The organism is Hyalangium sp. (assembly GCF_045802625.1).
Taxonomy (GTDB): Bacteria; Myxococcota; Myxococcia; order Myxococcales; family Myxococcaceae; genus Hyalangium.
The window spans coordinates 57,672-114,272 of record NZ_JBJMQP010000053.1 but is presented as its reverse complement, the minus strand read 5'-3'; the positions used below and the strand labels follow the sequence as shown (position 1 = coordinate 114,272).

Annotated in this window: 50 protein-coding genes and 1 pseudogene (2 of these 51 running past the window's edge); 11 read left to right on the top strand and 40 right to left on the bottom strand. The window is 68.9% G+C overall.

Annotation, left to right across the window (positions count from 1 at the left end; genetic code table 11):
* Positions 1 to 394: the start of a DUF4388 domain-containing protein gene (locus tag ACJ8AT_RS10620; protein WP_407737550.1), read on the bottom strand. Its footprint begins 1,490 nt before the window's first position; the window shows 394 of its 1,884 coding nt (coding positions 1-394); it begins with the start codon at positions 392 to 394; its stop codon lies off the left edge, out of view.
* A 57-nt stretch (positions 395 to 451) separates the two neighbouring features.
* Between ACJ8AT_RS10620 and lpxB the strand changes: the two genes are divergently transcribed.
* The 3 genes from lpxB to ACJ8AT_RS10605 are packed head-to-tail and all read left to right on the top strand — an operon-like array spanning position 452 to position 2,984.
* The gene (gene lpxB / locus ACJ8AT_RS10615) at positions 452 to 1,606 is read left to right on the top strand and encodes a lipid-A-disaccharide synthase (RefSeq protein WP_407737549.1); all 1,155 of its coding nucleotides are present in this window, start codon (positions 452 to 454) and stop codon (positions 1,604 to 1,606) included.
* 38 nt (positions 1,607 to 1,644) lie between these two features.
* Positions 1,645 to 2,349: a polyprenol monophosphomannose synthase gene (locus tag ACJ8AT_RS10610; protein WP_407737548.1), complete on the top strand. Its 705-nt coding sequence runs from the start codon at positions 1,645 to 1,647 to the stop codon at positions 2,347 to 2,349.
* A gap of 5 nt (positions 2,350 to 2,354) precedes the next feature.
* On the top strand, positions 2,355 to 2,984 hold the full coding sequence (locus ACJ8AT_RS10605) for a MarC family protein (RefSeq protein ID WP_407737547.1): 630 nt from the start codon (positions 2,355 to 2,357) through the stop codon (positions 2,982 to 2,984).
* Between the two features lie 15 nt (positions 2,985 to 2,999).
* On the opposite strand, the gene ACJ8AT_RS10600 is transcribed toward ACJ8AT_RS10605, so the two are convergent.
* The 21 genes from ACJ8AT_RS10600 to ACJ8AT_RS10500 form a co-directional block, all read right to left on the bottom strand.
* A complete protein-coding gene (locus ACJ8AT_RS10600) occupies positions 3,000 to 3,449 on the bottom strand; it encodes a hypothetical protein (RefSeq protein ID WP_407737546.1) in 450 nt (149 codons plus the stop codon).
* A gap of 23 nt (positions 3,450 to 3,472) precedes the next feature.
* Positions 3,473 to 4,495: an OmpA family protein gene (locus ACJ8AT_RS10595; protein WP_407737545.1), complete on the bottom strand. Its 1,023-nt coding sequence runs from the start codon at positions 4,493 to 4,495 to the stop codon at positions 3,473 to 3,475.
* A gap of 121 nt (positions 4,496 to 4,616) precedes the next feature.
* Complete coding sequence (locus tag ACJ8AT_RS10590) at positions 4,617 to 5,420, bottom strand: LpxI family protein (protein ID WP_407737544.1); 804 nt, start codon at positions 5,418 to 5,420, stop codon at positions 4,617 to 4,619.
* Positions 5,421 to 5,429: 9 nt separating this feature from the next.
* Positions 5,430 to 6,206, bottom strand: a complete 777-nt coding sequence (gene lpxA, locus ACJ8AT_RS10585; protein WP_407737543.1) for an acyl-ACP--UDP-N-acetylglucosamine O-acyltransferase — start codon at positions 6,204 to 6,206, stop codon at positions 5,430 to 5,432.
* 26 nt (positions 6,207 to 6,232) lie between these two features.
* Positions 6,233 to 6,697 (bottom strand): 3-hydroxyacyl-ACP dehydratase FabZ, encoded by a 465-nt coding sequence (gene fabZ, locus ACJ8AT_RS10580; RefSeq protein WP_407737542.1) that lies wholly within the window; start codon positions 6,695 to 6,697, stop codon positions 6,233 to 6,235.
* Positions 6,694 to 7,806 carry a UDP-3-O-(3-hydroxymyristoyl)glucosamine N-acyltransferase gene (gene lpxD, locus ACJ8AT_RS10575; RefSeq protein ID WP_407737541.1) on the bottom strand — a complete coding sequence of 371 codons (1,113 nt, stop codon included), beginning with the start codon at positions 7,804 to 7,806 and terminating at the stop codon, positions 6,694 to 6,696. Before lpxD ends, fabZ begins: the two co-directional genes overlap by 4 nt.
* A complete protein-coding gene (locus ACJ8AT_RS10570) occupies positions 7,772 to 8,362 on the bottom strand; it encodes an OmpH family outer membrane protein (protein ID WP_407737540.1) in 591 nt (196 codons plus the stop codon). Before ACJ8AT_RS10570 ends, lpxD begins: the two co-directional genes overlap by 35 nt.
* A 113-nt stretch (positions 8,363 to 8,475) precedes the next feature.
* Positions 8,476 to 10,875: an outer membrane protein assembly factor BamA gene (gene bamA / locus ACJ8AT_RS10565; RefSeq protein WP_407737564.1), complete on the bottom strand. Its 2,400-nt coding sequence runs from the start codon at positions 10,873 to 10,875 to the stop codon at positions 8,476 to 8,478.
* A 127-nt stretch (positions 10,876 to 11,002) separates the two neighbouring features.
* Positions 11,003 to 11,677 (bottom strand): ABC transporter ATP-binding protein, encoded by a 675-nt coding sequence (locus ACJ8AT_RS10560; RefSeq protein ID WP_407737539.1) that lies wholly within the window; start codon positions 11,675 to 11,677, stop codon positions 11,003 to 11,005.
* A gap of 3 nt (positions 11,678 to 11,680) precedes the next feature.
* Positions 11,681 to 14,131, bottom strand: coding sequence for an FtsX-like permease family protein (locus tag ACJ8AT_RS10555; RefSeq protein ID WP_407737538.1), 2,451 nt, complete (start codon positions 14,129 to 14,131; stop codon positions 11,681 to 11,683).
* A 12-nt stretch (positions 14,132 to 14,143) separates the two neighbouring features.
* Positions 14,144 to 15,694, bottom strand: coding sequence for a lysine--tRNA ligase (gene lysS / locus ACJ8AT_RS10550; protein ID WP_407737537.1), 1,551 nt, complete (start codon positions 15,692 to 15,694; stop codon positions 14,144 to 14,146).
* A gap of 387 nt (positions 15,695 to 16,081) precedes the next feature.
* Positions 16,082 to 16,468 carry an anti-sigma factor family protein gene (locus ACJ8AT_RS10545; protein WP_407737536.1) on the bottom strand — a complete coding sequence of 129 codons (387 nt, stop codon included), beginning with the start codon at positions 16,466 to 16,468 and terminating at the stop codon, positions 16,082 to 16,084.
* Complete coding sequence (locus ACJ8AT_RS10540; protein ID WP_407737535.1) at positions 16,465 to 17,088, bottom strand: RNA polymerase sigma factor; 624 nt, start codon at positions 17,086 to 17,088, stop codon at positions 16,465 to 16,467. The genes ACJ8AT_RS10545 and ACJ8AT_RS10540 overlap by 4 nt, the downstream gene beginning before the upstream one ends.
* A 110-nt stretch (positions 17,089 to 17,198) precedes the next feature.
* Entirely contained in the window at positions 17,199 to 18,599 is a 1,401-nt protein-coding gene (locus ACJ8AT_RS10535) for a hypothetical protein (RefSeq protein ID WP_407737534.1), read from the bottom strand.
* Positions 18,600 to 18,622: 23 nt separating this feature from the next.
* Positions 18,623 to 19,745, bottom strand: a protein-coding gene (prfB, locus tag ACJ8AT_RS10530; protein ID WP_407737533.1) for a peptide chain release factor 2 whose coding sequence is annotated in 2 segments (ribosomal slippage) — positions 18,623 to 19,675 and positions 19,677 to 19,745 — 1,122 coding nt in all. Because the reading frame shifts where the segments join, the coding sequence is not laid out codon by codon here.
* A gap of 32 nt (positions 19,746 to 19,777) precedes the next feature.
* Positions 19,778 to 21,088 (bottom strand): DUF4105 domain-containing protein, encoded by a 1,311-nt coding sequence (locus tag ACJ8AT_RS10525; RefSeq protein ID WP_407737532.1) that lies wholly within the window; start codon positions 21,086 to 21,088, stop codon positions 19,778 to 19,780.
* Positions 21,089 to 21,163: 75 nt separating this feature from the next.
* Complete coding sequence (gene ybeY / locus ACJ8AT_RS10520) at positions 21,164 to 22,009, bottom strand: rRNA maturation RNase YbeY (protein WP_407737531.1); 846 nt, start codon at positions 22,007 to 22,009, stop codon at positions 21,164 to 21,166.
* A 24-nt stretch (positions 22,010 to 22,033) separates the two neighbouring features.
* A complete protein-coding gene (locus ACJ8AT_RS10515; protein WP_407737530.1) occupies positions 22,034 to 24,553 on the bottom strand; it encodes an HD family phosphohydrolase in 2,520 nt (839 codons plus the stop codon).
* Positions 24,554 to 24,660: 107 nt separating this feature from the next.
* On the bottom strand, positions 24,661 to 25,743 hold the full coding sequence (locus ACJ8AT_RS10510; RefSeq protein ID WP_407737529.1) for a PhoH family protein: 1,083 nt from the start codon (positions 25,741 to 25,743) through the stop codon (positions 24,661 to 24,663).
* A gap of 83 nt (positions 25,744 to 25,826) precedes the next feature.
* Positions 25,827 to 26,999, bottom strand: a complete 1,173-nt coding sequence (locus ACJ8AT_RS10505; RefSeq protein ID WP_407737528.1) for a DUF4388 domain-containing protein — start codon at positions 26,997 to 26,999, stop codon at positions 25,827 to 25,829.
* An 11-nt stretch (positions 27,000 to 27,010) separates the two neighbouring features.
* A complete protein-coding gene (locus ACJ8AT_RS10500) occupies positions 27,011 to 29,179 on the bottom strand; it encodes a hypothetical protein (RefSeq protein WP_407737527.1) in 2,169 nt (722 codons plus the stop codon).
* Between the two features lie 213 nt (positions 29,180 to 29,392).
* Here ACJ8AT_RS10500 and mazG point away from each other — a divergent pair, with 213 nt between their 5' ends.
* Both mazG and rpsT read left to right on the top strand, forming a co-directional pair.
* On the top strand, positions 29,393 to 30,559 hold the full coding sequence (mazG, locus tag ACJ8AT_RS10495) for a nucleoside triphosphate pyrophosphohydrolase (RefSeq protein WP_407737526.1): 1,167 nt from the start codon (positions 29,393 to 29,395) through the stop codon (positions 30,557 to 30,559).
* A gap of 78 nt (positions 30,560 to 30,637) precedes the next feature.
* Positions 30,638 to 30,910: a 30S ribosomal protein S20 gene (gene rpsT / locus ACJ8AT_RS10490; RefSeq protein ID WP_407737525.1), complete on the top strand. Its 273-nt coding sequence runs from the start codon at positions 30,638 to 30,640 to the stop codon at positions 30,908 to 30,910.
* A 30-nt stretch (positions 30,911 to 30,940) separates the two neighbouring features.
* Here rpsT and lptE read toward each other — a convergent pair whose 3' ends face one another.
* The 3 genes from lptE to leuS are packed head-to-tail and all read right to left on the bottom strand — an operon-like array spanning position 30,941 to position 34,589.
* Complete coding sequence (gene lptE / locus ACJ8AT_RS10485; RefSeq protein ID WP_407737524.1) at positions 30,941 to 31,474, bottom strand: LPS assembly lipoprotein LptE; 534 nt, start codon at positions 31,472 to 31,474, stop codon at positions 30,941 to 30,943.
* Between the two features lie 31 nt (positions 31,475 to 31,505).
* Positions 31,506 to 32,078 (bottom strand): hypothetical protein, encoded by a 573-nt coding sequence (locus ACJ8AT_RS10480; RefSeq protein ID WP_407737523.1) that lies wholly within the window; start codon positions 32,076 to 32,078, stop codon positions 31,506 to 31,508.
* 12 nt (positions 32,079 to 32,090) lie between these two features.
* Positions 32,091 to 34,589 carry a leucine--tRNA ligase gene (gene leuS / locus ACJ8AT_RS10475; protein ID WP_407737522.1) on the bottom strand — a complete coding sequence of 833 codons (2,499 nt, stop codon included), beginning with the start codon at positions 34,587 to 34,589 and terminating at the stop codon, positions 32,091 to 32,093.
* 492 nt (positions 34,590 to 35,081) lie between these two features.
* On the opposite strand from leuS, the gene ACJ8AT_RS10470 reads away from it, so the two are divergent.
* Entirely contained in the window at positions 35,082 to 37,928 is a 2,847-nt protein-coding gene (locus ACJ8AT_RS10470; RefSeq protein WP_407737521.1) for a choice-of-anchor A family protein, read from the top strand.
* Between the two features lie 46 nt (positions 37,929 to 37,974).
* Here ACJ8AT_RS10470 and ACJ8AT_RS10465 read toward each other — a convergent pair whose 3' ends face one another.
* Entirely contained in the window at positions 37,975 to 38,823 is an 849-nt protein-coding gene (locus ACJ8AT_RS10465; RefSeq protein WP_407737520.1) for a formate/nitrite transporter family protein, read from the bottom strand.
* 171 nt (positions 38,824 to 38,994) lie between these two features.
* On the opposite strand from ACJ8AT_RS10465, the gene ACJ8AT_RS10460 reads away from it, so the two are divergent.
* The 4 genes and pseudogenes from ACJ8AT_RS10460 (at position 38,995) to ACJ8AT_RS10445 (ending at position 42,609) form a co-directional block, all read left to right on the top strand.
* Complete coding sequence (locus ACJ8AT_RS10460) at positions 38,995 to 40,845, top strand: response regulator (RefSeq protein WP_407737519.1); 1,851 nt, start codon at positions 38,995 to 38,997, stop codon at positions 40,843 to 40,845.
* Positions 40,846 to 40,900: 55 nt separating this feature from the next.
* Positions 40,901 to 41,509: a DUF5808 domain-containing protein gene (locus ACJ8AT_RS10455; protein WP_407737518.1), complete on the top strand. Its 609-nt coding sequence runs from the start codon at positions 40,901 to 40,903 to the stop codon at positions 41,507 to 41,509.
* Positions 41,510 to 41,531: 22 nt separating this feature from the next.
* Positions 41,532 to 41,723: pseudogene (locus ACJ8AT_RS10450) on the top strand (aldo/keto reductase); the annotation flags it as partial.
* 388 nt (positions 41,724 to 42,111) lie between these two features.
* On the top strand, positions 42,112 to 42,609 hold the full coding sequence (locus ACJ8AT_RS10445; protein ID WP_407737517.1) for a ParB/RepB/Spo0J family partition protein: 498 nt from the start codon (positions 42,112 to 42,114) through the stop codon (positions 42,607 to 42,609).
* A gap of 155 nt (positions 42,610 to 42,764) precedes the next feature.
* Here the strand turns inward: ACJ8AT_RS10445 and ACJ8AT_RS10440 are convergent, their stop codons facing one another.
* The 3 genes from ACJ8AT_RS10440 to ACJ8AT_RS10430 form a co-directional block, all read right to left on the bottom strand.
* Positions 42,765 to 44,489: an ABC transporter permease gene (locus tag ACJ8AT_RS10440; RefSeq protein WP_407737516.1), complete on the bottom strand. Its 1,725-nt coding sequence runs from the start codon at positions 44,487 to 44,489 to the stop codon at positions 42,765 to 42,767.
* On the bottom strand, positions 44,486 to 45,295 hold the full coding sequence (locus ACJ8AT_RS10435) for an ABC transporter ATP-binding protein (protein ID WP_407737515.1): 810 nt from the start codon (positions 45,293 to 45,295) through the stop codon (positions 44,486 to 44,488). Before ACJ8AT_RS10435 ends, ACJ8AT_RS10440 begins: the two co-directional genes overlap by 4 nt.
* Positions 45,296 to 45,384: 89 nt before the next feature.
* Complete coding sequence (locus ACJ8AT_RS10430) at positions 45,385 to 45,597, bottom strand: DUF2379 family protein (protein WP_407737514.1); 213 nt, start codon at positions 45,595 to 45,597, stop codon at positions 45,385 to 45,387.
* A gap of 302 nt (positions 45,598 to 45,899) precedes the next feature.
* Between ACJ8AT_RS10430 and ACJ8AT_RS10425 the strand changes: the two genes are divergently transcribed.
* A complete protein-coding gene (locus tag ACJ8AT_RS10425; protein ID WP_407737513.1) occupies positions 45,900 to 47,336 on the top strand; it encodes an ice-binding family protein in 1,437 nt (478 codons plus the stop codon).
* 145 nt (positions 47,337 to 47,481) lie between these two features.
* On the opposite strand, the gene ACJ8AT_RS10420 is transcribed toward ACJ8AT_RS10425, so the two are convergent.
* The 11 genes from ACJ8AT_RS10420 to ribE all read right to left on the bottom strand — a co-directional run.
* Positions 47,482 to 47,862, bottom strand: coding sequence for a response regulator (locus ACJ8AT_RS10420; protein WP_407737512.1), 381 nt, complete (start codon positions 47,860 to 47,862; stop codon positions 47,482 to 47,484).
* 61 nt (positions 47,863 to 47,923) lie between these two features.
* Positions 47,924 to 48,970, bottom strand: coding sequence for a chemotaxis-specific protein-glutamate methyltransferase CheB (gene cheB / locus ACJ8AT_RS10415; RefSeq protein ID WP_407737511.1), 1,047 nt, complete (start codon positions 48,968 to 48,970; stop codon positions 47,924 to 47,926).
* Positions 48,967 to 49,809 (bottom strand): CheR family methyltransferase, encoded by an 843-nt coding sequence (locus ACJ8AT_RS10410; protein ID WP_407737563.1) that lies wholly within the window; start codon positions 49,807 to 49,809, stop codon positions 48,967 to 48,969. The genes cheB and ACJ8AT_RS10410 overlap by 4 nt, the downstream gene beginning before the upstream one ends.
* A 50-nt stretch (positions 49,810 to 49,859) precedes the next feature.
* On the bottom strand, positions 49,860 to 51,833 hold the full coding sequence (locus tag ACJ8AT_RS10405) for a HEAT repeat domain-containing protein (RefSeq protein ID WP_407737510.1): 1,974 nt from the start codon (positions 51,831 to 51,833) through the stop codon (positions 49,860 to 49,862).
* Positions 51,830 to 52,351, bottom strand: a complete 522-nt coding sequence (locus tag ACJ8AT_RS10400; protein WP_407737509.1) for a chemotaxis protein CheW — start codon at positions 52,349 to 52,351, stop codon at positions 51,830 to 51,832. The genes ACJ8AT_RS10405 and ACJ8AT_RS10400 overlap by 4 nt, the downstream gene beginning before the upstream one ends.
* On the bottom strand, positions 52,348 to 52,908 hold the full coding sequence (locus ACJ8AT_RS10395) for a chemotaxis protein CheW (protein WP_407737508.1): 561 nt from the start codon (positions 52,906 to 52,908) through the stop codon (positions 52,348 to 52,350). The genes ACJ8AT_RS10400 and ACJ8AT_RS10395 overlap by 4 nt, the downstream gene beginning before the upstream one ends.
* Positions 52,909 to 52,943: 35 nt before the next feature.
* A complete protein-coding gene (locus ACJ8AT_RS10390) occupies positions 52,944 to 55,214 on the bottom strand; it encodes a chemotaxis protein CheA (RefSeq protein WP_407737507.1) in 2,271 nt (756 codons plus the stop codon).
* A 19-nt stretch (positions 55,215 to 55,233) separates the two neighbouring features.
* On the bottom strand, positions 55,234 to 55,608 hold the full coding sequence (locus ACJ8AT_RS10385) for a response regulator (RefSeq protein ID WP_407737506.1): 375 nt from the start codon (positions 55,606 to 55,608) through the stop codon (positions 55,234 to 55,236).
* A 60-nt stretch (positions 55,609 to 55,668) separates the two neighbouring features.
* Positions 55,669 to 56,154: a M17 family peptidase N-terminal domain-containing protein gene (locus tag ACJ8AT_RS10380; protein ID WP_407737505.1), complete on the bottom strand. Its 486-nt coding sequence runs from the start codon at positions 56,152 to 56,154 to the stop codon at positions 55,669 to 55,671.
* Positions 56,151 to 56,576 (bottom strand): transcription antitermination factor NusB, encoded by a 426-nt coding sequence (gene nusB / locus ACJ8AT_RS10375; protein WP_407737504.1) that lies wholly within the window; start codon positions 56,574 to 56,576, stop codon positions 56,151 to 56,153. Before nusB ends, ACJ8AT_RS10380 begins: the two co-directional genes overlap by 4 nt.
* A 2-nt stretch (positions 56,577 to 56,578) precedes the next feature.
* Positions 56,579 to 56,601, bottom strand: partial view of a 6,7-dimethyl-8-ribityllumazine synthase gene (ribE, locus tag ACJ8AT_RS10370; RefSeq protein ID WP_407737503.1) — the final stretch only. 475 nt of this gene lie beyond the right edge of the window; the window shows 23 of its 498 coding nt (coding positions 476-498); the start codon falls outside the window, past its right edge; the stop codon is at positions 56,579 to 56,581.

Below are 56,601 nucleotides of genomic sequence, written 5' to 3'. Positions count from 1 at the left end.
CGTCCGTGGGGGCCACCGCCTCCGCGGCGCGCACCAGCTCGTCCACCTTGGCCACCAGCTCGCCCGGCTTGAGCGGATCCGCCACGTAGGCGTTCACCTTCAGCCCCAGCACCGCCTGCACGCCCCGCGCCTTGCCCAGGTGCCCCTTGTCGATGGCGATGATAGGGACGCGCGCCCCCTGGCTGTGGTTGCGGATGAGCTGCCCTACATGGCCTCCCTCCAGCCGAGGCAGATCCACTCCCACCACCACCACGTCCGGGTTGCCCGCCACGAAGTGCTCCATGGCCGCGACGGCATCGGACACCGCACTCACGGTGTAACCGGCCTGCGCAAGCAGCCCGGTGAGGTGCTCGAGCGTCGGGGGATGGTTCTCGGCCAGCAGAAGCGTCTTCAAGGGCGCACGGAGTCTACACATTTGCCCGCCCTGCTTCAGTTACGATGCGCGCCCCCGATGAACTCCCCCCCGCAGATCCTCGTCGTCACGGGTGAAGCCTCCGGCGACGCCCACGCCGCCGAGCTCGTCGCCGCCCTCCAGGCCCGCCGCCCGGACCTCCGGTTCTTTGGCATGGGAGGCTCGAAGCTGGCCGCTCGCGGCGTGGAGCTCCTCTATGGCGCCCACGAGGTATCCGTCATGGGCATCACCGAGGTGCTGCCCAAGATTCCTCGCATCCTCCAGGTCCTCCGAGGCCTTGCCTCCGCCGCCGCCGAGCGCCGCCCCACGTGCGCCATCCTCGTGGACATCCCTGATTTCAACCTGCGCCTGGCCAAGAAGCTCAAGGCGCTCGGAGTCCCGGTCGCCTACTACGTGTCCCCGATGATCTGGGCCTGGCGCCGAGGCCGGGTGAAAACGATTCGCCAGCGCGTGGACCGGATGCTCTGCATCCTGCCCTTCGAGGAGGCGTTCTACCGGGACTCCGGTGTGGACGCGCGCTATGTGGGCAGCCCCGTGGTGGAGCAGGTCCCCGCTCCCGCCAGCGCCTCCGAGTTCCGTGAGCGGCTCGGGCTCTCCGTGGAGGCCCCCACACTCGCTCTGCTGCCCGGCAGCCGGATGAGCGAGATCCGCCGCCTGCTGCCTGACATGGTGAGCGCGGCGAAGCAGCTCGCGGCCGAGCGGCCGGGCCTGCAGATCGTCGTCCCCGTGGCCCCCACCATTGCCCGCGAGGAGATCGTCTCTCGCTTCGAGGGCAGCGGCCTGTCGCCCCGGCTCGTGGAGGGCCGCGCTCCCGAGGTGGTCGGCGCCAGCGACGCGGCGATCGTCGCGTCCGGGACGGCGGTGCTGGAGGCAGGGCTGATGCAGCGCCCGCTCGTGGTCGTCTACCGCGTGTCGCTGCTCACCTACTGGGTCGGCCGGGTGATGCTGAAGGTCGCCCATGTGGCCCTGGTGAACCTGCTCGCGAACCGGCGGCTGGTGCCGGAGCTGCTCCAGGGAGACATGACGCCCGAGCGCATCGCCGCGGAGATCCGCCGTGTGTGGGAACCAGGCCCACCCCGCGAGGAGATGCTCCGGGGACTGGAAGAGGTGCGCGGCCGGCTGGGCGGTCCCGGCGCCGCCGAGCGAGCCGCGGAGGCCGTGCTGGAGCTGCTGCCTCCCCCCGCCAAAGTTTGAAGTGGCCGAGCCGTGGCTCTGGTATGTCCCGCCGCGCCATGAATCGCGCGCTGGTCTGCATTCCCACCTACAACGAGGCGGACAACCTCGAGCCCATCACCCAGGCGGTGCTCAAAGCCGAGCCCCGGGTGGACATCCTCGTCGTGGATGACAACTCGCCGGATGGCACCGGACAGATCGCCGACAGGCTCGCGGCCCAGGAGCCGCGCATCCGCGTGCTGCACCGCGAGAAGAAGGAGGGCCTGGGCCGCGCCTACCTGGCCGCTTTCCGCTGGGCGCTCGCCGAGGGCTACACGTACATCATCGAGATGGACGCGGACTTCAGCCATGATCCGCGCTACCTGCCGAGCCTGCTGGACACGGCCGAGGCCGGCGCAGATCTGGTGCTGGGCTCGCGCTACGTCACGGGCGGCGGCACGGTGAACTGGGGCGTGGGGCGGCAGATCATCAGCAAGGGCGGCTCGCTCTACGCGCGCACCATCCTGGGCGTGGGCGTGCATGATCTGACGGGCGGCTTCAAGTGCTTCCACCGCCGCGTGCTGGAGGGCATTGGGCTGGATCAGGTGCAGAGCACCGGCTACGCCTTCCAGATCGAGCTCACCTACCGCACGCTCAAGAAGGGCTTCACCGTGCGCGAGGTGCCCATCGTCTTCGAGGATCGCCGCGTCGGCCAGTCGAAGATGAGCCGGAAGATCTTCCTCGAGGCCCTCACCATGGTCTGGAAGCTCCGCCTGACCGTGTGACGCGGATGGGGCCCTACCTCACCCACTTCCTCGTCTCGCTGTCCGCCGTCTTCTTCGTGGTGGATCCGATCGGCGTGGTGCCGATCTTCCTGGCCATTACCGCGGGGGACTCGGAGGTGAAGATGCGCCGCACGGCGCTGCGGGCCTGCCTCGTGGCTGGCGGGCTGCTGATGTTCTTCGCCATCTTCGGCGGGGTCATCTTCCAGGTGTTCGGCGTCTCGCTGGCCGCCTTCCGCGTGGCCGGCGGCATCCTGCTGCTCATCACCTCGCTGGACATGCTCCGCGCCCGGCCCTCGGAGACGCGCACCACCCGCACCGAGGAGCAGGAGGGCGTAGCCAAGGAGGACGTGGCGCTCGTGCCGCTGGCCATGCCGCTGCTGGCGGGCCCCGGCGCCATCGCCAGCGCCATGGTGCTCATGTCCAAGGGCGGGACGCTGTTGATGAGCGTGCCGGTGCTCGCGGCCATCGCGCTCACGTTCGTGGCCGCCTACTTCATCCTGCGGGCCTCGCACCTGGTGCAGCGCGTGCTGAAGCAGTCCGGTGTCGCCATCCTCGAGCGCGTGATGGGGCTCATCCTCGCCGCCATCGCCGTGCAGTTCATGGCGGACGGAGCCAAGGATCTGCTCGGGCTCTGAGCCCGGCTCGTGGGCTCAGTCGCTGGCGATGGCCCAGCCGCCCTCGACCTTGCGCCGGACCTTGCCCTGGGGCGTGCCGCCCATCGAGAGCTCCTCCGGGCCCGCGCGCCGCGTGTCGTACGTGTAGCCGTCCTGCGTCTCCTGCAGGTAGACAACCAGCCCCTGGCGCCCGAGCTGCCGCACCACCTGGAACTGGGGATCCCCACAGTCGGGCGAGTCCGCCACGAAGAAGCGCTCGAGCACACCCTGCTCCGGCTTGCGCACGAAGACCGCCACGGGGACCGGCAGCTTCCGCCCCTCGGTGGTGAACTCGGAGAGGTGCTGCGCGGGCACGGGCTCGTTCAGGAGCGTCCGGACCAGCGCGCACTTGGCATCCTCTTGCTGGATGCTCTGCGCGGAGGGCAGGGAGTGCGCACAGCCCACGAGCCCCAGGCCGAGGGTGGTAGCGAGAGCAAGGCGGTTCATGCGTCGGTTCCTCCAAGAAGGCATCAGAGCTTTCTCCACTGCGGAGTGAAGGGGGCGTTGGTGAGCACCGGATCCTCCACGGAGATGATGTACTCGGCGCGGCGGTTGGCGGGCTCGGCGGTCTCGTCCGGCGTCACCTTGTGGGGCGCCTGTTCGCCAAAGCCCTCGTAGAAGATGGGCAGCCGCGCGCCGTGCTTGCGGAAGTACGCGGCGATGCTGCGGGCCCGCTGGAGCGACAGCTCACGGTTGGCGTCCGTGCCTCCCACCGTGTCCGTGTGGCCCAGGATGTAGAGGCGCACCGCGGTGATCCGCTCGTAGCGCGCCACTGACTGTTCGAGCTGCTCGAGGCTGTGATCCAGCTTGGCCCGCTCGGCTGTGGGGATCTCCGCGCTGCCCGTGGGGAAGTTCACTTCCTCGTGGGGGATGTCGAGCTGCCACGGGAAGAGGTCCACGCTCGTGTAGAAGTCCGAGGTGTCATAGGCCCGGAGGGAGATCTTCATCACCTTGCCGTCGAGCTTGGCCCACTTCACCTCCAGCGGCGTCCCCGCGGGCTCGCCCTGGAACTTCACGTCTCCGTCGAGCGCGTGCCGGCCGGTGTCCATGAGCACCTCCACCTTCGCGTGCGCGGCGGGCCGGGACAGCTTGAAGCGCAGCGTCTGCGCCGCCAGGTCCAGGTCCTCCTTCGTCACGGTGAGCTTGAGCGGCCCGAGCAGCTCCGTGTCGAAGGACAGCGGCATCGTGCCCGGGTCCGCGCCCTTGAAGCGCACGGTCAGCTCGCCGTCGTAGTGGAAGTGGCCCTCGGGTTGCTCCAGCTCGAAGGTGTCGGTGGTGCCGGGCTTGCCGCCGCCCTTGAACTCCACGGCCTTCCCATCCGAGCGCTTCAGCTTCACCTCGAAGCCAATGATGGGCTCCAGGATGTGGACCTCGAGCGCGGGAGTGCCCTGGCCCAGGGCCTTGCGGCCCTCGAGCGAGACTTGAATGGCATCTCCCGCCAGGGCAGGCGTGGAGGCGAGGGCAAGGCAGAGCAGGAGGAGGCGAGCAGTCATGGAAGCGGCGACCTCGGCATGCCGGGCGAAGGCCAACAGAGCCCTCGCGCGAGAGATTCCCAGCACAGGGAGGCTAGGACGACGCGTGCATTCAGGGAATGGGCCTGCGAGGCGATGGCGCTCAGGAGACTCCGACCACGGTGATGCCCTCGGACTCCGCGGCCTTGAAGAGTTGAGGCGCGTCCAGCAACACCGTGCGCCCAGCCTCCAGCGCCAGCACGCTCGCTCCCACCTCTCGCATCACGTCCAGCGTGCGCGGCCCCGCCGCCGGCAAATCGAAGCGCAGATCCTGGCCGGGCTTGCAGCGCTTCACCACGACCGCTCCCTTGCCTCCCAGCTTGCCGCCCCGGCGGATGGTCTCGTCCGTGCCCTCCACCGCCTCCAGCGCCAGCACGTGGCCGTTGCGCACCACCACCGTCTGCCCCACGTCCGCCTTGCCCAGCAGCGCCGCCACCTCCACCCCCAGCGCCACGTCCTTCTCCTGCGCCGGGTGCAGCCGCGGCCCCGCCAGGTGCCCCACGGGGCAGAGCACCTGGGACAGGTAGTCCGTCGGCGCCACGATGGTGACGCCTTGGGCCTCGAAGTAGTCCGCGATGGCTCGCAGCAGCGTGTCATCCCGGAAGCTGCGCAGCCGGGAGATGATCTTCACCGCGCCCAGGTCCGGCCGCGCCTCCGTCAGCGCCTTCACCCGGCCGATGCCGCCCGCCATCGCCGCGCGAGCCACCCCAGCCTTCTGGAAGGTGCGGACAATCCGGTCCACCTGCCCGAGCCGCACCCACGTGAAGGCCGTCACCTCCGCCTCCAACGCCGGATCCGTCTCGCCCCGGTGCGCCGCGACGATCACCTCCAGCCCCCGGGCACGCGCCTCGCGGGCGAAGAGGAAGGGCAACTGGCCGTTGCCCGCGATGAGGCCGATCCGCTCCACCGCTCCAGCCTAGCGCGTCAGCCCGCGCTTGCTCTGGCTGATGAACTCGACCAGGTGGTCGATCTCCGGCTGGCCGCCGAACTCCGCCTTCAGCCGCGCCAGCGCCTCGGCGATCTGCAGCTTGGAGCGGAAGAGGATCTTGTAGGCCTCCTTGATGCGGCCGATCTGCGCCTCGGTGAAGCCGTGGCGCTCCAGGCCCACCGTGTTCAGCCCCACCAGCTCCGCCCGGTCGCCCTGGGCCATGCAGTACGGAGGCACATCCATCACCACCATGGCCCCGCCCGCCACGAAGGCGTGCTTGCCAACCCGGGTGAACTGGTGGACCGCCGTCAGCCCCGAGAAGATGACGTGATCCTCCACCACCACGTGCCCGCCCAGCGCGGCGCTGTTGGCCAGAATGCAGCCATTGCCCACCACGCAGTCATGGGCCACGTGGCTGCTGGCCATGAAGAGGTTGCGGTTACCCACCCGGGTGACGCCTCCGCCTCCCGCCGTGCCGATGTGCAGCGTGGTGAACTCGCGGATCTGGTTCTCGTCGCCGATCACCAGCTCCGTGTCCTCGCCCGCGTACTTCAAATCCTGCGGCGCGGCCCCGAGCGAGGAGAACTGGAACACGCGGTTGCGCGCGCCCAGCGTCGTCCGGCCCTCGATGACCACGTGGGGTCCCACGCGCGTACCGGCGCCAATCCTCACCTTCGGACCGATCACTGAGAACGGACCCACCTCCACTGTGTCGTGGAGCTGCGCGTCCGGATGGACCACCGCCGTGGGGTGAACCTGAGCCATGCCTTCTCTCCTTCCGTCCCGCCCGCTCAGGGCGCCGGCTCCTCGGCGGACTTCGCGTCCTTGTCCACCACCGTGGCCAGGAACTCGCCCTCGGCCACCTTCACGCCATCCACCGTGGCCGTGCCCTTCGTCTTCCAGATGACCCCCTTGTGGCGGATCACCTCGATGCCCAGCTGCAGCCTGTCCCCGGGGAGCACCGGCTTGCGGAACTTCGCGTTGTCCACCCCCATCAGGTAGGTGACCTTGCGCTCTGGATCCATGTTCTCGCTCTTGTACGCGAGGATGGCCGAGGCCTGCGCCAGCGCCTCCAGGATGAGCACTCCCGGCATCACCGGGTGCCCGGGGAAGTGGCCGTTGAAGAAGGGCTCGTTGATGGTGACGTTCTTGTAGGCCGTCAGCTTCTGGCCAGGGACGATCTCCACCACCTTGTCCACCAGCAGGAACGGGTAGCGGTGGGGCAGTAGCCGCTGGATCTCTCCGATGTCCATCATCCGCCCTTCTCCTTCTCGAGGCTCTCCACCCTGCGGCGCAGGGCGCGTACTTCCTTGAGCAGATCTCCCAGCTGGCCCATCGCCGCCGAGGCCCGCAGCCACTCCTTGTGCGGCACGGCCGGGCTGCCGGAGACGATCTGCCCATCCTCCACGTCGTGCGCCACCCCGGACTGGGCGCCCACCTTGGCGAGATCTCCCACCCGGATGTGGCCCACCACGCCCACCTGCCCCGCCAACACCACGCCCGTGCCCAGCTCCGCCGAGCCGGACACGCCCGCCTGCGCGCAGATGAGCGTCAGCGGACCCACCTTCACGTTGTGGGCGATCTGCACCAGGTTGTCGATCTTCGTCCCGCGCCCGATCACCGTCTCGCCCAGCGTCGCCCGATCGATGCAGGTGCAGGCGCCCACCTCCACATCATCCTCGATCCGGACAATGCCCGTCTGGGGGATCTTGTAGTGCTGGGGGCCATTGTCCCCCTCGGCGTCGAAGGCGAAGCCGAAGCCGTCCGCGCCCACCACGCACGAGGCGTGGAGGACGACGCGCGAGCCCACCTGGCAGCGCTCGCGCACGGTGGCGTTGGGGTACAGCAGGCAGTCCTCGCCGACGCTGGCCGCCTCGCCCACGTACGCGCCCGGGTAGAGCACCGAGCGGGCCCCCACGCTGGCCCCCTGCTCCACCGTGGCGCCCGCCATCACCGTGGCCTCGGGGTGCACCCGCGCCTCCGGGTGGACGTGCGCCTGGGGGCTCACTCCCGCCACGGGCCGAGGTGGCGCGTGGAAGAGCGACAGCAGCCGGGCGAAGGCCAGGTGCGGGTTGGGCACCCGGATGAGCGCCACCCCGTCTCGCGGCGGCGCGTCCGAGCCCACCAGCACGGCGGAGGCCCGGGTGGTCTCGTACTGCCGGCGGTACTTCGTGTTGCCGTAGAAGGACACGTCCCCGGGACCCGCCTCGGCGAGCCCGTTGAGACCCTGAATGAGCTGGCCGGCGTCCCCGAGCAGCTCGCCTCCCACGTGGGCGGCGAGCTCTCCGAGCCGGCGCGGCGTGGACGCGCGGTTCACGGCGGTCAGCGCCCTACTTCTTGGGGGCGTCCTTCGCCACCGGAGCATCCTTCGCCACCGGGGCGTCCTTCGCCGAGCCCTTGGACAGGGAGTTGTAGTTCAGCATGACCTCGCTGGTGAGATCGTACTGGTTCTGCGCGTAGACCAGGCCCGAGTCCCGCTTCTCGAAGACGAAGGTGTACCCTTCCCGCTTGGCGATGCCCTCGATGACCTGATCGATCTTGCCGATGATGGGCTCCATCTCCTGGCGCTCGCGGTTGGCGGCCTCGGCGCGGTAGCGGTCCCACTTCTGGGTCAGATCAATGACCTTCTTCTGGAGCTCCGAGGCCTTCTGCATGCGCGTCTCCTCGCTCATCGCGCTGGCCTGCTTGTCCAGGAGCTCCTTCTCCTTGCGCAGCGCCTCCTGCTCCTTGTCGATCTCCTTCTGGCGATCGTCGAGCCACTTCTGGAGGCGGGACTTGGCGGCCTTGCCGTCCTCTACCTCCAGGAGGACCTTCTGGTAGTCCACGTAGCCCAGCTTCAGGTTCTGCTGCGCGGAGGCAGCGATCGGGAGGGCAAGCGTCAGGGCGGCGGCCACGGCCGCGAGGGTGCTTCGAAGCGACATGTCAAAGGCTCCTAGGGGGTGTTGCTGGCTCCGACGTCCCTCTGCGACGGTTCTTCAACGCGCCTCCCACGGGGGAGGTGCCCGGAGCACCGGGTGGGACGCCTTATCAGAAATCAGAAGAAGTTGCCGATGGTGAACTCGAACAGATAGGGCTCGTCTTCCGGACGCTTGGTGAGCGGGAAGCCCCACTCGAAGCGCAGGGGGCCCACCGGCGAGAACCAGCGGAACCCGAAGCCCACGGAGTGGAAGAGGCCGAGCGGCACCTTGTCCTGCCGGTCCTGGAAGAAGCTCTCGTTGGAGGCGTAGGCGTTACCGGCGTCATAGAAGAGCACGCCGCGGATGCCGGCCTTCTCGAAGACGGGGAACTCCAGCTCCAGGTTGAGGACGAGCTGCTTGTTGCCGCCGGTGCGGAACTCGGTGACGGTGGCATCCGGCGAGCTCGAGCGTGGCACCGTCAGCGAGGGGCTGATGCTGCGCAGCAGGTAGCCGCGCACGGTGTTGATGCCGCCCAGGTAGTAGAGCTCGGAGATGGGCAGCGGTTTTTGCGGATCCAGCTGCTGGATGAGGCCCACCGTGGCGTTCGTCTTGAACACCATGCCCAGCGGCATGGGGAAGTAGAGGCGCGAGTAGGCCGTGTAGCGGGTGAAGAGGAAGGTGCCGCCCAGGACGCTGGGGGCGAACTCCACCGAGCCGTAGTGGATGAAGCCTCGCGAGGGGAACAGGCGGTTGTCGCGGCGATCGAAGGACAGCGACAGGCGCAGGGCGCTGGTGACGCCGCTGAGGAACTGGTTGGCCAGCAGCACCGAGCCCAGCGCCTGGCCCGCCTCCACGTTCACGTACTCGCGCGTGTAGCCCACGGTGCCCAGCACGTCGTCCACGAACTGGTAGCCCAGCGACACGCTGCCGCCCGTGGAGCGGCGGATGAAGCCGTCATAGTCCGCGTCCACCCGGTAGAAGTCCGCGGACAGCAGGTACTGGGTGTCCAGGAAGTAGGGATCGTAGTACGAGAGCTGGATCAGCGACTTCAGCCCGGAGATCTGTGCCGAGGCCGAGACGCTCTGCCCCCACCCCAGGAAGTTGTTCTGGGACACCTGGGCCGTGAAGATGAAGTTCTCCACGTTGGAGAAGCCCAGGCCGATCTGGAAGGTGCCCGTGGCCTTCTCCTTCACCTCCACCTGGAGGACGATCTTGTCGTCCGCGCTGCCCGGCTTCTGGGTGATGTCCACCGTCTCGAAGAAGCCCAGCGCGGTGACGCGCTCCTTGCTCTTGCGCACGCCCGTGCCGTTGTAGAGCTCGCCCTCGTACACGCGCAGCTCGCGCCGGATGACCCGGTCGCGCGTCTTGCTGTTGCCGATGAGATCGATGCGCTCGATGGTGACCTGCGGGCCCTTCTGCACGTCGAAGGTCAGGTCCACCGTCTTGCTGTCCGCGTTCACCGCGGTGACGGGGTTGATGTTCGCGTACGCGTAGCCCTCGTCGTAGTAGACGTCCGTGAGCGCCAGGATGTCCGCGGAGAGCTTGGAGCGGTTGAAGCGCTCGTGCGGCGTGCTGGTCATCTTCGCCGACAGCTTCTCCTTGGGGACGATGAGGTCGCCCGCGAAGTCCAGCTTGCCGATGTCGTACGGCTCGCCCTCGGTCACCTTGAGGGTGATGAAGATGTAGCGCTTGTCCGCCGACAGGGAGATCGACGGCTTGTCGATGCGGACGTTGATGAAGCCGTGGTCGTAGTAGGTGGCCTGGATGACGGCCAGATCTCTCTGGAAGGCCTCCTCGCGGTAGGTGCCCTCGCCGGTGAGGAAGGAGAAGTAGCCTCCCTCCTTGGTCACCATCACGCCCTTGAGCTCCTCGACGCTCACCTTCTGGGCGCCAATGAAGGTGATCTCCTTCACCATCACCTTGGCGTGCTCGTTGATGACGAACACCACGTCCACGTTGGCGCCGTTGTCGACGGGCTGGAGCTTGTGGGTGACCTCCGCCAGGAAGTAGCCCTTCTCCACGTACTTCTCCTGGATCTTCTTCACCGTGGAGCGCACGGCGTCCATGTCCAGGATGGTGGCGGCCTTGACCTCGATCTGCTCCTTCAGGTCGTCCTGGCTCAGCTCCTCGTTGCCCAGCAGCTTCACGGAGCGGACGGAGGGGCGCTCCTGGACGCGGATGACGTAGGCGAGGCCCTTGGGCAGGCGCTGCACCAGGATCTGAACATCCGTGAAGTACCCCAGGGTCCAGATGGCCCGGAGGTCCTCGGCGGTGCGGGTGGGATCGAAGAGGGCGCCCTGCTTGGTGACGAGCGCGCGACGGACGGCCTCGGCCTCCACGCGGTGGTTGCCCTCGACACGAACCTCGACGACGCGCTCGCTCTGCTCCTGCCCCGAGGGCAGCTCCTCTTCGACAGGAGCATCCGCGGGAGGAGTGGCGGCGGCAGGGGCCTGGGCGCCCGTCGCGGGAGGCGCTGCGGGCGCACCCGTCTGAGCCTGCGCGAGCGCACGGCCAGGCACGAGCGCCCACAGCGTCATCGCAAGCAGCGGCAGGAGAGTCTTGTGCGACAGAACGGGAGACCTCAAGGGGCAGTCGGCCTGTAAAGGGCGGGGCAATCTACGGGATAGGTTCGGCGTCCCTCAATCCAAAAGCGCGGGGAGTATTTCAAGCGTCCGTTACCTGCCCGCCTGCAAGGCGCAGCCGGCGTGGCATGGAGCGGGCAAGCGTCTCATTGTGGGTGACCACCACGGCGGTGATGCCCAGGTCCCGGTTCACGTCTCTCAGGAGCTGGTGGATGCCCTCGCCGGTGGCCGGGTCCAGGTTACCGGTTGGCTCGTCGGCCAGCAGGATGGCGGGCTGGAGGACCAGGGCGCGCGCCAGGGCCACACGCTGCGCTTCGCCGCCCGACAGCTCGCCAGGCTTGTGCTCCACGCGGCTCCCCAGCCCCACCCGCTCCAGCAGCTCGCGGGCCTGGGCGTACGTCTTCGCGCGGTCCGCGCGCTGGACGAGCGCCGGCATGGCCACGTTCTCCAGCGCGGTGAACTCCGGCAGCAGGTAGTGGCTCTGGAAGACGAAGCCGATGGTGCGGTTGCGGAACTCGGCGATCTCCGCGTCGTTCATGGAGAAGACAGAGCGCCCGTCGCAGAGCACCTCGCCGGCGGCGGGCGCGTCCAGTGTGCCAATCACGTGGAGGAAGGTGCTCTTGCCGGCGCCGGAGGGGCCGACGAGGCTCACCAGCTCGCCGCGCTCGATGTCGAGCGAGACGCCGCGCAGCACGTCAATGCGCTTGCCGTGCAGGAAGTAGCTCTTGAAGACGTTGCGGATGGAGAGGAATGGCATCGCCTACTCCGCCTTGAGGCCTTCGACCGGCTCCACGCTACTGGCCTTGAGCGCCGGGTAGATGGAGGCCAGGTAGGTGACGAGCACCGCGATGACCACGGCCAGGATGGTCTGCACCGGCTCGATCTTCACCGGGAGCGAGGGGATGTAATAGACCTCCGGATCCAACTTGATGCCCACCTTCTCGATGAAGATGCACCAGGCCAGGCCGGACAACAGGCCCAGCAGGCCGCCAGCCACGCCGATCTGCAGGCCCTCGGCGAGGAAGATCTTCACGATGCCCGCGTCCGAGACGCCCAGCGCCTTGAGCACGGAGATCTCCTTGCGCTTCTCCAGCACCAGCATGATGACGGTGGCGACGATCAGGCCCGCGGCCACGACGATGATGATGGAGAGGATGATGCCCATCACCAGCTTCTCCAGGCGCAGCGCGGAGAAGAGGTTCTTGTTCATCTCGCTCCAGTCGCGAGCCCGGTACGGGTAGCCCCCGAGCCTGCGCACCACGTCGGCGGCGATGCGCCGCGCGTCGTCGATGTCCGCCACCTTCAGCTCGATGCCGGTGGCGCCCTTCACATCGAAGAACTTCTCGGCCTCCTGGAGCGAGATGTAGACGAACTTGGAGTCGTACTCGTACATGCCCGAGTAGAAGACGCCCGCCACACGGAAGGCGCGGTTCTTCGGCACGGGCCCGGTGGGCCCCAGCTCGGTGCCCAGCGGCGAGACGACGTTCACCCGGTCTCCCACCACCACGCGCAGGGAGGCCGCCAGCTCGCGCCCGAGGATGATGCCCGGCAGCACCTGCTCCTTGGCCGGCTTGGTCGCCTTGCCGATGATGGGATCGACCTCTTCCTCGTCCGCGCCCTTGTCGCCCTTGCCCTCATCCTTCTCATCGTTGGCCGGAGGCGGCTCGCCGCCCGCGGGCTTGTCGTCCAGCATGGGCGAGCCCGGACTGCCTGGGCCGCGCTTGGGCAGGATGAGCTCCGGCTGCGTCAGGTAGTCCAGCGAGCCGCCCGGCAGCATGTACGAGGGCAGCTCCGTCACCTCGCCCACCGTCTTCGGGTCGATGCCCTTGATGACGACGCCGTCCACGTTGCCCTCGGAGGCGATCATCACCTGGTTGACGATGAACGGGGACTGGCCGATGACGCCGCGCACCTTGGTGATCTGCTCCATGAGCTTGGGATACTCGGGCAGATCGCCCGCGTACTTGCTCACCACCGCGTGCGCGTAGGTGCCGAGGATCTTCTGCTGCAGATCGATCTCGAAGCCGCTCATCACCGAGAGCACGACGATGAGCGCCATCACGCCCACGCCCACGCCGCCCACCGACAGCGCCGTCATCATCATGGTGGGCGACTGCTGGCGCAGCTTGAGCTTGTTGAGCGCCTGGGCCGCCGCGAGCGGATCGGCCATGCCCAGCTCGCGGATGCGGGTGCGCTCCACCGCCGCCTCCACGGCCCGGATGATGCCGTAGATGATGAGCGGCGGGATGATGCCCAGCAGCAGCACGGCCATGGTGCCCAGCAGCAGCGACGGGCGGAACACCGCCACGTGCCGGCGAGCGACGAACAGCTCGAAGCCCGAGCGCAGATCCAGCCGCCCGCTGCCCGCGGCGATGAAGCCGGAGTTGATGCCCAGCACCAGCATGAGCACCAGCAGGCCGAACACGAGCCAGTACGCCAGCTCCGGCCGGCCCAGCAGGCCCGCCACGTACGTCACCTCGCGCAGCCGGTGGCCGAACGCGAGCTGGAGCGAGTTCACCCGCTCCATCAGCGTGAGCACGATGGGGATGGGCAGGCCCAGGTAGAAGACGCCGATGGTGGCCTCGGGCATGGCCAGCCGCCGGGCGCGCGCCGCGCCGATGGAGCCCGAGACGAAGGCCACACCGCAGGCCACGATGAGCGCCACGGCAAAGGCCCACGGGGGCGCGAGCTGGAACCCCGAGCCGGAGCTGCCCCCGTCTCCGCTCTCCGCCAGGCCGCTGGACAGCAGCGTCTGCAGCAGGATGAGGACGATCTCGGCCAGCAGGATGCCGCCGCCGTAGGCGCCGAGCGTGCTCCAGTAGAAGTCCCGGTAGCCCGCGAGCCGGGGGTACAGCGGGGCCCCCGCCGCGGGGCTGGCACCCTCGGTGGGAGCCGGGGCCCGCTGGATGCCCGCCGCCAGGAGCCCCCAGCCGGCCAGCCAGGCGAGCACGCCCGCCACCAGGAACTGCGTGCCGTTGATGACCAGCGGCTCCTTGAGCGCGAGCTGCGCCGGAGTGAGCGACAGGGCGTTGAGGGTCTGCAGCAGGCTGCCCCACCCCATCACGGTCAGGCCGAGCCCGCTGGCGACCTCGGCCCACGCCTGGGAGCGCGAGATGGCGATCCCCAGGAGCACGAAGCCCACGGCGGCGATGAGCACGCCGCTCCAGACGTAACCCCAGCGATAGACGGTCTGTCGTTCGGCGCTTTGCACGAGGACCCTTGGCTACCTGGCCTGCGGCTTGAGGAGCGGGAAGAGGATGACGTCCCGGATGGACGGTGCATCCGTGAACAACATCGCGAGCCGATCAATCCCGATGCCCTCACCGGCCGTGGGCGGCATGCCGTGCTCGAGCGCGCGGATGTAGTCCTCGTCGTAGTCCATCGTCTCCTGCTGGCCGCGCTGCTTGGCCTCGAGCTGGTTCAGGAAACGGCCCTTCTGATCGATCGGATCGTTCAGCTCGGAGAAGGCGTTGGCGATCTCCCGGCCGGCGACGAACAGCTCGAACCGGTCCGTGATTTCCGGGTTCTGGTCGTTGCGCCGCGCCAACGGGCTCACCGAGGTAGGGAAATGGGTGATGAACGTCGGGTGGATGAGGGTGCTCTCGACGTGGTGCTCGAAGAGGGCGCCCACCAGCTCGCCGTGGTTCATGGTCTCGATGGCGCGGCGCTCGGACTCGGCGTGGGTGGTCTTCAGCAGCTCGTGGCGCAGCTTGTCCGGGTCGGACATGTCCTTGTCGGACAGCGCGCCGCCCACCGCCTCGCGGATGGCCTCCGTCATGGGGATGCGCTTCCAGCCCTTGCCGAAGTCCAGCGTGTGCCCCTGGTAGGCGACCTTGGTGTTGCCGGTGACGGCCTGGGCGGCCTCGGAGATCATCTGCTCGGAGAGATCCATCAGGTCCTCGTACGTGGCATACGCCTGATAGAACTCGAGCATCGTGAACTCGGGGTTGTGCCGGGTGCTGATGCCCTCGTTGCGGAAGTTGCGGTTGATCTCGTAGACGCGCTCAATGCCGCCCACCACCAGGCGCTTGAGGTACAGCTCCGGGGCGATGCGCATGTACAGATCGATGTCGAGCGCGTTGTGGTGCGTCTTGAAGGGCCGCGCCGCCGCGCCGGAGACCAGCGGGTGCATCATCGGGGTCTCCACCTCGATGAAGTCGCGGGCGTCGAGGAACTCGCGGATGAAGCGCACCAGCTTGTTGCGCTTGAGGAAGGTCTGCTTCACCTCGGGGTTGGAGACCAGATCCAGGTAGCGCTGGCGGTAGCGGATCTCCACGTCCGTGAGGCCGTGCCACTTCTCGGGCAGGGGGCGCAGGGACTTGGTGAGCGGGATGAACTTCGTGGCGGACAGGGACAGCTCGCCTGTCTTGGTGCGGAACACGGGGCCGGTGGCGCCGAGGAAGTCGCCCACGTCGCACAGCTTGAAGGCCTCGTAGGAGTCTCCGAGCGCATCCTTCTTCATGTGGACCTGGATCTCGCCGGAGCGATCCCGGAGCTTGATGAAGGCGGCCTTGCCGAAGGTGCGCATGGCGATGATGCGACCGGCCACGGTGTACGTGGCGGGGGCCTTCTCGAGCTCCTCGGCGGACTGGGAGCCGTGCCTGGCATGGATCTCGGCGGCCTGGTGCTCGGGGCGGTAGCCGTTGCCGTACGGGTTGAAGCCCGCCTCGCGCCACTTGCCCGCCTTGTCCAGGCGCTGCTGGTAGATCTCCTGCTCTTTGGACCCGAGGTCCGCCTCAGCCGCCTTCTCGCTCTTGTTTTCGGTCTCAGCCATGACGCGCCCTTCCAAGGGCGCGGCACCGTAGCCAAGCCCACCCCGGGACGCAACGCATCCTGTTGGCTCGTGTCCTGCCGGTGTCGTAGGGGGTGCCCCAACCTACCCGAGAGGGCGGGCTTCCCGGTGATACCATCATTCTGCGGGTGTGCTTCTTCCACTGCCGCTCGTGCTCGTCATGTCGAGTTGTCCTCGAGGCTCCTTCTGTGCGGACAGTCTCAACGGCCCGCTATGCCTCCCGAACTGCAAGGAAGGAACATGCCCCTCGGGCCAGCAGTGCATCCGGTTCGATGACGCCGTCTCGGCCTGTGCCACCGTTGCTGGGGAGAACTGCCAGCAAACACTCTGTGTTCGAGCCACGGCGCCGCTGAGGCCCTCAGCCCCAGCTCACGACGCGGACATCACCAGGAACGCCGCCACCGCCGCTGCCAGCAGCAGCGGGATGAGGATCTCCACCGGGAAGCGGTGGTACGTGTGCGCCAGGTGCAGCTTGCGCAGGCCGCCAAACCGCCGCTCTCGCTTCACCCGGTTCATCACCAGCGAGGCCATCACCGGCGGAGCCTTCTCCCGCTCCACCTTGCGCACCCGCTGCACCGTCTTCGCGTAGAGATCCCACCCGGCCCGGCACTCCTCGCAGCCGTCCAGGTGCGAGCGCACCGCCTGAGCCTGCGGCTCCGGCAGCTCCTCGTCGGCCAGCGCGAAGAACAGGGCCTTCGCTTCCCGGTGGTTCAGTTGCGGTTCCACGTCCATCAGTCTCCGCTGAATCCCACTCATTCCTCAAGCCGCCCCAGCAAATCCGCCAGCTTCTCCCGCGCCCGGTGCAGCCGGCTCTTCACCGTCCCCTCCGGCAGCTCCGTAATCTCCATGATCTCGTCGTAGCTCAGCCCTTCAATGTCTCGCAGCGCCACCAACATGCGCGCGTCCGGCTCGAGCTGGGAGATCGCCCACTGCACCCGCGCCCGCTCCCGTGCAGACTCCAACGCCGCATCCGGCGTCGGCGGGGCCCCCATGGCGGCAGAGAGCGCACCTTCCCCCACTTCCTCGTACTCGTCCGAACGGCCACGGCCTCGGCGTTTCAGGTACTTGAGGCGGTTGATGCACTGGTTCTTGCTGATGCGGAAGATCCACGTGGATAGCTTGGAGTCCTCGCGGAACTTGCCCACGTTCTGGTGGACGCTGACGAAGATCTCCTGGACGAGATCGTTCGCCTCCTCGCGGTCGCCCACCATCCGGACGCAGAAGTCGAAGATGCGGTCCTGGTGCTCGCGCACGAGCACCTCGAAGGCCTCGGGCTCTCCGCGGCGCAGCCGGGACAGCAGCACGCGCTCGCTCACTTCCGGAGCCCCGGCCGCCACTGTCTGCTGTGCGATGTCGAGCACTTCGCCCGAAGACACCCGTACCTCCCGCGGCCCGGCTCCCAGGGCACCCCTCCGAGCCTACTACACCGGCTCCGGCTGCCCCGCGTCCCCTTGGACACCAGCCCGGCCCGGAGGTTCCCGCCCTGTCACCAGGGAGTCTCCATGAACTTCAGGGCCTCATCCCAGGGTGGGGGGTACGCCTTCCACGCACGCCCTTGGAGTGTCCCTTCGAGGCGCTTGAGCGGCGCGCTGCCGCCATCCCAGTCCATGAGCTTCAGCTCCAGATCATTCCAGCGGGCCGTGGGCGCCGCGAGCTGAAGGTCCGTCCACGGAATCGAACACTCCATCCGGTAGCCGCCCGGGGCCTCGGCCCAGGCACAGGTGGCATGAGGCACCCCCGAGACCTGGACCTTCCCCTTCGGCGCGAGGGTGAGCACCGCGGGCCCCAGGCCCAGCGCGTCGTTCGAGGCCAAGGTGTCTCCGGCCATCACGTGATCATCATGAATCCGGACGAGAACGAGCAGCGCCCCCTCGGTCCACCGGAAGATCCACTCGGCGGACGCATCCTCGGGGCCACGCCAGTCGTTGAGTCCCTCCCGCACCTCCAGCAGGGTGTTCATCCAGAGGGTGGCGCCCTTGCTCCACTCGGGTTCGTCCGCCTTACCGTTGAGCTGGGGAGGCGCTCCGCTGAACTTGAGCACCTCATAGATCCCCTTCCCGTGCACGGCGGGCGGTGGCATCCCCACTTGCCACCGCGGCTGGGGACCTGAGACATCGGCGCAAGCGGTGTTGTCACAGCCAGTCGGACAGCCCCCCGAGCCCGTCATGCAGAGCTCGGTTCCCATGAGCGAGACGCTGACGGGCTCCCCGTCCACGAAGGGGAGAACCTGGGGCGCACGGCCCTTGCCCGTCCAGGTGATGCACGGCGGTTCGTCCCGCTCGTCCGCGCGCACGATCCCCATGCACCCAGCCTTCGAGCACACGCCGAACACCTCTTGCTCAGGCGGCTTCTGGCACGCCTTCGCGGCGGCTTGCCGCACGCTCTCGGCCGGTGCGGTTCCCGTGCACTCGATCGGCTGGTCCCTCAGCATGGAGCAGTGCCCGTCCTCGTTGGGCACAGGCCGTGCGGCGGCCGCCTTCCGAGGAGGAGCCGGCGCTTTCAGCAGGACCAGCTTGCCGTGCTCATCCACCCGGTAGTGCCGTTGGCTCGCCCCATCGCTGGAGCCCATGACGAGCTCGATGGTGTCATCGGGGAGCAGACGGAACGCGACTCTCCCGTTGAAGTCCACGGCCAGGGTCTTGCTGTCGGTCGGAGTGCCCGCGGTGTCCGCCGCGTAGAGGCAGGTGGCGCCGTGGTCAAACCCCATGTTGTGCCAGTAGGTGCCCACGCACAGCCGCGCCGAGCACTTCTTCTGCCCTTCCCCGTCCGCGATGACGTAGGGCTTGCCGTCATCGCCCTTCATCACCTCGCACCAGGAGTCATTCTCCTCCTGGGCTCGAGCAACCACCGCGAACAGCACCGCCAGCACGATGAGTGCCCGAGCCATGCTTCCCCTCTCTATGACTCCGCTCAGTCCACCGAGGCGCTGCGGTTGGGGTTCTTCACCCCCAGGAGCTGGGAGGTGATGAACTCATCCAGCTCGCCGTCCAGCACCGCGTCCACGTTGCCCGTCTCCACGCCGGTGCGCAGGTCCTTCACCATCCGGTAGGGGGCCAGCACGTAGCTGCGGATCTGCGAGCCGAAGGAGATGTCCTTCTTCTGCGCCTCCGCCGCGTCGCGCTCGACCTCGCGCCTCTTGAGCTCCAGCTCGTACAGGCGCCCGCGCAGGATCTTGAACGCCATGTCCTTGTTGGCCGACTGCGAGCGTTCGGTCTGGCACGTGATGAGAATGCCCGTGGGCAGGTGGCGCAGCTGCGCCGTGGACGAGGTCTTGTTCACCTTCTGGCCGCCCGCGCCGCCGCCTCGGATGAACTTCAGCTCGTAGTCCTTCTCGGGGATGTCGATCTTGATCGAGTCGTCCACCTCCGGGTGCACGTCCACCGAGGCAAACGCCGTCTGCCGCCGTGCGTTCGCGTCGAAGGGGCTGATGCGCACCAGCCGGTGCACTCCCACCTCGGCCTTGAGGTAGCCGTAGGCGTACTCGCCGCGGATGTGCAGCGAGATGTTCTTGTAGCCCGCCTCCTCGCCCGCGACCATGTCGGTGATCTCGACTTCCCAGCCGCGCTTCTCGCAGAAGCGCGTGTACATGCGCATCAGCATGGCCGCCCAGTCCATGCTGTCCGTGCCGCCCGCGCCCGCGTTGATGTCCATGAAGCAGTGGTTACGGTCGTTCTCGCCCGAGAGCATCCGCGCCAGCTCCAGCTTGGCCACCTCCGCCTCCAGCGACGGCAGCGTGCCCTCCGCCTCGTGGGCGCTGGCCTCGTCGTTCATCTCCTTGGCCAGTTCCAGCAGCGTCTGCGCGTCGTCCAGCCCGCGCAGCGTCTTGTCGAAGGCGCCCACGCTCGCCTCGAGCGTGGACTTCTCCTTCAGCAGCGCCTGCGCCTTGGTGTTGTCGTCCCAGAAGTTGGGGAGCGTGGAGTCACGCTCGATCAGCTCGATGCGAGACCTCTTGCGGTCGAGGTCAAAGATGCCCCCGGAGCGCCAGCAGGCGCTCGCGAAGTCCACCGATCTTCTCCATCGTATCGTTCGCCATGTCCGTGTCCTCGTCGGCGCGCAGCCCGCGCGCTAGGTTTTCAGGGAAGAAGGAAGGGGCTGCTGACCCGGAGCGCGGCTCCCGGCTGACAGCCGCGCCAGCAACCGCTCCAGGTTGAACGCGCCCGCGAAGCCCAGCGAGATGGGCAGGATGAGCGCGATCAGCCGCCAGTTGTCCTGGTTGAACACCGGGAGGAGCTTCAGCACCAGCCCGAGCACGCCCAGCCCCGCCAGCCCCAGCCAGATGACTCGCAGCCACGCCCGCGCCCGCTTCGAGCCGAAGATGAACGCGATGCCGAGCGGAAACACCAGCAGCGTCAGCGGGTTGGCCAGGAACAGGTTCTCGTTGCGGTACGTCACCGTGTGATCGGTGAACAGCCACATGATGAGCAGCGCCGTGCCCGGGAACCCGAGCCCCAGCCCCAGCACCACCTGCTCCAGCCCCAGCAGCACGCGCGGCAGGCGGCCTCCGCGCCGGCCCCAGTACCCCAGCCCGAGCGCGCTGGCGCCCAGGGCCAGCCCCATGAGCAGCATCCACGGGCCATAGCGCGGCGGCTCCTCCGGGGGAGGCGTCCGGTTGGACTTGTAGAAGTCCCAGTGCTTCGCGACGAGCGGCACCTTCTGCCCATCCGGCCTCGTCACCTGGAGCGAGGCCACCTGCCGCTCCAGCTCGTCCGGGAGGAACGCCTCGTCCCAGCGGGTGATGGGCCGGTCGATCTCGTCGTTCATCAGGAAGTCGAGCAGCACGCTCATCGGCGGGCTGACCGCGGTGTAGCGGCGCGTGTGGTCGCGCAGCGTCATCCGAGCCGGAGCGCTGTCGGCCTGCTTGAGCTGTCCGCCCACGGCCTTGTCGATCATGTCCCGCAGCCGGGTGACGCAGTTGTCGCTGTAGTGCTGGTAGAGGTAGTCCCGGTTCTCCGGCAGGACGTTGTCCGCGAGCAGGCGGCCAATCTCCAGGCGCTGATCCGGCGTGAGGTTCAGCTCCTGGATGCGGACATCCCGGTCCATCGCCCGGTAGAGCCGGTACGTGCCGGACGGGCTCGCCTCGGCGACCCAGAACTCGAGCCGCCCCATGGCGTAGCGCGCGAGCATGGTCGAATCGAAGCTGAACATCCCGTAGTTGTAGAGCCGCGCGGAGCCCAGCCGCTGGTCCTCCACCACCAGCGAGCCATGGCCCCACCACGAGGCCACGTCATCCCCGGGGCTGAACGTCACCAGAGAGATAACCAGGTCCTCGCCATGGCTCTCTCCGGTGCCCCAAGGCGGGCGGGAGACCGCGTGGGCCGGAGCCGCGACGAGCAGCAGGCCGAGCAGGCAGGCAATCAATGGCGCAGAGCGAGGCATGTTCCGTCCAACACGCGGGGGCCTGACTACCTATCACGCACACCGCGCGACACAACGAAGAGGTTCGGCCGATTGTCAGACGAGCCGCCGAGCACGCCCCGCCCGGACCGCGTCCGCCACCATGCCGCCCTCTCCGAGCAGCTTCTCCTCCAGGGCCGCCATCTTCCGGGCCTCGTGGGCCTTCTCGTGATCGTGCCCGAGCAGGTGCAGCAGGCCATGCGCCAGGTAGCGAGACACCTCCGCCTCCAGCGTCCGCCCGTACTCCTTCGCCTGCCGCTTGGCCGTGTCCAGCGAGATGACCACGTCGCCGAGCTGCCTCGGCCCCGGAGTGCCTCGCGGCAGAGCTCCCGCCGGGAAGCTGAGCACGTCCGTGGGCTTGTCCTTCTTGCGCCAGGTGCGGTTGAGCCGCCGGATGGCCCGGTCTCCCACCAGCGAGAGCGACAGCTCGCAGCCGTGCAGATCCAGCCGCTCCAGGAACGTGCGCCCCAGCGAGGCGAGGGGCCGCGCGAACGCCTCTCCCTGGGCATGCGCCACCTGCACGGTGACGTGGTTGGCCTGGGGCTCCTGCTTGAGCTCCTCGATGTGCGCCAGCTCGGGCCGGAACGCCGGCGCGCAGATGGACCAGTAGTCACACGCGCCCTGCCCGTCGTTGCGGTAGGTGACGCGCCGGCCCTTGGGCACCCACCCCACCTCGCCCGGGCCAATGCGCTCGCGCTTGCCGTCGATGACCAGCGTCAGCTCGCCTCGGAGCACGAGCACCGCCTCATCGAACTCGGGCTTCTGCGCGGGCTCGGACCAGCCCGGCGGCGCCAGCATCCTCGCCACGGACACCGAGGCGCTCCCCGTGGTGGCCGCGCCAATGAACTCCTCGATGCGCTTGCCATCCTCGCGGGGGATGAGCTTTCCCTTGCGCAGTCTCACGGTTCGACTCCTCGGGCGGGCGGCTCAGGCCGTCTTGGCCTTGCTGTCCGGCTTGGACGTGGGCGCCACCATCAGCGGAGTCCCCTTAGGGCCACCTCCCAGCGCCCCGGCCGGGTACTCGGGCCGCGCGTGGTAGATGCCCTCGAGCGTGTGCAGGAAGGAGCCGGCGATCAGGTTCAGGTCCTTCAGCGTCAAGTCACACTCGTCCAGCTGGCCCTCGGAGAAGATGATGTTGATCATCTTCTGCACCTGCGCCTGGAGCTTCGGCTTGGTGGGCTCGGGCATGGCGCGCGTGGAGGCCTCCACCGCGTCGGCGATCATCACCAGCGCCGCCTCGCGGAACTGGGGCTTGGGGCCCGGGTAGCGGTAGATGCTCTCGTCGATGGGCTGGGGGTTCTCCTTGCCCTCCTGCTCCTTGGAGGCCTTGTGGAAGAAGTAGCCCACCATCCGCGTGCCGTGGTGCTGCGGAATCGCGTCCGCCACCAGCTTGGGCAGCCGGTACTGCCGGGCCATCTCCAGGCCTTCCGTCACGTGGCGCTTGATGATGACGGCGCTCATGGCGGGCGCCAGCGAGTCGTGCCGGTTCTCGCCCTTCTGGTTCTCGCCGAAGTAGAGCGGGTTCCGGCCCTTTCCGATGTCGTGGTAGTAGGCGCACGAGCGCGCCAGCAGCGGGTTGGCGCCAATGGCCTCCGCCGCGTTCTCCACCAGCGTCCCGATGATGATCGAGTGGTGGTAGGTGCCCGGGGCCTGGACGATGAGCTCCTTGAGCGCCGGGTGGTTGAGGTTGGCCAGCTCCAGCAGCTTGATGTCCGAGGCGTAGCCGAACAGCGCCTCGATCAGCGGCGTGAGCGCCATCACCATCACCGGCACCGCCAGCGTGGTGCCCATGAAGGCGAACAGCGCCGTGAACGCCGTGTCCCCCGTGAGCCCCTTGCCGTCCACCAGGAACAGGAACAGCACGTCCACCAGGTTCACCGCGCCGGTGATCAGCCCCGCCTTGAAGATGCCCACCCGGTCACGCGCCCGGGTGATGCGGTCGGCCGCCACCAGCGAGCCCACCAGCGTGTAGATGCCGAACGACAGCGAGTTGCCCAGCATCACCCCGGCCAGGCTCGCCAGCACGATGGCGAAGAAGAGCGACAGCTCCTCCGAGAGGATGAAGCGCACCAGCATCGCGCCCGCCGCCACCGGGAAGGTGTAGTAGAGCGCCTCGATGGGCAGCGCCGTGTACCGGTCCTGCACCGCGTCCGCGATGGACACCCAGAGCTGCAACAGCCCCAGCATCACCACCAGCAGCATCGCCAGCAGCAGCCCGTCCTTGCGCGTGGGCCGGAACCGCCGGAAGGCCGTGCGGCAGAACACGAAGCACGCCGCCACCAGCAGCGCCACCAGCCCCGTGCCGCCCACCTGCAGCTGGAGCAGATCCAGCCGGTCCGTCTGCGCCCGCATCCCCTGGAGGATGACCAGGTGCGTGTCGTTCACCAGCTCGCCGTCACCAATGACGCGCTGCCCCTTCTTCAGCGAGATGACGGCGTCCTTCACCGCATCCCCCGCCTTGACGCGCCGCGCGTTCGTCTCGGCGATGTTGATGGTCAGGTCCGGCCGCACCATCCGCTTGGCCAGCCGCAGCACCGCCCGGCGCTGCACGCCCGGAGCATCCGGCAGCAGGTTGCCCGGGATGGAGGCGAACCGATCCATCTCCGCCCAGGCCTCGCGCGTGTCCATCACGTTCGCCGCGTTGCCCGGCAGCACCTGCTCGCCGCTGTGGCGCACATCCCGGACGGTGATGCCCTGGGGGCCCTCGCGCGTCAGCTCCTCACGCGAGCCGGCGATGTAGAGCGGCCCCCGCTCCGAGCCATACGCCCGCTCCAGCAGCACCAGCGTGGCCGCCTCGGCCTCCTCCGAGAAGCCGTTGGCCAGCAGCGCCTGGAAGTCCTCCGTCTCCAAGGCCGTGTCCCGCTGGCCGAAGAGCAGCTCCTGGAAGTCTCCCTGCAGCGCCTCGCGCTCCTTGCGCTGGCGCTCCAGCTCCTCGGGCGTCGGGGGCGGCGCGGGCTTCTTCGCCTTGCGAGCCTCCGCGGCCTTGCCGTCCTTGCGTACCTCCGCCTCCCCTTCCCCACCCGCGGCCTTTTCCGGGGGAGCCTTCGCGGCCACGCGCTTGCGCATCCGCGCGAAGGCCTGCTTCACCGCGCCGCGGATCTGATCCACGACGTCCGGGTTCAAGTCGTAGACGGGACGGACGGTGTTGCGGGCCTCCTGGCGCCGCTGCTCCGTCATCGCGCTGTAGACGATGTCGTAGTCCCGGGCGGCCTTGAAGCCCGCGGGCGAGTTGGCCCGGAAAGGCTTGCCCAGGTGCTCCGCCGTGAGGGCTGGGATCTGCTGGCTGTAGAGCCCCGGAGAGATGACGAAGCCGGCGGCCACGGACACCACGAGCAGCAGCGCCACGAGCGTCAGGCGGCGGCCCCAGGCTTTGTCGCCCAGCCCCAGACGGCGCATCAGCGCGTCCAGCGGGCTCGGCCTGGGGGGGGTGGGTTCCGGTTCGGCCATGGGACCCCGACCCTATGCAAGCCCGAACGGCGGTATCAAGGACCCAGGGCTTTTCCAGGCCCTGGGCCGCCTGCTTGTAGGCCGCCGGAAAAGCCAACCCCGCGAAATCACGTGGCGATGGGCTCTTCTAATTCGGGCGTCTCGGGCTCGACCGGGTCCTGCGCCTCGCGGGCCTCCTGCTCCTTGGCCGCCTCGGCCTTCGCCGTCTCGAACTTGTCGTAGGCCCGGATGACCTCCTGGACCAGCGGGTGGCGTACCACATCCACCTCCGAGAACTCGGAGAAGCAGATGCCCTCGATGTTCTTCAGGATGGAGCGGGCGTGGCTCAGGCCGGACATCTTCCCCACCGGCAGGTCCACCTGCGTCACGTCGCCGGTGACGACGGCCTTGCTGTTGTAGCCCAGGCGCGTGAGGAACATCTTCATCTGCTCGACGGTGGTGTTCTGCGCCTCGTCGAGGATGACAAACGCGTCATTGAGCGTCCGGCCGCGCATGAAGGCCAGCGGAGCCACCTCGATGACGCCCTGCTCCACCAGCGCCGCGGCGCGCTCGCCCGCCATCATGTCATGCAGCGCGTCATAGAGCGGCCGGAGGTACGGGTTCACCTTCTCCGCCAGGTCTCCTGGCAGGAAGCCGAGCTTCTCACCCGCCTCCACCGCGGGCCGCGCGAGGATGATGCGCTTGACCTTGCGCTCCTGCAGGAAGGCCACCGCCATGGCCATGGCCAGGTACGTCTTTCCCGTACCCGCTGGGCCAATGCCGAAGACGATGTCGTGGGCGCGGATGGCCTCCACGTAGCGCTTCTGGGCGATGCTCTTGGGGGTGATCTGCCGGTTGCCGGAGCTCTTGAGCACCGGGCCCAGCATGACTTCGCCGAGCGACTCCGCGCCGCCCCGGCCCAGCACCTTGATGGCCTGCTCCACATCCTCGCGGTACACGGTCCGGCCCGCCCGGATCATCTCCTCGAGGTTCTCTACCAGACGGACAGCAAAGGCCACGGCGTCGGCGGGGCCGGACAGGAGCAGCTCGGTGCCGCGCTGCCCTACGCGCACCCCCAGGCGCCGCTCGATGAGCTTCAGGTTCTCGTTCTGGTTGCCGCACAGCGCCAGGGCGGTCTCGTTATCGCGGACATCGACCTTGGCCGAGGTGGGGCTGACAGCGGGAGCTTCCAACGTGGCAGGATTTCTCAATGAGGTCCGTTCCTCCATTCAACCTTCCCGGACTGAACGTAACGTCGACTCCCTGACCGGGGAAGGGAGGCAGGCGTAGCGAGCTACTGCAAGGGCGGAAGCAGGACAAACTCACGAGCAGCCAGGCGCCTGTAATAGTACTGCTCCCGCCACGGGTAGCGCAGCTCTTCAGGCTTTAACAGCCCAGCCTCCACCAGCGCATCCAGCTTTTCGGGCACGTCACCCTTCTCCAGCCGGAACACCACCAGGGCGGCCTCAATGCGCTTGACCTGGGTCCGGGAGATGAAGCGCTGGGCCGCGGGGTCGGCGAACGTGGAGGCAGGCGAGCTGGCCAGGGACAGCGTCCCCGTAAGCTGGGCCACCAGGAAGACGATCGCGGCCAGCACGGCCATGCTGGCGCCCAGGGAGCCCAGGCTCTGGCCCACCTTCTGGAGGAGGCCGTCCCGGTCGGCCGAGGCGGACTTGCCGGCCCCGGTGGTGGGGCGGATGTAATCCAGGTTGATGAGGTTGAGCAGCGCCTTGCAGGTCTCGAACTCTCCCAGGAGCGCCACGTCGATGAGCCTGCGCACATCGCGCTCTGGGGTGATCTTCTCGTAGACGGCGCGCTCCGAGTCGCCCACGGACTTGAACTCGCCCTTGTTCTCGTCCTTCTTCTTCTCCGCGAACGCGTCATCGAACGCGGCGTCGAGATCCTCCTCCTTGTTGACGGGCGGAGGCAGCGGCCGGAGGGTCTCGAACGTCATGTCCAGCCGGTTGATCTTCTTGCGGATCACCGGCCACTCATCGACCATCCGGAAGCCTTCCATCAGCACCGACTCGGCACGCAGCGGAGTGATGGATTCGGTGTCGGACTCGACGGGCTCGGCCTTGAACTCGTAGGTGCCCGCGTCCCAGCTGAAGAGCTTGTAGATGGTCTCCGTGGCCTGCAGCTGCATCATCTTCTTGAAGCGATCGGCCGTGATGGCCCCGCTGGACACGAGCACGTCCCCGAGCCGCTTGAGGGTGCGCCGCTGCGTCTCCAGCGACTCCTCGAGCTGGGCCTCGGTGATGATCTCGGCGCGCACCAGCATGTTGCCGATGAGATCCTTCTTCTTGCGGGTCACGCTCTCCACCCGGGCGATGTTGCCGTCCCGGAAGAAGATGTTGACCTCCTGCTCCTTGTTGGCCAGGCAGAGCTGCCCCGTCTTCTGCTGCTGGCCGATGAGCTGGAGGATGTCGGCGATGCCGAAGTCCTTGAGAGTTCCCTGAAGAGCCATGGCGTTCGGGCCTACTCCGCCTGGCGCTTGCGCAGGCCGCGCAGCGTCAAGAGATAGAGGGGGAGGATGAGCAAGACGACCGGGAGCAGCTTCAGGTACACCGGCGCCTCGCCATACGGAGCCCTGAGCACGCCATCCCGAAGGAAGACGGCGGACAGGGCCAGCAGGAACAGGAAGCTGTAGATGGCGCCGCGGATGGGCAGGCCCGAGAAGACGTGGCCCGCCCCGGACACCAGCGCCCCGAGCGCCAGCGCCAGCCGCCCCATCCACGTCTGGTGGCGCTGCACCTCCGCCTGCTTGCGAGCGCGCATCGCCTCGGGCACCACGCCCTTGCGGGCGAAGACGTTGGTGCACTGGCTGCACATGAAGGCGCCAATGCCCAGATCGGGATCGCACCGCCGGCACACCGGGCGGGCGCACTTCTCGCAGGACTTCGTGCCTCGCACCCGGTCGCGCGCATAGCCCCACAGGAAGAAGAGCAGCGCGAAGATGGCGGGGTAGATCCGCGCCGCCATCCCCGTGGTGCCCATCAGGACGCGGTCGAGCTGGTTCTCCACGCGCATGCCCGCGGCGGTCCCATCCGCCAGGGCCATCATCTCGGACCAGGGCAGCTCCGGCGACAGCAGCAGCAGGTTCACCAGGAGCCGCTCATCGGGAGGCACATCGCGCCCCACCAGCGAGGAGTCCAGCCGCTGGGCGACGTTCATGACCTCGGAGGCCCGCTGCAGCGCGGCGCCCACCTGGGCATCCGGCAGCCCGCGGGCCTGGCGCCGGTAGACCTGGGCCAGGTTGTAGGGCGCGGCCGCCAGCGTGCTGTCCGCCTGCTGCGCGTCCTGGTAGAGCCGCGTGGCGCCGTCGATATCCCCGGAGGCCATCAGCGCATTGCCGTAGTTGGTGAGCAGGAGCGCGTTGCGCTGGCGCAGGGCCGCCGCGGCCTTGTAGGCGGCGATGGCCTCGTCGAGCTGCCCGCGGCGGGTCTGGTAGCGCCCCAGGGCGAACAGCTCCTCGAAGGAGGCCTCCTTCGCCGCCTGGCGCGCGAGCACCCGGGCCGCCGCCTCATCTCCGGTGAAGCCGCCGCGCTCCAGGATGTAGACGTCCTCGGCCACCGTGCCGGCGAAGACGGTGGACTGGGCGATCTGGCCCGCGACCAGGGGAATGAGCCCCGCCAGCGCCAGCAGCACCGCCACCACGGCCCGCTCCGTCACCGAGAGGTAGAGCGCGATCGCCCCGAACAGCACGAGCAGCACCGGCACCACGCCCAGCCCGAGCAGGATGGGCATCAGGAAGATCGCCACGGCCACCGCGATGGACTGCCAGCGGCCCATGCCTCGCGGGAAGACGTGGTGAAAGTCATGCAGGGCATAGCGCACCCGCCGCCCGAAGAGCACGGCCACCACCGCCGCCGCCGTGGCGAGCAGGGCCAGCAGCGCCATGGCGCCCAGGTTCCCGAGCGCCGGCCGCCAGAAGCGAGGATCCCTGGCCAGCGCGCTCAACCCGGCCTGGAACTCGCCCACGTACCGGCCCACCGAGCCCGGCTCCTTGCGCGCGTAGGCATCCGCGAGCGCGAAGCGCGCATACGGCAGGTCCGGAGAGAGCGCCGCCGCGGCCTCGGCGAGCTGCACCGCGCCCGCGGGGTTCTTCGCCTCGAGCTTCTCGCGGGCCTCGCGCAGCAGGCTCACGCTGAAGGCATCGAAGTCCGTGGCGGAGACCTCGTCGCGCAGCTTCAAGAGATCCTTGCGCCCCTGGCTCTCCCCATCCAGGTCCGACTTCTTCCGGGCCTCCTTCCAGCGATCCCACACGGCCAGCAGGTCCGCATCCGAGACGCGCGGCGCGAGCAGCGGAGGCGGCGCCTTCTGGCCGCTGGCCTCTGGCTTCGACGGAGCAGGCGGCGCTGGCGTGGCGGCAGGAGCGGCCCCAGGCGTCACCGTGGACGGGGGCGCGGGCACTGCCACGGGAGGCTCGGGAGCCGCCGGGTTCTTCGCCGCCGGGCCCTTCACCCCGGGCTCGGCCTCGTCCTCCTGGGCGGCCTTCCCCTTCGGGTGCTTCTTCTTCCCGCGCTTAGAGCCCGGCTCGTCGTCCTCGTAGACGGAGTCGTCATTGGCCGAGTCATCCGACGGCGCGGTATCGGGGTCCACTTCCTGAAGAGAAGTGGGCGCGTCGATCTGAGCACGTGCCTTCATCGCCGGGAACAGCGCGAGGCAGAAGATGACCGGGAGCAGTCGCGAACAAAAGGAGTGAGGCATCCGGACCATCGATGATAGGCGAGGGGCCCTCACGGTGAAAGCAATCACCCCCCTTCCGCCCCCTGGCTTACCGGGTAGGCGACCATTTCCGGGCTCAACCGGGTGGGCGGACCCAGGCAGAGGCCCGAGGATTCGAAGGTTGGTCAACACATGAGCGCAACTGGGGCGGAGCTGGAACGGCTGGTCGGGATCATGGAGCGCCTGCGGTCCGAGCAAGGCTGCCCCTGGGACCGGGAGCAGGACCTGCGCTCGCTGCGCCCCTACCTCGTCGAGGAGGCGTTCGAGGTGCTCGATGAGATGGATCGGGTGGCCTATGGCGGCCCCTGGCGCCCGCTCTGCGAGGAGCTGGGAGATCTGCTCTTCCAGATCGTCTTCCACGCCCAGCTGGCCGCCGAGAAGGGCGAGTTCACCATGGCCGAGGTGTGCCGCTCCATCAGCGACAAGCTCACAAGCCGCCACCCCCACGTCTTCGGCGAGCAGAAGCTGAGCGGCTCCGAGCAGGTGCTCGCCAACTGGGCCAAGCTCAAGGCCGAGGAGAAGAAGCGCAAGACGGGCCGCGAGGGCTCGGTGCTCGATGGAGTCCCCACCGCCGCGCCCTCCCTGCTGCGCGCCGAGCGGCTCACCGAGAAGGCCAGCCGCATCGGCTTCGAGTGGCCCGACCTCGCCAGCGTGCGCGCCAAGCTCCACGAGGAACTGGGAGAGCTGGATCAGGCCGTCACCTCGGGAGACCGGGACGCAATCGAGCACGAGTTCGGCGATGTCCTCCTGGCCCTGGCCAACCTCGGCCGCTTCCTGCGCACCCCGCCCGAGGACGCGCTGCGCATGGCCACCCGCCGCTTCACCACCCGCTTCCAGCACATCGAAGCCGCGCTGCGCGCCGAGGGCGTTCCTTTTGGTGAGGCTACATTGGAGCACATGGAGCGACACTGGCAGGCGGCCAAGGCAGCGGAGAAGGCCCTGCCGCCCCCCACCTCCCTGCCACGGGCTCCGCTCACCTCCCTGCGCTTCCAGGTGCCGGATCTACCGGCCCAGCGTGCGTTCTGGAACGCCGTGGCCCCGCTGCTTGGCTGGCAGGCCGAGCGAGGCGCCCCCGATGAGGCCTCCTATGGAGATGGGGCCCTGCGCCTGGTGTTCACTCCGGGAGGGTCCTCGGGAGCCTCCGGCGCGGCGCTCTGCCTGGGCGCCCCGTCCGCCCGAGCGGTGGAGCGGCTCCGGGCCTCGCTGGAGGCCTCGTACCCCGGGGCCATCCAGGGCGCCGAGCCCCAACGGATCCGCTTCCGTGATCCGGCCGGACTGCGCTGGGAATACACCGCGTGACACGAGCGCCTTGACGCTCGGGAGAGGTCGCTGTAGGTACGGCCCCTCTTTTTCCACAGCCGTTAGCTGGAGATTCCCTTGGCGAACACCAAGTCTGCAGAGAAGCGCAACCGTCAGGCCCAGAAGCGCCGCGCGCGCAACACCACCGTCCGCACCAGCGTGAAGGGCGCGCTGAAGAAGGCCCGCGAGGCCATCTCCAACAAGGATGCGGCGAAGACCGGCGATGCCCTGAAGGACGCCGTCCGCACCCTCTCCAAGGCCGCCTCCAAGGGCGTGCTCCACCCGCGCAACGCCGCGCGCCGCATCTCCCGCCTGACCAAGGCCGCCCAGGCCTCCAAGGCCGCGAAGTAGCCGTCCTGCCCGGAGCGCCCTCGCGGCGCTTCACCAGTTGCGGGCCAGCCGCTCGTAGCCTTCGCGCATCAACGTCTCCGAGAGACGGTGGAGCGCGGCCCGGCGGTTGGCCTCGGCTTCCAGGACATCACCGCTGCCCGGCAGATAGTCCTCCGTTCCGGCGACCGTGGTCTCCGCGAGGACTCGCTCGTCCTTGAGCAGCCGCAGCCGGGCCTCGGCGAAGGCCCGGTAGCTGGCCAATTGCGGGCCGGCAAGGACCGCTCCCTTCTCATCGGTGATGGGCTCGGTGACGATGGTGGGCGAGCTGCCCACGTTCGTCACCTGCCCCTCGAGGCGGGCATCGCACTTTCCCCCGTCCCCGAGCGTCCCCACGCGCACCAGCTGCTCGCGCATGGCGCGGGTGAAGAGGGTCTCCAGGCCGGGCTCGGCCGTCTCGTTGAGGAAGATGGGGGCGCACACGGCGTGCACGCCCTCGGGCAGCGTCGCGTCCCGAGCCACGAAGCGATAGCCGCACCCCACTCCCGCCACGAGCACCGCCGCCACCACCGCACAGAGCCGAGCCATGGCGCTCACAGTATCGGGGTCCGATCCCGGGTCAAGCGCCGGGGCCGGGAGGGGCCGCGGCGCCGCCCACGGACACACCGCGAGAGGCCAGCGCCAGAGCCCCCGAGCCCCAGGCCGCATCGAGCCCGCGCAGCCGCGGGGAGGCCAGCCGAGCCAGGCCGAGTGACCACCGGAGGTTGCCGCCATCGCGCGTCTTGAGCGCCAGGGAGTAGCGCCGCCACAGCACGGCCACGAGCAGCCCGAGCCCCGAGAGCCCCGCCGCCACGGGCCTCGCCGCCGGAACGAGAAACGTCAGGACGATGGCCACCGGCACGAGCGCCAGGGCCTCCAGGAACATGCGGCGAACGCGCGTCACGGACTGAAGGGTGCCGAGCTCGAGGACGACGGGAGCCGCGGAGCCGCCCGCGCGGTAGGCCACCTTGCGGCCCATGGCCGTCACCGAGCGCCCGCCGCTGCCTTCCATCAGGAGGAACGGGGCGTCCGGTGACGAAGTGCCGGCCACCGGGGCCTCCGGCAGCACCTCGCCGCAGGCCACGCAGTTGCCCGTGCGGGCCGGCTGCGGCCGTCCGCACCTCGTACACATGACGAGGACCTCGGTCGGCACACGGGCCTCCGCTCAGCCAACGACGAAGTTCACCAGCCGCTTCGGGACGAAGACGAACTTGCGGACCGTCTTGCCCACCATGGCCGCCTTCACCCGCTCATCCGCCTCGGCCGCGGCGCGCACGTCCGCCTCGGCCGCATCCGCGGGGACTTTGATCTCGGCGCGCAGCTTGCCGTTGACCTGCACCGCGTAGGGGATCTCCTCATCCACCACGAGCGCCGGATCGAACGCCGGCCACGCCTGATTCACGGTGAACGTCTTCGAGCCGAACACCTCGGCCAGCTCGTCCGCGATGTGCGGCGCGAAGGGCGTCAGCACGATGGCCAGCAGGTGCAGGGCCTCGGCCATGGCGGCCTTCTCCGCGGGCGTCTCGGGCGTGCCCACCGCGTAGAGCGTGTTGATGTACTCCATGATGCCGGCGATGGCGGTGTTGAAGGACAGGCGCTCGATGGCCTCCCCTACCCGCTTCAGGCACTTGTGCGCGGCGCGGCGGATCTCCAGCGCCTTGCCCTCGTAGGCGCCCGAGTGCGTGGCCCCCGCGACGCCCTCGTGCGTGGCGGCCAGCGTCCACACGCGCTTGAGGAAGCGGAAGGCGCCCTCCACCTGGGCGTCGGACCAGTCGAAGTCACGCTCGGGCGGGCCGGCGAACGCCACGTAGGCGCGCGCCGTGTCCGCGCCGTACTTCTTCACGATGGAGGCGGGGGCCACCGAGTTGCCCCACCGCTTGGACATCTTCCGCCCGTCCGAGCCGTTGACGATGCCCTGGGTGATCAGGCGCGTGACGGGCTCGTCCACCGGAGCCAGGCCCAGCTCCTTCATCACCCGGGTCCAGAACCGGAAGTACAGCAGGTGCATCACCGCGTGCTCGGGGCCGCCCACGTACACGTCCACGGGCAGCCAGCGCTGGGCCTCCTTGGCGTCGAACGGCGCGGCGTCGAAGCGCGGCGACAGGTAGCGCGCGTAGTACCAGCAGGAGTCGACGAAGGTATCCATCGTCTCCGCCTCGCGGCGTGCGGGGCCGCCGCACTTCGGGCAGGTGGTGTTCACCCACGAGGCCACCTTGGCCAGCGGCGGCTCGCCCTTGCCGGTCAGCACCGCCTGGGTGTCGATCTCGGGCAGGCGCACGGGCAGTTGCTCCAGCGGCACGGGGATGCCCTCGCGCTTCGGATCGCACTTCTCGCAGTAGACGATGGGGATGGGCGTGCCCCAGTAGCGCTGGCGGCTGAAGCCCCAGTCCTTCTGGCGGTACGTCACCGTGGCCTTGCCACGGCCCTCGGACTCCAGCTTCGCGGCCATCTTCCGGCGCGCGTCCTCGGACTTCAGCCCCGAGTACTCGCCCGAGTCCACCAGCACGCCGTACTCGGTCGAGGCGGCCTCCAGCTTGTCACCCTCGGGCAGCTTGTCCCCGGTGGCCGGCTGGATCACCACCTTGATGGGCAGGCTGTACTTGCGGGCGAACTCGAAGTCGCGCTCGTCGTGCGCCGGCACGCTCATCACCGCGCCCGTGCCGTAGTCGGACAGCACGAAGTTGGCGATCCAGATGGGCACCGGCTGGCCGGTGAACGGGTTGATGGCGTACGCGCCGGTGAAGACACCTTCCTTGGTGGCGCCCTCGGCCGTGCGGTCCGTCTTGCTGGTGGCCGCCATCTTCGCGACGAAGGCGTCCACCTCCGCGCGGCGCTCGGGCGTCGTCACCTTCGCCACCAGCCTGTGGTCCGGCGCCAGCACCACGTAGGTGCAGCCGTAGATGGTGTCGATGCGCGTGGTGAAGACGCGGATCTTCTCGCTGGCGCCCTTCACCTCGAAGTCGGCCTCGGCGCCCTCGGAGCGGCCGATCCAGTTGCGTTGCATGCTGGTGATGCGCTCGGGCCACTCCTTCAGCTCGTCCAGCCCGTCCAGCAGCGCCTGCGAGTACCTGGTGATGCGGAACGCCCACTCGGGCATCTCCTTGTCCACCACCGGCGAGTCACAGCGCTCGCACGTGCCATCCTTCACCTGCTCGTTGGCGATGACGGTGAGGCAGCCGGTGCACCAGTTCACCTTGCTGAAGCGGCGGTAGACCAGCCCGCGCTGCAACATCTGGATGAAGAACCACTGGTTCCAGCGGTAGTACTCGGGCTGGCTGGTGTTGACCTCGCGCGCCCAGTCATAGCTGTAGCCCAGCGAGCGCATCTCCGCCTTGAACGAGTCGATGTTCTCCTGGGTGCGCACGGCCGGGTGCACGCCGTCCTTGATGGCCGCGTTCTCCGCCGGCAGGCCGAACGCATCCCAGCCCATGGGGTGGAGCACGTCGTAGCCCTTCATCCGGAAGTAGCGCGCGTAGACGTCGCCGATCAGGTAGTTGCGCACGTGCCCCATGTGCATCTTCCCGCTGGGGTACGGCAGCATCTCGAGGATGTACTTCTCGGGGGCTCCGGGCCGGGTGCCCGCGCGGAATACGCCCTCCTGCTCCCACCGGGACTGCCACTTGCCTTCAATCGCCTGCGGCTCGTAACGCTCGTTCATCGCCATATGTCGCTGCGCCTCTTATGGGAGGCCCGCCTCCTAAGCAACACGAAGGCGGACGGGAGCCATCCGCGCTCCCCTGACACTCTCGGTGCCTCGAGGCAGAGCCTCCAAGTCCACGCGACAGGCGTGCCTGAGACAGCGGGCCCATGGCGTGTCTCCCGCCGGTGCAGGGAGCAGCCGAGGACGCTGCTCCGCACTCCCGGGGCCATGAGTCCCCACCTTCCCCAGGTATCGCACAACTGGATCGGTAGGGTGCCGCACGCCCACCTCTGGCGTAGGGTCAAGTAGATATAAGGCGCACTTTTCCCTATGAATTTCTCTACAGTCACAGCGCAACAATCAGTCGTGCTTGCAAATTTCCCCGAAAAAAGGTACTGCCTTGGGGGTAAAAGTGGTTCAGGGAGCTTCCCCACCCTTCATTGAGCGCCTGGTCCTTCCACAGTGAGCCTGAAGCCGGGGATGTGCCTGAAGCCCCCACATTGCGGGAGTCTTGAGATGTCGCTGAACACCATCAGGAGAGCCTTTCTGCTGCTGGCCGCGCTGGCCGGCGCCGCCTGCAACGAGGAGCCCACCGCGGCGATGTCCGCGCTCTCCCCGAGCACCCTGCCTCAGGAGGTCCGCAGCGAGGACAAGGTGCTGATCCTCGGCAGCAGCGTGGCCAACGGACTCAACAGCCGCGAGGCGCAGGCGGTGGCCGCCGATTCTCCCGCCACGCGGATCGACGTGGTGACTCCGGATCAGTGGCGGGCGCTGACGGCGCAGCAGTTCATGGCCTACCGGGCCATCATCATCGGCGATGCGGCGTGCCAGAGCGGCACCGACGCGTTCCAGGCGGCCATCGACAACCGCAAGAACTGGGGCGCCATCGTCGACGGAGACGTCGCCATCCTCGCGACGGACCCCTCCTCCAACGGCACGGATCAGCTGGTGGAGAACGGCATCCGCTACGTGCTGAACTCGGTGCAGCGGCACACGGGCATGTACATCGCGCTGGGCTGCGCCTACCAGAACGCGCCGGCGGGGACCTCGGTGACGCTGCTGGAGCCGTTCGGCGACTTCACCGTGCAGGGCGTGCCGGGCTGCGCCGACTCCGCCCACATCTTCGAGATGTACAACGACTTCATGTCCCGCGACATCTTTGACGGGATGCTCTCGGGGGCGGGCGGGTGCGCGGCGCGCTCGGTGTTCACCCACTACCCGGATCGGGCCTTCTCGTACGCGGGCGTGGCGATGCAGTCCTCCGGGACGCTGCCCGGCCAGCAGCACTACTCGGACTTCATGATCGATCCGGGCAACGAGACGCCTATCGACGGCACGCCCTACATCCTGGTGCGCGGAGCGATGACGCTGGCCGCCGGGTGCGGCCTCCCCGAGGAGGCGCCGTCGGGCGAGGAGTGCGACCTGGGAGACAACCTCAACGGCCAGCCCGCGCTGGCTGGACAGCCGGCCTCCGAGACGTGCTCGTGGTCCTGCCACCGCAACTGGTGCGGCGATGGCGTGGTGGACAAGGAGTTCGGCGAGGAGTGCGACAACGGTGATGCCAACGGCCGGACCGGCGACACCTCCGGCAGCATCAGCAACTGCACCTCGTTCTGCAAGCTGCCCCAGCTCACGGCCCCGGCTGGCCAGCCGCCCACCGCGCTCTGCCACAACGTGACGCAAGTCGCCGAGTACACCTGCGGCGTCAACGCCAGCATCGACAGCGGCTCGTACGACGCGGACAACGATCTGGTGGGCTGCACGCAGAGCCCTGCCGGCCCGTACGCCATCGGCGACACGACGGTGACGCTGACGTGCACGGACAAGGCGAGCCACTCCTCCTCGTGCAGGGCCGTGGTGACGGTGGTGGACCACGTGGCGCCGACGGTGGCGCTCAACGGCCCGGACAGCCAGACGCTGGAGTGCACCCAGGGCGGCACCTACAGCGACCCGGGCGCCACCGCGAGCGATCTGTGCTCGGGGCCGCTGCCGGCGAGCGCCATCGCCAAGACGGGCTCGGTGAACGTGGCGGTGCCCAGCACCTACTCGCTGAGCTACTCCGCGACGGACTCGGCCGGGAACCTGTCCGCGACGGTGTCTCGCACGGTCACCGTGGCCGACACGCTGGCCCCGGCGCTGGCACTGAAGGGCTCGGCCAACATGAGCCTGGAGTGCGGCACTCCGTACGCCGAGCCCGGCGCCACGGCCTCGGACCTGTGCGCCGGCACGCTGCCCGTGACGGTGACGGGTGCGGTGAACCCCCAGGTTCCGGCCAGCTACACGCTCCACTACAGCGCGAACGACGGGAGCGGCCACGGCGTCTCGGCCGACCGCACGGTGGCCGTGGTCGACACCCTGGCGCCGCGGATCCAGCCCATCGGCGGAGCGGTGACCCTGCAGTGCAACGGCGCGCCCTACGTGGACGCGGGCGCCACGGCCACGGACATCTGCTCGAACGACCTGACCTCGCGGATCACCGCCTCCAGCAACCTGGATCAGACGCACGCTGGCCAGTACACGGTCACCTACAGCGTGAAGGACAACGCGGGCAACACGGGCACCGCCGTCCGGCAGCTCACGGTGGCGGGCCCTTGCGCCAACAGCTGCATCGACGTCCACCTGAGCGACTACAACCTGTTCCTCCAGGACAGCTACACCGGCGGCCACGACGTGGTGGGCAAGGTGGCGGCGGGTGGCAACATCTCCATGACGGACTTCTCGGTGGGCCAGGGCCTGCCGGACAGCGACGTCTCGAAGACGCTGGTGGCGGGTGGCAACCTGAGCCTCTACCGCGGCGGCGTCGGGGGCGAGGCCTTCTATGGAGGCACGCTCAGCACCGACCAGACCGTGACGTTCACGCGGGGCTCGGTGTCCAAGGGCACGCCGATCGACTTCACGGCGCGGTTCAGCGAGCTGCGCACGCTGTCCTCGCGGCTGGCGAGCCTGACGGCCAACGGCACGACGAAGCGTGAGGTCTGGGGCGGTGTGATGCTGACCGGCACCAACCCGAACGTGAACGTCTTCGACGTGAGCGCCAGCGCCTTCACCGGCGCCGTGCTGCTGTCCATTGACGCGCCCGCGGGCTCCTTCGTGGTGCTCAACATCCGCGGGACGGCGGCCACGTTCCAGGGCTTCGGCCACTCGTTCAGCGGCGGCATCGACCAGCACGGCATCCTCTACAACTTCGTGGACGCCACCTCCATCACCGCCAACGGCTACGGCTTCTGGGGCACGGTGCTGGCGCCCTACGCCAACGTCAACTTCAGCAACGGCAGCTTCGACGGCGGCATCTACGCGAAGTCGATGACAGGCAACGCCGAGGGCCACATCAACCCGCTGAACGATCGCACCCTCTGCCCGTGACGGACGCGGAGGGGGCTCCGCACCGAGCCCCCTCTGCGTGAGCCGCTCAGGAGGAGTGCCGCACGTGCCCGTGCTTGAGCAGGGCCACGAAGACGCTTCCGCCCACGGCATTGCCCAGCACGGACAAGACGAAGAAGCGCCCGAAGTCCGCCACCGAGGCGCCCTGGCCGATGAAGACGCCCATCAGCACCTCGATGGAGCCGGCGATCGAGTGGTGCAGGTGGGCCAGGCCGATGGCCAGGGTGATCAGCCCCACCAGCACCACCTGGCTGATGGTCTCCCGCGCGGAGGTGGCGACCCAGGCCACGAGCCCCATCATCCACCCCGCCATCACCGCGCTCAGCAACAGCGTGCCGGACGGGTGCTTGATGACGTTGTGGGCCATCTCCCCAATGGCCTCGCGCTCCATCACCCCCAGCGCCGGGCCCAGGTAGGCGGCGAAGAGGGAGAACAGGGCCGCGCCCACCAGGTTGCCCACGAGCACCAGCCCCCACAACCGCATCAAGCGCAGGACCGAAGCCTCCCGGGCGAGGACCGGCTGCACCGCCAGCGCGGTGTGCTCGGTGAAGAGCTCCGAGCGCCCCACCACCACGAGGATGAAGCCCACCGCATACGCGGACGCCACCAGCAGCTCCACCGCCGGGCGGGCATACACGCCCCGCGTGAGCGAAGAGAGCACCGCCATCAGGAACGGCCCCACTCCGAGCTCCAGCCCAGCGGCCAGTGAGGACAGGAGCAGTCCTCGCGCGGGGCGTGCCAGCTCCAGGTTCGCCTGGCGGATCTGCTGCGCCAGGATGGTCTCGTAGGGCTTCTGAGGCTTCTCCTCGGGCTTGTCCCGGACCTGCTCGTCGGAGGAGATGGCCTCGTTCTGCGGTTCCGGTTCCTCTTGGCCCACGCCAGCCTCCCCCTTGGCAAAAGGGGACACTGTCCATCGGCCCCGGGCCCCGGCAAGTGGAACCGTCCAACACCCAACGTGGCGCCTTCCCGGAAGAGCCAGGCGTGCTCGTCTACGGCAGTCCGTCTGCGCGAGAGTCCTCGGCACCTGAGCGTAGCCAGGAGCCTCCCCGTGGATCCGACCCTGAACGAGCCGACGCCGCCCCCCAGCCAGGAGGAGCAGCTGCGCGCCTTGCTCGCCGCGATGGAAGCCGCCAACCGAGGTGACTTCTCCCGCCGGCTTCCCGTGCATGGCACCCACCCGCTGGTGGACCGGCTGGTGGAGGCCTTCAACACGGGTGTCACCCTGCACGCCGCGCTGGCCTCGGAGGTGGGCAGGCTGGCCCGCGAGGTGGGCACGGAAGGACGACTGGGCGGCCAGGCCCGCGTGCCGGGCCTGTCTGGCGAGTGGCAGCAGCTCCTCGAGCACGTGAACGTCCTGGCCGACAGCCTCACCACGCAGGTGCGCGACATGACCCGGGTGGCCACCGCCGTCGCGAAGGGAGACCTCAGCCAGAAGCTCACCGTGGGCCCGCGCGGCGAGCCGCTGGTGCTGAAGGCCACCATCAACACGATGGTGGATCAGCTCTCCGCGTTCGCCGCGGAGGTGAACCGCGTGGCGAAGGAAGTGGGCGTGGACGGAAAGCGGGGCGGCCTGGCCGAGCTGCGGGGCCTGGCGGGCATCTGGAAGGATCTCTCCGACAACGTGAATGTCACGGAGCAGCTGGCGCTGGCCTCGCGGTACAAGAGCGAGTTCCTCGCCAACATGAGCCACGAGCTGCGCACGCCGCTCAACAGCCTGTTGATCCTCGCGAAGGTCCTGTCGGAGAACGCGGAGCGCCGCCTCAGCCCTCGCGAGGTGGAGTACGCGAAGACCATCCACGCCTCGGGGACGGACCTGCTCCACCTGATCAACGAGGTGCTGGACCTCTCCAAGGTGGAGGCCGGCAAGATGCGGGTGGAGCCGGCCGACGTGTCCCTCTCCGAGGTGAAGGAGTTCGTCGAGCGCAGCTTCCGGCACGTGGCCGAGCACAAGGGCCTGGGCTTCTCGGTGAGCCTGGGCGCGGGGCTGTCCTCGGGGCTCTACACGGATCCGCAGCGGCTGAATCAGGTGCTCAAGAACCTGCTCTCCAACGCCTTCAAGTTCACCCACAGCGGACGGGTGGAGCTGCGTGTCACTCCGGTGGAGCATCCGAGCCGGCGCTTCGAGAGCGAGGTGCTCAAGCGCGCCGAGCGGGTGCTCGCCTTCAGCGTGGTGGACACGGGCATTGGCATCCCCGCGGACAAGCAGCGCCTCATCTTCGAGGCCTTCCAGCAGGCGGACGGCACCACCAGCCGGAAGTACGGAGGCACGGGGCTGGGGCTCTCCATCAGCCTGGCGATGACGCGCCTGCTGGGCGGTGAGCTGTATGTGGACAGCCAGTTGGGCCAGGGCAGCACCTTCACGCTCTACCTGCCCCAGCGGTACATCCGCCCGGAAGAGAGCCCTTCCGACCCGGCCAGCCCGAAGCCCGAGCCCGGCGGCATGTCTGGCCAGAACATCCTGGACCTACCGCCGGTCTCTCAGGGCCTCTCGCGATCGCCGGACGCGTCCGCCTCGCCGGGCGACAGCCTCGCCGGGCGCAAGGTGCTCATCGTGGATGACGACATCCGGAACCTCTTCGCGCTCACCAGCGTCCTGGAGAACCGGGGGATGGAGGTGCTGCACGCGGAGAACGGCATGGCGGGCCTCGAGAGCCTGCGCGCTCATCCAGAGGTGGATGCCGTGCTCATGGACGTGATGATGCCGGAGATGGACGGCTACGAGACCATGCGCACCATCCGCGAGGATCCGCGCTTCGCGGCCCTGCCCATCATCGCCATCACCGCCAAGGCGCTGAAGGACGATGGCGACAAGTGCCTGGCCGCGGGTGCCAGCGACTACCTGCCCAAGCCGACGGACACCGACCGGTTGCTCGAGCTGCTGCGCCGCTGGATGCGCTAAGACCCAATCCCATCTGCTCTAACGTGGGGGCACCATGCGCTTCCTTCCTCTTGTGATGCTTGCAGCGGCTGCGGCGTGGCTCGCCCGCAAGTGGGACGCGCTCCCCACTCGGTGGGTGGTCCACTGGGGACGTGGGGGTGTGCCGGATGGCTACGGCTCGAAGAACTTCGGGGACGTCTTCGGGCCGCTCCTGTTCGCGGCGGCGCTGGCCGTCTTCCTTGAGGTGCTCGCGGTGGTCCTCGAGCGCGTCAGCCGGGCAAGGTTCCCGCAGCTGGCACGCGCCTATGGCAACTTCGTGCGCTGGGTATCCCTCGCCGTGGTGGGCTCCATCGCCGTTGTCGCCATCTTGCTGCCCAGCGAGACGCCTCCCTCGCCCCCGGTATTTCTGGGGCTGATACTGGGCTCGGTGGCGCTGGCGTTGGGGGCGGGAGCCGTGGGGCTCGCCTCCGCCACGCGTCGCATGGTGGCCGAGGGCCAGTCGCTGCCCAAGGGCTACAGCCCGCTCATCTATCACAACCCCGAGGATCCTCGGCTCATCGTCCCAAAGCTCGCCGGAGTGGGCTGGACCTTCAACTTCGCCCACCGCGCCGCCTGGCTCCTGCTGGCGCTGGTGCTCCTGCCCGTGCTCGGGGTGCTGGTAGTGGCCTTCCTCAACGCACGCTAGGGCGACCTTCCCGGCCCCCTCGTCACTAGAGGACGTCGCGGGCACGGTGAAGGAGCTGATACGCGCGGGCAAGGTGAAGCACTTCGGCCTCTCGGAGGCGGGCGTGAAGACCATCCGTCGTGCTCACGCCGTTCAACCGGTCGCGGCGGTGCAGAGCGAGTACTCACTCTGGTGGCGGAAGCCCGAGGAGGAACTGCTACCGACGCTCGAAGAGCGAAGATCCAGGTGGAAGGCGCGCGGTATCCCGAGGAGCTTGAGAAGCGGACGGGGCTCTAGATTTTTTCTCGGATCACAAGCTGCGCCTCCCGTAGCTCTCCAGAGAGGCGCTACGCCCAGCCCGAGCTGAGCAGGCCCTGAGTTGCACCCGGCCCTGCTTCCGGCAGGTACCGTGGTGGGGCGTTGGCGCGTGGTGACTTGGAGGAGGCTCTAACGGTGGAAGTGAAGGGGAAGCCACCTCTTGGGGACCAGAAGGTTCGAGAGCGGTTCTTGCTCCGCGCGAGCCGCCGTCCTGCCCACATGTATCGATTCACAAGACACCAGGTGAGCGCGTCTCAAAGGGAAACCAGAAGCACGCATCCCCACCCTCACCTGGAGTTCCACCGATGCCCTTCATCTTCACCGAACTCAACAGCTTGAGCCGCCACGGGCGGCTGGAGCTATATTCAAGCTCTCCCCAGCCTCTTTCAGAAATCCTCTTGTATTTCCTGTCGCCGATCTGCCCGGCAGGGAACTACCACGAACTCCCTGACATCGTGGGCACCCTCGTGGACAGCGGAATCCGGCATAAAATGCAGGCCCTGACCATGGGGGGGGCGGCCGTGAGACAAGACGGCAAGCACTACACCTCCGATGGCAGTGAGACTCAAATCATCGATACCAAGGATGTGCTCCCGCCTACCCATCGGCTCGGCGGTCTCTACGACGACACCAAGCTCCATCATGTCCTGGAAGGCATCAACAAGCAGGTGCACCTCCCCCCGATTGCCGTCCGCGCCCTCGGGGGCCATGAGACGCACACCTACGAAATCGTCGACGGCATCCACCGGTACTACTCGTCCGTACGGCTTGGGCTCAGCAAGCTGCCCGTCGTAATTTCGTGAGGAAAGGTTTCCTCGTCGAAACGAAAGAGGACGTCTGCAACGCGTGAGCCCGTCACGCAATGCTCAGGGGCCTCCATCCAGGTGCCTGCCTCCATTTCGAGGCATGCACTCCCAAGGAAGCGCTATGAAGAAGGCATGGTGGGCACGCCCTACCCCTACGGAGCCCCGGGGCCTTCGCTCGACACGTCCATGCGGTCGAAGACCCGGCCCAGGGCTGTCACTCCCAGCGCTACCTCAATCACCAGCCCCGCCGCCGCCGTGAGCCCGGCGAAGGGCAGCGCCCACACGCCCAGCCAGCCGTACAGGGTGAAGCCCACCAGCGCCGCCACGATGGCCGCGGGGATCAACCCGCCGATCAAAACCACCAGCGCTCCCGCCAACGTCAGCAGCCGCTGGCCCAGCGCCTCGATCCCTCTCGCCCGCTCTCCGTCCGCCGGCAGCCACGCGGGAAAGAGCACCACCGCGGCGTTCTGCACGAACAGGCCTCCCATCCCTAGCGCCGGCAGCAGCGGCACCAGGCCCAGCCCGCTGGCCACCCAGAATGTCGCCCCCCACGTTCCCGGCGCCCCCACCGCCATCCCCACCGCCAGGGCCAGCAGCCCCACCTGGATCCCCGCCAGCAACAACCCCTGCGCGAGCACCTCGGCCGCCACCACCTGCAGTCCCGTCAACGGCATCGCCCGCAGCATGTCCAGCTTGGGCAGGTCCATGCGCAGATCCGCGCGCAGTGACACCGGGCCGAACACCGTGATCATCCCCGCGAAGGACGCGTAGAGCAGCGCCATGATCTGCCGCGAGGCGTGAACCGACTCGGGAGCGAACAGCACCGCGCCGATGGGAACCGCCAGCCCCAGCAGCGCCAGGACGAGCAGCACCTCCGGGCCTCCCATCCGCCGCGCCGCGATCAGGTTCTTCCACAGCAGCGCCACCTCGGGCCGGCCCAGGGATTGGAGGCGAAAGAAGGGCTTGCGCATGACCAGGTGCCCCACCCTCGCCATCCGCTGCCCCCGCTGACGGGCCATCGTCTCGGCCCGCACCACCACCGCCTCCTCGAAGGGCACCACCAGCACCGACACCCAGACGTAGTGGGCCACCAGCAGCCCCAGCGCCACGGGGAGGACTCGGAGAAAGGCGCTCACTCCCTCCGCCATCGGCAGCGCCACCAGGGCTCGCGCGGGCCACAACGCGAGGTGCAGCGCGGGCTGCTCCAACACCTCGCTGAGCCACGCCTCCAGCACCTGCCGCCCCATGCCTCCCTCCGGAAAGGGATGCGCCTGGACCGCCACGTACACCGCCCAGCTCAACCCGGCGAACAGCCCGGCGAGCACCGCCCACCGCAGCGCCGTCCCCACCCACCCCAGCCGGACCAGCCGCGTGCGCACGAAGGATGCCGCGATCACGTGCAGGTTCACCGTGCCCAGCACCACCGTCGCGCCCAGGTAGAACAGCACCGGATGCGTGCTCAGCCCCCGGCCGATGAAGATCGTGCTGAAGAAGGCAGCCGCCCCCGCGCCCACCAGCCCCCGCGCCAGCTTGTAGTGCAGCAGCCCTCGCCGGCTGACGGGCGCGGCGAAGAGCTGCTGGACCTCCGTCTCCGTGAACGTGAGCGCCGGGCGGTCCTGTCCCAACACCCAGGCCGAGGCCAGCGAGGCCATCAACATGCTCGCCAGCCCCAGCTCGGCCAGCAGCCGCGCCCCCGGAGACAGCCCCTCCATGGAGCGCTGGAAGTTCAACCGGCACAGGACGACGGTGTACAGGTAGGCCCCTCCCACCAGCAGGCCCGCCAGGTACTTCGGCTGGCGCAGGCGCTCCACCTGCTTGCGCACCCGGTTGCGCAGCGAGGCCCACCACAGGAACGTCACCGCCCGCGAGAAGCTCATGACGCGGGAGGCTCCCGCCGCTCCTCGCCGCCCGCGCCGGTAATTCGGATGAAGAGCTCCTCCAGGGACGCGCTCCCCGCCTCGCCCCCGCTGAGCTGCGCGCGGATCTCCGCCAGCGTCCCCAGCGCCACCGCGCGCCCTCCCGCAATCACGAGGATCCGGTGGCACAGCTCCTCCACCAGCGGCAGCAGGTGCGAGGAGAGCACCAGCGCCGCGCCCTGCTCGGCCCGGTGGCGCAGCGACGCCTTCATCCGCCGGATGCCCAGCGGATCCAACCCCGTGAGCGGCTCGTCCAGGAGGATCAGCCTCGGCTCGTGCAGGAAGCCGCAGGCGATGGACAGCTTCTGCTTCATGCCTCGCGAGAGCTCTCCCGGCAGCGCCTTCTCCTTGCCCACCAGCTCCATCTCCGCGAGCAGCGCGCGCCCTCGCTCCTCCCAGTCCCTCACGCCGTAGAGCCGGGCCACGAAGTTCAGGTGCTCCCACACGGTCAGGTAATCGAACAGGCGCGGCTCGTCCGGCAGGAACGCCAGCGCCCGCTTGGCCTCCACCGGCTCCACCGCCACGTCATGCCCCGCCACCGCCACCCGCCCCGAGGACACGGGGAGGATCCCCGCAAGGCACCGCAGCGTGGACGTCTTGCCCGCCCCGTTGGGCCCTACCAGCCCCAGCACCTCGCCCGGCGCCACCTGGAAGCTCAGCCCCTGCACGGCCTTCAGGGCGCCGTAGGCCTTCTCCAGGCCCACCACCTCCAGCACGGGCTTCACAGCGGCCTCGGGCGGGGAAGGCGGGCTCGCGTCGGGAGTCATGTCAGAGGGAGGCACCGCGGCTCCGAGTCACAATGAGACCTGCTGAAGTTGCGCTACTGCTCCTGCGTTGATGCGTGGTCCGGAGGTCATCATGCCAGGGGCCGTTCATCCAGGCCCACAAGGTTCTCCTCGGCGGCTTGGCGGTACATGGGCACGACCTCCACGGCCAGCAAGCCGCGCATCTGCTGACGTGCTCCATCCAGGTCCCCGGCAGCTTGAGGAAGCCCGTATCGTCCACAATCCACGCTTCTACTGACTCGCGCTCCACCATGGGATGGGCTCGACGCTCTTGCGCTCTGCATCCCCCAACAGCCCCATCGCGTATATTCTATGGCGAAGGACGCGCCTGAGGGAGCTGGACAATCCCATCCAGCTGTGCGGAGCCGCTTCGTCGCCATGTCCTGGCTCGCCAGTTCGGACTAATCGCACCGGGGCGTTTGACATTGCCCCGGCGAAGCCTATGTTACATAACGAAATCCCCTGACAGCTTGCAACGTTAGCGGTGGCGCACCGAAGACACATCGCCCATTCCCGGGTGTGGATGCCCTTCGGTTCCTCGAATCAATCTCTCACACAACCTAGTCAGCCCTTCAGGAGTACCTCCATGGTTACTCAGCGCAGCAGCGCTTTGCGTATTGCCTTGTTCCTCTCCATCTCCGCCCTCCTTGTCACCTCCACCCTGGCCGCGTGCGAAGGTTCCGAGGACAATAACGCGGCGCCCACGGTGAGCTCGTCGAGCCCCGAGGATGGCGCCAGTGGCGTGGCCCTCAACACGAGGGTCTCCGTGCTCTTCAGCGAGGCGATGGATCCGCTCTCGCTCACCACGGCGGCCTTTGTCGTGAATCAGGGCAGCACGCCAGTCTCTGGCACCGTGGCCGCAGGGGCCGACGGTACGACTGCGATCTTCACCCCCACGAACAGTCTGGCAGGCAACACAGTCTTCACGGGGAAGATCACGGCCAAAGCCAAGAATCCGGCAGGCAAGGCCCTGGCGTCCGAGCACACCTGGACCTTCACGACGGGAACCGCCGCTGACACGACCCCGCCCGTGGTCAATGCCACAAGCCCTTCCCGCAACGACACCGGTGTCCCCATCAATGCGAGGATCTCCGCGACGTTCAGCAAGGCGATGGACCCCCTCTCGCTCAAGACGGCCACCTTCACCGTGAAGCAGGGCGCCACGCCAGTCCCAGGCACCGTGGCCTACGGGACCACGGGCACGACGGCGATCTTCACTCCCTCGAGCAACCTGGCAGGCAATACAGCCTTCACCGCCGAGCTCTCGACCGGCGTCCTGGACCTGACAGGCAATGCGCTGGCCAGTGCGTTCTCTTGGGGCTTCACGACCGGGACGACCGCGTCGAAGGGGCCGGCGCCCGTGGGCCTTGGGCTGGCTGGCAATTATGGGGTGCTCGCCAAGACGGCCATCTCCACCGTTCCGGCCTCCTCCGTGACGGGAGACATTGGAATCAGCCCCGCCGCGGCGACCTTCATCACGGGCTTCTCGTTGGTCGCGGATGCGACGAATGTCTTCGCCACCTCGTCTCAGCTGGTCGGCAAGGCCTACGCCGCCAACTACGCGGTGCCAACTCCTTCCAACCTCACCACGGCCATCAGCAACATGGAGAGCGCATACAGCGATGCCGCCGGACGCCCCACGCCTGACTTCCTGGAGCTCGGCACCGGAAACATCGGTGGGCTGACCCTCGTCCCGGGGCTCTACAAGTGGACGAGCACGGTGACGATCCCGGTGGATGTCGTCCTCTCGGGCGGCGCGAACGATGTCTGGATCTTCCAGACGACGGGAGACCTCACGATGAGCGCGGGGAAGAATGTCACCCTGAGCGGCGGCGCGCGGGCCAAGAACATCTTCTGGCAGGTCGCGGGCAAGGCGACCTTCGGAGCCAACTCCCACTTCGAGGGAATCCTCCTGTCCAAGACGGACATCACGCTCCAGACGGGCGCGACGATGAACGGCCGGGCGTTGGCCCAGACCCAGGTGGCGCTCCAGCAAGCAACCCTCACCCAGCCCGCTCCGTAGGGGCTGGGCCCAGGGGTCGATCTCCAAAGGCCCGGGAGTGAGGGCACTCACTTCCGGGCTTCCTCGTCGACACCCGCCCGCTACCTAAGCTACGTAATTCAGTGACTTCATCTGCTTTGCCTCTCGCCGCACCCAAGCGTCGCCATCAGAGCAGGTTGAGCAGCCCCTTCACCGTATCGAGCACCACCCGCGCCTGCACGGGCTTCACCAGGTACGCGCTCGCCCCGAGCGCCATGGCCCTGTCCCGGTCCGCCGCGGCCCCCTCCGTGGTGATGACCACGATGGGGATGTTCTGGTGAGCCGGATCCTGCCGGATGTGGCTGATCAGCTTGAGCCCATCCATCAACGGCATGTTGATATCGGTCAGCACCAGGTCGAACTGTCCCTGGGTGAACTTCTTGAGGCCCTCGGCCCCATCCCCGGCCTCAACGCAGACGACTCCCCCGAGCCGCTGCAGCGCATAAACGATGCTGCGCCGCATGGCCTGGGAGTCGTCCACCACCAGCGCCCGGATCTGCTGCGTCATGGCCGGGAAGATACCACCCCCGTCCAGAGGTCCAGAAAACCGCCACTTTCCCCCGCTCCCCTCACCGCCAGCGCCGCACCCGCGCCACCAGCGCCGGGCCAATCTCCCCCAGTGGCAGCACCCGCTTCACCACCCCGGTAGAAATCGCCTCCTGCGGCATGCCGAAGACCACCGCCGTCTCCTCGGACTCGGCCCACACCTCGCCGCCAGCCTCGTGCACCGCGCGCACGCCCACCGCCCCGTCCGAGCCCATCCCCGTGAGCACCACCGCCAGGGCCTTGGGCCCCAGCGTCTTCGCCACGCTCTCGAAGAGCTGATCCGCCGAGGGGACATACCTATCCCTCGAGATCAGCTCCCGCAGCTTGAGCACCAGCCGGCCGTCCCGCTCGGCCAGCTGCATGTGGCGCCCGCCGGGAGCGATGTAGACATGGCCCGGGGCGAGCCGATCCCCCTCCTGCGCCTCGGAGACGTTGAACGGGCCGATGCGATCCAGCCGCTCGGCGAAGGCCTTGGTGAACTGCGAGGGCATGTGCTGGCAGACGAGCACGCAAGGCGTGGGCTCCGCCGCCAGCGCCTCCAGGAGCCGCTGCACCGCCGGGGGCCCGCCCGTGGACGCGGCCACCGCGATGACGAAGGGGTGCCCGTCCTGCAGGGGCACCGGCTCGCGCACCACCCGCTCGGGGCCTCGCTGCGCCCCACCCCTGCGCACGAGCCGCGCCGCGCGGACCTTCTCCAGCAGCTCCACCCGCAAGGCCTCGATCGCCTCGGTGGTGGACTTCGGCGGCTGGGCGATGAAGTCGAAGGCCCCCAGCTCCAGCGCCTTGAAGACGTCCGCCTTGTGGGAGTGGCTGGAGATGACGATGGCCGGCGTGGGCGCGGCGCTGCGCAGCAGCCGCAGGAAGGTGTACCCGCCCATGCGGGGCATCTCCAGGTCCACCGTCACCACATCCGGCCGCAGGGAGACCACCTTGCGCAGCCCCTCCTCGCCATCCTGCGCCCAGTCGAGCACCTGCACATCCGCCTCGGACTCCAGCAGCCGCTTCAGCGTCCGCCGGTTGTGGGCCGAGTCATCGATGACGAGCACCGTGATGGGAGGCCGTGCGGTCATCGCGCCTTCCTCGGAAACAGCTCGGGCTTGCGGTAGGCCAGATCGCCGCGCAGGTGCACCAGCTCGAAGTCCGCGCCCAGGTTGAGCAGGTTCTCCGAGTGGCCCAGCATCAGGTAGCCCCCGGGGACGAGCCGATCATGGAAGGCCTGGATGACCCGCCGCCGCGCCGGGACGTCGAAGTAGATCATCACATTGCGGCAGAAGACGGCGTCCATCTGCGGCACCAACTGGCAGGCCTCGGCGTCCAGCAGGTTGAGCTGCCCGAAGGACACCCAGGCGCGCACCTCGTCCTTCACCCGGACCTTGTTGTTCCCCAGCGAGAGGAAGAAGCGCGACACCTGCTCCGGAGGCGTCGCCCGCAGCGAGGAGGGGCCGTACTCCGCCCGCCGCGCCGTGGCCAGCACCCGCCGGGAGATGTCCGTGCCGTAGACCTCCACGTCCCAGTGCTCGAAGCGGCGGCTCTGGTGCAGGAGCATCGCGATGGTGTAGGCCTCCTCGCCGGTGGAGCACCCCGCGGACCAGATCCGCAGCCTGCGCCCCGCGGCGTTACGCTGCTGAAGCGCCGGCAGCACCTCGTCCGAGAAGGCCTTGAGCTGCCCGGGCTCCCGGAAGAAGTACGTCTCGTGCGTGGTGAGCGCCTCGACGGCGGACTCCAGCTCCGCGCGGCGCTGGGAGTCATAGCGCAGGTAGCGGTGGTACTCGGTGAAGTCGCGCAGCCCCAGCGCCTCCAGCCGAGGCCACAGGCGCCGCTCCATCACGAACTTCATGTCCTCCCGCACGAAGATGCCGCAGTGGGCGTAGACATGATCGCGCAGGAGCCGGAACTCCTCCGCGTTCATCTCCGGCCGGCCCTCGTCATCGAAGCGTGGTGACACCTGGGCCCCCATCCTCAGCGCCTCGAGAGGCGCTCCACCGCGTCCGAGAGCGCACGCCGGGCCAGCGCGTCCTGCTCGACCGAGAGCGCGGCCCGTACCGCTTCCAAGCTGTCCCTGCCTCCCGAGTCTCCCAGCACCCGCGCCGCCGTGGCTCGCACATCCCAGCCCGGGTGGCGCAGCAGCTCCACGGCCAGCGACACTCCCTCAGCCGACACCGCGCCGGCCTGGAGCGCGGCCTTCACCACCTCGGCGTCCGGGTGGCGCGTGGCCTCCCGCAGCACCTCCGGGCGCAAGGTGCCAATCCGAGCCAGCGCCCGCACGGCCCGTCCCGCCAGCGCTCCATCCGCGTGGCTCACCAGGGCTTCGAGATCCGGCACTCGCTCCACGGCGCCACACTCGCCCAGCGCATCCACCGCGGCGAGCTGGACGGAGATGTCCTCATCCTGGAGCGCCCGCTTGAGCAGCGCGCCCGCCGAGGAGTCCCCCACCCGCCCCACCGCCCGGGCTCCCGCCGCACGCACCGGAGCGGCCTCGTCCGCGAGCGCCCCGCGCGCCAGCTCCAGCCCCACCGACGGATCCACGTTCATCGCCGCATCCAGCGCCGCCGCGCGCAGCAACGGATCCGCGTCTCGCGCCAGCTTCCTCAGCGTCGGCAGCGCGGCCGTGGCGCCCGTATGAGCGAACGCCGCCACCGCGGCCGGAGAGGGCCTGCGCCCCATCACCTCCTCGAGCGCCTTGAGGACGGCCTCCCGGCAGCCCCCGGAGAGCACCCCGAGCGCCCGCACCGCCGCGCCCGCCAGCGCCGGCTCATCCAGCAGCGCCACCAGCGGGGCGACGGCCTCCGGCGACTGCGTGCGCCCCAGCGCCTTCACCGCCACGGCGCGCAGATCCTCCTCGGCCCACTCGAGCAGGGCGCTCAGCGCGGGCACATAGGAGGGATCCACCATCTCCAGCATCGCCTGGGCGGCCGCGGCCCGCGCCGGCAGGGACAGCTCCGCCATGCGGCCGAGCAGCTCCCGTCCCGCCTCGGCCCCCAGCCGCGACAGCGTGCGGATGACCTCGCGCAGCAGCCGATCCTCGCGCGCCGCCTCCGCCACCGCGATGGCCAGCGAGGGCTCGCGCAGGGCTCCGGCCGCCACCAGCGCTCCGGCGCGGACGGCCATGTCGTCGGACTCGAAGGCCTGGGTCACGAACCCCGCGGCGTCCGGCACCCGCTTGAGCGCCATCCGCGTCTGGGAGTCGAGCTCCGCGCGCAGCGTCCCATCCGCCACGCTGGCCTGCATCCCGAGTGCCCCGAGCGCGGCCTCGCGGATGGAGCGTACCTCCGAGCCCAGCCCCCGGCTGATGAGCTCCGTGGCGGCCACCTGCGGAATGAGCCCCATCACCCGGTAGGCGCTGCGCTGCAACAGGGGCTCCGAGAGCAGCGGCACCACCACGGGCAACGGCGGCGGCCACTGCAGCTGCGCGAGCGCCTCCAGCACGGCCAGCCGCAGCAGGGGCTCCGGCTCTTTGAGCAAACCCTCCAGTGCCCGAGCCGCCGTGTCGGAGCCCACGCGCCCCAGCGCCTCCACGGCGGAGACGCGGACGTTGAGATCCTCATCCGACAGCACCGCGATCAGCGCGCTCTCCGCCGTCCGCCGGCCGAGCTGACCGAGGATGTCCGCGGCGAACTTCCGTTGATCCGGATCGGCGTGATCCAACAGCCGGATCAGCGGCGCCACCGAGACGTCTCCCAGCCCCACCAGCGCCTCGGCCGCCGCGTTGCGCGCGCCCGTCTCTCCCCGCTCGCCCAGCACGGAGACGAGCCGGCGAGCCACCTCGGCCAGGGACGGGAGCCGCCGCAGGCACTCGATCGCGGCCCGGCGCACGCGCCAGCTCTCATCGTGAAGCCCGGCGACGAGCGCCTCGAGCGTCTCCGGGCCAGCGGGCTCCAGCGCCATCAGGGCCTGGTAGCGCTCCTCCTCTTCGAGAGCGGTCCCGGGAGTCACGTCGCACCTCCCGTCCGCTTCGACTCGCGCTCCACTTCCGCGCGCAGCAGCGTCTTGATGTCCAGCAGCAGCCGCGGGCGCTCCATGGTCCCGCACACACCCACGACGAACGGGGCCCGGCCGGGAGACAGCAGCGCGGGCGCGGGCTTGATCTCGCTGCGGCGCACCCGCACCACCTCGCTCACCCGGTCCACCCGGAGCGCCAGCCGCCGCCGGCCCAGCAGGCACACGAGCAGCCGCGTCTTCGGAGAAGGCGGCGCCTCCGTGGTCATCAGCCGCTCGCGCAGGTCCACCACCGGCAGCAGGGCCCCGCGCAGGTGCAGCATGCCCTCCACGAAGGAGGGAGCCCGGGGTACGGGGATGACGCGCTGGGGCGGCAGGATCTCCTCCACCCGCATGATGTCGATGACGTACTCCTCGCGGCCCACGGCGAAGCAGCAGAGCTGAACGAGGGGATCTCGAGTCGCCGAGTCCTCGGTGCGGGGCCGGCGCGGCAGCAGGCTCAGGGGCTCTCTCATGCGAGCGCCTGCTGGAGATCGATGAGAATGTAGAGCTGCGAGCTGCGCCGCCCGATGCCCACCACACAGTCGCGCTCGCCGCCGAGCCCGGAGGGAGCCGACTCGAGCATGGAGGGCTTCAGGCGGACCACGTCCCGCACCGCGTCCACCCACACGCCCGCGGGCCCCTCCTCCGTGTGCGCCACGAGGATGCGCGCCTCGCGCGGAGGCGGCGGGGCATCCGGGCCCGCCACCAGGGAGGGCGCGTCGGTCAGCCTCAACCGCAGCTTGAGATCGTACACGGGGATGACGTCGCCCCGCAGGTTCATCACGCCCAGCAGGTTGGGCGCCGCGCGGGGGATCTCGGTCAGCGGCGGCACCTTGCCGATCTCCCGGATGGAGGCGATGGGCACGGCATAGCACTCGCCCTCCAGGAGGAAGGCCAGGTACTCCTCGGGCGTCTCCTCCGGGGTGGGCGACAGCATCTCGTCGCTGCCGGCCGCGAACTCCAGCAGGCCGCCAACGTCCTCGTCCGGACGGTAGAAGAAGTCTTCGAGCAGTTCGGCGAAGCGCGACACGGGCGGCCCAAGGATAGCGGCCCTCCCCGCCGTCGTCATGCCCGGCGACGCTCGGGTGCCATCCCCTCCTCGAGCAATTCTGCGACATCCAGAACGAGCACGGTTCTCCGGTTTCCCAGGTCCGTGGCGCCGGAGATGCCCTTCACCGCCTGGAGCCGCCCTCCCAGGGGCTTGGTGACGATGTCCTGCTGGCCGAACAGCTCGTCCACGGCGATGCCCATCCGCTCCTGGGCCAGCCCTACCACCACCACGAAGTGCCGGCCCGTGTTGCGCTCGGGCAGGCCGAACAGCCGCGCCAGCCGGGCGAAGGCCAGCGTCTGCCCGCGCAAGTCCAGCACCTCGCGCCGCTCCACCGTGCGGATGTCCTTGGGCTGCACCGAGAGGATCTCCAGCACGCTGTTGAGCGGCACCGCGTAGGTGCGCCCGCTCACTCCCACCACCAGCGCCCGGATGATGGCCAGCGTCAGCGGCAGCGTGAGCTGGAACGCCGTGCCCCGCCCGCGCTCGCTCCACACGTCGATCAGGCCGGACAGGTTGCTGATGTTGTTCTTCACCACGTCCAGGCCCACGCCCCGGCCCGACAGCTCGGAGACGTTCCGGGCCGTGGAGAAGCCCGGCAGGAAGATGAGGTTGAGCAGCTCGCGCCGGCTCATCTCGTTGGCCTGCGCCTCGGTGATGAGGCCCCTCTGCACGGCCACCTCCCGCACGCGGTGCTCGTCGATGCCCGCCCCGTCGTCGCTCACCTCGATGACGACGTGGTTGCCCTTCTGCTCGGCCCGCAGCGACACGACGGCGCGCCGCGCCTTGCCCGCCGCCACCCGGACGTTGGGGGCCTCCACGCCGTGATCCAGCGCGTTGCGGATGATGTGCATCAGCGGATCGCTCAGCTCCTCGACGATGAGCTTGTCCAGCTCCACCTCGCCGCCGCTGCTGAGGAAGTCGATCTCCTTGCCGGCCTCGCGGGCGATGCGGCGCACCAGCCGCGCCAGCTTGTCGAACACCTGGCCCACCGGGACCATGCGCGCCTCGAGCAGCCCGCTCTGGAGCGCGTCCAGCTTGCGCTCCAGCTGCCGCGTCTCCCGAGCCAGCTCCTGGACCCAGCTCTTGGAGATGACCAGCGTGCCCTCCTGCCGGGCGGCCTCGGCCATGCGCTGGAGGTTGGCCTTGATGAGCAGCAGCTCGCCCACCGTGTTCATCAGCCCATCGAGCCGGTGGATGTCCACGCGCACCGTCTGCGTCAGCGAGCGCAGCGACGTGTCGAAGTCCACCTTCGGGGCCTTGGAGCCGGTGTCGATCGGAGGCGGCGTGAGCACCGGCCCGGGCGCTGCCTGGGTGCGCACAAGAGGTGGCGCTGGGGGAGGCGGAGGAACTTCCTCCTCGGGCTCCGGAGGCGGAGGCGTCTTGGCCGCCTTGCCCTTCCTGGAGCCCGAGCGGCGAGTGGAAGCGCGCGGCTCCGAGGGCGCAGCGGCTTGCGAGGCCGCCTCCGGGGTGGCGGAGGGTGCCGGTGCGACCAAGGCCGCCGCGCGAGTCACGGCCAGCGCCGAGCCCCTGCCCGGAGGACGCACCCCAAGCTGGGCGAGCTGCGCGGGAGTGCCCTCGAGGGCCGCGGCCAGCTCCATGCCCGGCACCTTCGAGCCGAAGATGAGATCGAACGCGATGCCATTGGCGCTGCTGGGCTGGGACGAGGGCAGCGTGCTGATGATCTCGCCCACGGGCTTGAGGCGGGCATTGAGCTCCGCGAGCCCCTTGTCGAAGTCGGACAGATCAAAGTCGGCGCGCACCCGCCACATCGCCACGCCCCGGCGGACGTTCTCGCGGAGCCGGTGCTCCTCGTACTCGGTGAAGACGGCCCGGACCTGGGCATCCAGCTCCAGCCGGTCGAGCGGATCCTCCTCGCCCGGGGCCGAGGGCAGGCCCAGGCGGGTGAAGCGCTCGATGAGCCCCTCCACCCGCGCGGACTGCGTGGACGAGGACTCCCCGCGCGAGGCATCCACGAGCAGGGCCTGGAGGATATCCAGCGACTCGACGAGGCTGTCGAGCACCGAGTCGTCCAGCACCAGCTTGCCCAGCCGCAGCCGGTCCAGCAGGTCCTCCATGCCGTGGGCCATCCGGGCGATGCGGTCCTGCCCGAACAGCCCCGCCAGCCCCTTGAGCGAGTGCGCGGCGCGGAAGATGCCGTTGATGAGCTCCGGATCCACCTCCTGCCCGCGGCGCTCGTCGAGCGTGAGCAGATCCCGGTTCAGCGTGTCGAGGATCTCCGTCGCCTCGGCGACGAACTCGGCCAGGGCTTTGCCTCCGGGGTTCACTGCGGCAGCGCTCTCTGGCTCATGCCAGCTTGAGGTAGCGCCGCAGCAGCCCTTCCAGGCTCTTCGGCTCGAATGGCTTGACCAGGTACTCCGCCGCCCCGAGCGCCATGCCGCGATCCCGGTCCTGCTCGCGCCCCTCGGTGGTGATGATGAAGAGCGGCGTGTCGCGGTAGTTCGGGTTCTTCTTGACGAAGTTGATCAGCTCCAGCCCGTTGATGTCGGGCATGTTGATGTCGGTGATGATCAGATCGAAGCGGTGGCGGGGCAGCAGCTTGAGCGCCTCGAAGCCGCTGGCGGTCGTAAAGGCCTCGACGCCGGGAACGGCCTCCACCGTCGCGGCGATGTACTCGCGCGAGGCTCTGGAGTCCTCCACGATCAGGACCTTGAATCCCATGGACCGCGAAATGTTAGCAGAAGCCCGCCGGGTGGGAGAGTCCCCGACCACCGGAAGTCTTCATTTGCGCACTGGGAGCAGCTTCGCCAGCGCCTTGTCGGCCAGGACGGTGACGCGCTTTCCCTTGAAGGCGGGGAGGAAGTGCTTCTGGAGGGCCTCGGCCTGGGCCGCCTCGTCCAGCCGGCCGCCCGAGGGGAGCTCCAGGGCCACGGACTCCACCTTGGCCTTGTCGAGCACCTGGGCGGCGGAGGCCAGGGCCTTGCCCAGCGAGCCCGCGTCCAGGTTCTTCCGGGCCCCCAGCCCCACCGCGAAGATGCGGGGGATGGGGATCCGCCCGTCCGAGGGCAGCAGCAGCCAGTCATCCTTCACGCCGGTGAAGAACCCCTGCTTGAGCACGCGCGAGAGCGCTCCGGACAGCCGCCAGTCCACATAGCCGGCGGTGCCGGGCAGGGGGCGGTCGTCCTCGGCGACGAAGAGGCAGAGCGCGTCCACCCCCGCCAGGGCATCCAGGCCTTCCAGGCCAATATCGTAGGTAGTCAGGCTCACGGCTTACCGAGGGCCACCGCGACGCGGTCGAGCAGGCCGTTGACGAAGGCGCTGGACTCCTCCGTGCCGAAGTTCTTGCCCAGCTCCACGGCCTCGTTGATGGAAACCTTCTTGGGGATGTCCGGGCGGTACTTCAGCTCGAAGACGCCCAGGCGCAGCACGTTCCGGTCGATCCGGGACATGCGATCCAGCCGCCAGTTGTGGCTGTGCTTTTCGATCAGCTGATCAATCTCGGACTGGTGCGCCTGGACGCCCTCGACGAGCTCCTGGGCGAACTTGACGGCGTCCGGGTCCGGCTTGCCCTCCTCGGCGGAGGCGGCCCACGCGGAGTCGAGCGCCTCGGAGGCCGAGGAGCCCTCGGCCATCTCCAACTGGTAGAGCGCCTGCAGCGCGCGCTCGCGCCCGGTTCTGCGAGCCCCCATGGCTACCCCCTCTTTCCTTCCGCCA

What these genes read in the sequence shown, in the direction of transcription:
- lpxB (WP_407737549.1), top strand. Translation starts at nt 452, where the DNA reads ATGAACTCCCCCCCGCAGATCCTCGTCGTCACGGGTGAAGCCTCCGGC.
- ACJ8AT_RS10610 (WP_407737548.1), top strand. Translation starts at nt 1,645, where the DNA reads ATGAATCGCGCGCTGGTCTGCATTCCCACCTACAACGAGGCGGACAAC.
- ACJ8AT_RS10605 (WP_407737547.1), top strand. Translation starts at nt 2,355, where the DNA reads ATGGGGCCCTACCTCACCCACTTCCTCGTCTCGCTGTCCGCCGTCTTC.
- ACJ8AT_RS10600 (WP_407737546.1), bottom strand. Translation starts at nt 3,449, where the DNA reads ATGAACCGCCTTGCTCTCGCTACCACCCTCGGCCTGGGGCTCGTGGGC.
- ACJ8AT_RS10595 (WP_407737545.1), bottom strand. Translation starts at nt 4,495, where the DNA reads ATGACTGCTCGCCTCCTCCTGCTCTGCCTTGCCCTCGCCTCCACGCCT.
- lpxA (WP_407737543.1), bottom strand. Translation starts at nt 6,206, where the DNA reads ATGGCTCAGGTTCACCCCACGGCGGTGGTCCATCCGGACGCGCAGCTC.
- fabZ (WP_407737542.1), bottom strand. Translation starts at nt 6,697, where the DNA reads ATGATGGACATCGGAGAGATCCAGCGGCTACTGCCCCACCGCTACCCG.
- lpxD (WP_407737541.1), bottom strand. Translation starts at nt 7,806, where the DNA reads ATGCTCCGGTGGCGAAGGACGCCCCCAAGAAGTAGGGCGCTGACCGCC.
- ACJ8AT_RS10570 (WP_407737540.1), bottom strand. Translation starts at nt 8,362, where the DNA reads ATGTCGCTTCGAAGCACCCTCGCGGCCGTGGCCGCCGCCCTGACGCTT.
- bamA (WP_407737564.1), bottom strand. Translation starts at nt 10,875, where the DNA reads ATGACGCTGTGGGCGCTCGTGCCTGGCCGTGCGCTCGCGCAGGCTCAG.
- ACJ8AT_RS10560 (WP_407737539.1), bottom strand. Translation starts at nt 11,677, where the DNA reads ATGCCATTCCTCTCCATCCGCAACGTCTTCAAGAGCTACTTCCTGCAC.
- lysS (WP_407737537.1), bottom strand. Translation starts at nt 15,694, where the DNA reads ATGGCTGAGACCGAAAACAAGAGCGAGAAGGCGGCTGAGGCGGACCTC.
- ACJ8AT_RS10545 (WP_407737536.1), bottom strand. Translation starts at nt 16,468, where the DNA reads ATGAGTGGGATTCAGCGGAGACTGATGGACGTGGAACCGCAACTGAAC.
- ACJ8AT_RS10535 (WP_407737534.1), bottom strand. Translation starts at nt 18,599, where the DNA reads ATGGCTCGGGCACTCATCGTGCTGGCGGTGCTGTTCGCGGTGGTTGCT.
- ACJ8AT_RS10525 (WP_407737532.1), bottom strand. Translation starts at nt 21,088, where the DNA reads ATGCCTCGCTCTGCGCCATTGATTGCCTGCCTGCTCGGCCTGCTGCTC.
- ACJ8AT_RS10515 (WP_407737530.1), bottom strand. Translation starts at nt 24,553, where the DNA reads ATGGCCGAACCGGAACCCACCCCCCCCAGGCCGAGCCCGCTGGACGCG.
- ACJ8AT_RS10505 (WP_407737528.1), bottom strand. Translation starts at nt 26,999, where the DNA reads ATGGCTCTTCAGGGAACTCTCAAGGACTTCGGCATCGCCGACATCCTC.
- ACJ8AT_RS10500 (WP_407737527.1), bottom strand. Translation starts at nt 29,179, where the DNA reads ATGAAGGCACGTGCTCAGATCGACGCGCCCACTTCTCTTCAGGAAGTG.
- mazG (WP_407737526.1), top strand. Translation starts at nt 29,393, where the DNA reads ATGAGCGCAACTGGGGCGGAGCTGGAACGGCTGGTCGGGATCATGGAG.
- lptE (WP_407737524.1), bottom strand. Translation starts at nt 31,474, where the DNA reads ATGGCTCGGCTCTGTGCGGTGGTGGCGGCGGTGCTCGTGGCGGGAGTG.
- leuS (WP_407737522.1), bottom strand. Translation starts at nt 34,589, where the DNA reads ATGGCGATGAACGAGCGTTACGAGCCGCAGGCGATTGAAGGCAAGTGG.
- ACJ8AT_RS10470 (WP_407737521.1), top strand. Translation starts at nt 35,082, where the DNA reads ATGTCGCTGAACACCATCAGGAGAGCCTTTCTGCTGCTGGCCGCGCTG.
- ACJ8AT_RS10455 (WP_407737518.1), top strand. Translation starts at nt 40,901, where the DNA reads ATGCTTGCAGCGGCTGCGGCGTGGCTCGCCCGCAAGTGGGACGCGCTC.
- ACJ8AT_RS10445 (WP_407737517.1), top strand. Translation starts at nt 42,112, where the DNA reads ATGCCCTTCATCTTCACCGAACTCAACAGCTTGAGCCGCCACGGGCGG.
- ACJ8AT_RS10440 (WP_407737516.1), bottom strand. Translation starts at nt 44,489, where the DNA reads ATGAGCTTCTCGCGGGCGGTGACGTTCCTGTGGTGGGCCTCGCTGCGC.
- ACJ8AT_RS10435 (WP_407737515.1), bottom strand. Translation starts at nt 45,295, where the DNA reads ATGACTCCCGACGCGAGCCCGCCTTCCCCGCCCGAGGCCGCTGTGAAG.
- ACJ8AT_RS10430 (WP_407737514.1), bottom strand. Translation starts at nt 45,597, where the DNA reads ATGCAGAGCGCAAGAGCGTCGAGCCCATCCCATGGTGGAGCGCGAGTC.
- ACJ8AT_RS10425 (WP_407737513.1), top strand. Translation starts at nt 45,900, where the DNA reads ATGGTTACTCAGCGCAGCAGCGCTTTGCGTATTGCCTTGTTCCTCTCC.
- ACJ8AT_RS10420 (WP_407737512.1), bottom strand. Translation starts at nt 47,862, where the DNA reads ATGACGCAGCAGATCCGGGCGCTGGTGGTGGACGACTCCCAGGCCATG.
- cheB (WP_407737511.1), bottom strand. Translation starts at nt 48,970, where the DNA reads ATGACCGCACGGCCTCCCATCACGGTGCTCGTCATCGATGACTCGGCC.
- ACJ8AT_RS10410 (WP_407737563.1), bottom strand. Translation starts at nt 49,809, where the DNA reads ATGAACGCGGAGGAGTTCCGGCTCCTGCGCGATCATGTCTACGCCCAC.
- ACJ8AT_RS10400 (WP_407737509.1), bottom strand. Translation starts at nt 52,351, where the DNA reads ATGAGAGAGCCCCTGAGCCTGCTGCCGCGCCGGCCCCGCACCGAGGAC.
- ACJ8AT_RS10385 (WP_407737506.1), bottom strand. Translation starts at nt 55,608, where the DNA reads ATGGGATTCAAGGTCCTGATCGTGGAGGACTCCAGAGCCTCGCGCGAG.
- nusB (WP_407737504.1), bottom strand. Translation starts at nt 56,576, where the DNA reads ATGGGGGCTCGCAGAACCGGGCGCGAGCGCGCGCTGCAGGCGCTCTAC.